The sequence below is a fragment of the Helcococcus bovis genome, from assembly GCF_046035835.1.
GTDB classification, from domain to species: domain Bacteria; phylum Bacillota; class Clostridia; order Tissierellales; family Peptoniphilaceae; genus Helcococcus; species Helcococcus bovis.
The window spans coordinates 1-57671 of the sequence record NZ_JBFNGB010000002.1 but is presented as its reverse complement, the minus strand read 5'-3'; the positions used below and the strand labels follow the sequence as shown (position 1 = coordinate 57671).

At 27.8% G+C, this 57671-nt stretch carries 65 protein-coding genes (1 of these 65 running past the window's edge); 11 read left to right on the top strand and 54 right to left on the bottom strand.

All coding sequences use genetic code 11. The annotated features are described in order from the left end of the window. Together ABGF48_RS01025 and ABGF48_RS01020 are read right to left on the bottom strand one after the other, a co-directional pair. Window positions 1-272 carry the beginning of a YoaK family protein gene (locus tag ABGF48_RS01025; protein ID WP_408104506.1) on the bottom strand. It extends 412 nt beyond the left edge of the window, so 272 of the gene's 684 nt are visible here — the first part of the coding sequence; its start codon is at window positions 270-272; the stop codon falls past the left edge of the window. 61 nt (window positions 273-333) lie between these two features. Beyond that, on the bottom strand, window positions 334-1131 hold the full coding sequence (locus ABGF48_RS01020) for a formate/nitrite transporter family protein (RefSeq protein WP_408104505.1): 798 nt from the start codon (window positions 1129-1131) through the stop codon (window positions 334-336). 121 nt (window positions 1132-1252) lie between these two features. On the opposite strand from ABGF48_RS01020, the gene ABGF48_RS01015 reads away from it, so the two are divergent. From ABGF48_RS01015 to ABGF48_RS01005, 3 genes are read left to right on the top strand one after another with little or no spacing between them, the layout of a single operon-like run. Next, window positions 1253-2191 carry an FAD:protein FMN transferase gene (locus ABGF48_RS01015; protein ID WP_408104504.1) on the top strand — a complete coding sequence of 313 codons (939 nt, stop codon included), beginning with the start codon at window positions 1253-1255 and terminating at the stop codon, window positions 2189-2191. After that, a complete protein-coding gene (locus ABGF48_RS01010; RefSeq protein ID WP_408104503.1) occupies window positions 2191-2811 on the top strand; it encodes an NADPH-dependent FMN reductase in 621 nt (206 codons plus the stop codon). Before ABGF48_RS01015 ends, ABGF48_RS01010 begins: the two co-directional genes overlap by 1 nt. After that, complete coding sequence (locus ABGF48_RS01005; RefSeq protein ID WP_408104502.1) at window positions 2811-3464, top strand: NADPH-dependent FMN reductase; 654 nt, start codon at window positions 2811-2813, stop codon at window positions 3462-3464. The genes ABGF48_RS01010 and ABGF48_RS01005 overlap by 1 nt, the downstream gene beginning before the upstream one ends. A gap of 144 nt (window positions 3465-3608) precedes the next feature. Here ABGF48_RS01005 and ABGF48_RS01000 read toward each other — a convergent pair whose 3' ends face one another. The 5 genes from ABGF48_RS01000 to ABGF48_RS00980 all read right to left on the bottom strand — a co-directional run bounded on the left by ABGF48_RS01000 (window position 3609) and on the right by ABGF48_RS00980 (window position 9404). After that, on the bottom strand, window positions 3609-5150 hold the full coding sequence (locus tag ABGF48_RS01000; protein WP_408104501.1) for an ABC transporter transmembrane domain-containing protein: 1542 nt from the start codon (window positions 5148-5150) through the stop codon (window positions 3609-3611). A 535-nt stretch (window positions 5151-5685) separates the two neighbouring features. Next, window positions 5686-6525 (bottom strand): VOC family protein, encoded by an 840-nt coding sequence (locus ABGF48_RS00995; RefSeq protein ID WP_408104500.1) that lies wholly within the window; start codon window positions 6523-6525, stop codon window positions 5686-5688. 153 nt (window positions 6526-6678) lie between these two features. Continuing rightward, complete coding sequence (locus tag ABGF48_RS00990) at window positions 6679-7938, bottom strand: HlyC/CorC family transporter (protein WP_408104499.1); 1260 nt, start codon at window positions 7936-7938, stop codon at window positions 6679-6681. A gap of 48 nt (window positions 7939-7986) precedes the next feature. Next, entirely contained in the window at window positions 7987-8925 is a 939-nt protein-coding gene (gene pip, locus ABGF48_RS00985; protein WP_408104498.1) for a prolyl aminopeptidase, read from the bottom strand. A 29-nt stretch (window positions 8926-8954) separates the two neighbouring features. Further along, window positions 8955-9404 (bottom strand): GNAT family N-acetyltransferase, encoded by a 450-nt coding sequence (locus ABGF48_RS00980; protein WP_408104497.1) that lies wholly within the window; start codon window positions 9402-9404, stop codon window positions 8955-8957. 91 nt (window positions 9405-9495) lie between these two features. On the opposite strand from ABGF48_RS00980, the gene ABGF48_RS00975 reads away from it, so the two are divergent. Together ABGF48_RS00975 and ABGF48_RS00970 are read left to right on the top strand one after the other, a co-directional pair. Then, on the top strand, window positions 9496-10329 hold the full coding sequence (locus ABGF48_RS00975; protein WP_408104496.1) for a thymidylate synthase: 834 nt from the start codon (window positions 9496-9498) through the stop codon (window positions 10327-10329). A gap of 9 nt (window positions 10330-10338) precedes the next feature. Further along, window positions 10339-10842, top strand: coding sequence for a dihydrofolate reductase (locus ABGF48_RS00970; RefSeq protein WP_408104495.1), 504 nt, complete (start codon window positions 10339-10341; stop codon window positions 10840-10842). Window positions 10843-11061: 219 nt separating this feature from the next. Here ABGF48_RS00970 and ABGF48_RS00965 read toward each other — a convergent pair whose 3' ends face one another. Further along, window positions 11062-11748, bottom strand: a complete 687-nt coding sequence (locus tag ABGF48_RS00965) for a hypothetical protein (RefSeq protein WP_408104494.1) — start codon at window positions 11746-11748, stop codon at window positions 11062-11064. 211 nt (window positions 11749-11959) lie between these two features. Between ABGF48_RS00965 and ABGF48_RS00960 the strand changes: the two genes are divergently transcribed. After that, window positions 11960-12190 carry a hypothetical protein gene (locus ABGF48_RS00960; protein WP_408104493.1) on the top strand — a complete coding sequence of 77 codons (231 nt, stop codon included), beginning with the start codon at window positions 11960-11962 and terminating at the stop codon, window positions 12188-12190. A gap of 110 nt (window positions 12191-12300) precedes the next feature. Here the strand turns inward: ABGF48_RS00960 and ABGF48_RS00955 are convergent, their stop codons facing one another. The 5 genes from ABGF48_RS00955 to rlmD all read right to left on the bottom strand — a co-directional run bounded on the left by ABGF48_RS00955 (window position 12301) and on the right by rlmD (window position 19000). Beyond that, a complete protein-coding gene (locus ABGF48_RS00955) occupies window positions 12301-13281 on the bottom strand; it encodes an alpha/beta hydrolase (protein ID WP_408104492.1) in 981 nt (326 codons plus the stop codon). 11 nt (window positions 13282-13292) lie between these two features. Further along, entirely contained in the window at window positions 13293-14309 is a 1017-nt protein-coding gene (locus ABGF48_RS00950; RefSeq protein ID WP_408104491.1) for a glycoside hydrolase family 18 protein, read from the bottom strand. Window positions 14310-14380: 71 nt separating this feature from the next. Beyond that, on the bottom strand, window positions 14381-15352 hold the full coding sequence (locus ABGF48_RS00945; RefSeq protein WP_408104490.1) for a tagatose 1,6-diphosphate aldolase: 972 nt from the start codon (window positions 15350-15352) through the stop codon (window positions 14381-14383). A gap of 66 nt (window positions 15353-15418) precedes the next feature. Continuing rightward, window positions 15419-17023 (bottom strand): Na/Pi cotransporter family protein, encoded by a 1605-nt coding sequence (locus ABGF48_RS00940; protein WP_408104489.1) that lies wholly within the window; start codon window positions 17021-17023, stop codon window positions 15419-15421. A gap of 663 nt (window positions 17024-17686) precedes the next feature. Next, window positions 17687-19000, bottom strand: a complete 1314-nt coding sequence (gene rlmD, locus ABGF48_RS00935; RefSeq protein WP_408104488.1) for a 23S rRNA (uracil(1939)-C(5))-methyltransferase RlmD — start codon at window positions 18998-19000, stop codon at window positions 17687-17689. Window positions 19001-19158: 158 nt separating this feature from the next. On the opposite strand from rlmD, the gene ABGF48_RS00930 reads away from it, so the two are divergent. From ABGF48_RS00930 to ABGF48_RS00920, 3 genes are all read left to right on the top strand, one after another. Beyond that, window positions 19159-19515, top strand: a complete 357-nt coding sequence (locus ABGF48_RS00930; RefSeq protein WP_408104487.1) for a DUF2089 domain-containing protein — start codon at window positions 19159-19161, stop codon at window positions 19513-19515. 9 nt (window positions 19516-19524) lie between these two features. Further along, window positions 19525-20706, top strand: coding sequence for a DUF4097 family beta strand repeat-containing protein (locus ABGF48_RS00925; RefSeq protein ID WP_408104486.1), 1182 nt, complete (start codon window positions 19525-19527; stop codon window positions 20704-20706). A gap of 161 nt (window positions 20707-20867) precedes the next feature. After that, the gene (locus ABGF48_RS00920) at window positions 20868-22034 is read left to right on the top strand and encodes a G5 domain-containing protein (RefSeq protein ID WP_408104485.1); all 1167 of its coding nucleotides are present in this window, start codon (window positions 20868-20870) and stop codon (window positions 22032-22034) included. Window positions 22035-22164: 130 nt separating this feature from the next. On the opposite strand, the gene ABGF48_RS00915 is transcribed toward ABGF48_RS00920, so the two are convergent. The 10 genes from ABGF48_RS00915 to ABGF48_RS00870 form a co-directional block, all read right to left on the bottom strand. Then, window positions 22165-22794 (bottom strand): ATP-binding cassette domain-containing protein, encoded by a 630-nt coding sequence (locus tag ABGF48_RS00915; protein ID WP_408104484.1) that lies wholly within the window; start codon window positions 22792-22794, stop codon window positions 22165-22167. Further along, window positions 22791-23426 (bottom strand): hypothetical protein, encoded by a 636-nt coding sequence (locus ABGF48_RS00910; RefSeq protein ID WP_408104483.1) that lies wholly within the window; start codon window positions 23424-23426, stop codon window positions 22791-22793. The genes ABGF48_RS00915 and ABGF48_RS00910 overlap by 4 nt, the downstream gene beginning before the upstream one ends. Next, on the bottom strand, window positions 23426-24223 hold the full coding sequence (locus ABGF48_RS00905) for a hypothetical protein (protein WP_408104482.1): 798 nt from the start codon (window positions 24221-24223) through the stop codon (window positions 23426-23428). The genes ABGF48_RS00910 and ABGF48_RS00905 overlap by 1 nt, the downstream gene beginning before the upstream one ends. 56 nt (window positions 24224-24279) lie before the next feature. Beyond that, complete coding sequence (locus tag ABGF48_RS00900) at window positions 24280-24678, bottom strand: hypothetical protein (RefSeq protein ID WP_408104481.1); 399 nt, start codon at window positions 24676-24678, stop codon at window positions 24280-24282. Between the two features lie 416 nt (window positions 24679-25094). Next, complete coding sequence (fni, locus tag ABGF48_RS00895; protein WP_408104480.1) at window positions 25095-26144, bottom strand: type 2 isopentenyl-diphosphate Delta-isomerase; 1050 nt, start codon at window positions 26142-26144, stop codon at window positions 25095-25097. Next, entirely contained in the window at window positions 26137-27207 is a 1071-nt protein-coding gene (locus ABGF48_RS00890; protein ID WP_408104479.1) for a phosphomevalonate kinase, read from the bottom strand. Before ABGF48_RS00890 ends, fni begins: the two co-directional genes overlap by 8 nt. Continuing rightward, window positions 27204-28175, bottom strand: a complete 972-nt coding sequence (gene mvaD / locus ABGF48_RS00885) for a diphosphomevalonate decarboxylase (RefSeq protein ID WP_408104478.1) — start codon at window positions 28173-28175, stop codon at window positions 27204-27206. The genes ABGF48_RS00890 and mvaD overlap by 4 nt, the downstream gene beginning before the upstream one ends. A gap of 2 nt (window positions 28176-28177) precedes the next feature. Beyond that, on the bottom strand, window positions 28178-29104 hold the full coding sequence (mvk, locus tag ABGF48_RS00880; protein WP_408104477.1) for a mevalonate kinase: 927 nt from the start codon (window positions 29102-29104) through the stop codon (window positions 28178-28180). A gap of 4 nt (window positions 29105-29108) precedes the next feature. After that, window positions 29109-30452: a tripartite tricarboxylate transporter permease gene (locus tag ABGF48_RS00875; RefSeq protein ID WP_408104476.1), complete on the bottom strand. Its 1344-nt coding sequence runs from the start codon at window positions 30450-30452 to the stop codon at window positions 29109-29111. After that, entirely contained in the window at window positions 30452-30673 is a 222-nt protein-coding gene (locus tag ABGF48_RS00870; RefSeq protein ID WP_408104475.1) for a hypothetical protein, read from the bottom strand. Before ABGF48_RS00870 ends, ABGF48_RS00875 begins: the two co-directional genes overlap by 1 nt. 175 nt (window positions 30674-30848) lie before the next feature. Between ABGF48_RS00870 and asnA the strand changes: the two genes are divergently transcribed. After that, a complete protein-coding gene (asnA, locus tag ABGF48_RS00865; RefSeq protein ID WP_408104474.1) occupies window positions 30849-31862 on the top strand; it encodes an aspartate--ammonia ligase in 1014 nt (337 codons plus the stop codon). A gap of 90 nt (window positions 31863-31952) precedes the next feature. On the opposite strand, the gene ABGF48_RS00860 is transcribed toward asnA, so the two are convergent. Next, complete coding sequence (locus ABGF48_RS00860; protein ID WP_408104473.1) at window positions 31953-32258, bottom strand: DUF898 family protein; 306 nt, start codon at window positions 32256-32258, stop codon at window positions 31953-31955. Between the two features lie 265 nt (window positions 32259-32523). Here ABGF48_RS00860 and ABGF48_RS00855 point away from each other — a divergent pair, with 265 nt between their 5' ends. Beyond that, window positions 32524-33417 carry a YitT family protein gene (locus ABGF48_RS00855; RefSeq protein WP_408104472.1) on the top strand — a complete coding sequence of 298 codons (894 nt, stop codon included), beginning with the start codon at window positions 32524-32526 and terminating at the stop codon, window positions 33415-33417. A gap of 242 nt (window positions 33418-33659) precedes the next feature. Here the strand turns inward: ABGF48_RS00855 and deoD are convergent, their stop codons facing one another. From deoD to ABGF48_RS00705, 30 genes are all read right to left on the bottom strand, one after another. Then, on the bottom strand, window positions 33660-34364 hold the full coding sequence (deoD, locus tag ABGF48_RS00850) for a purine-nucleoside phosphorylase (RefSeq protein WP_408104471.1): 705 nt from the start codon (window positions 34362-34364) through the stop codon (window positions 33660-33662). Between the two features lie 67 nt (window positions 34365-34431). Continuing rightward, window positions 34432-35715 carry a M18 family aminopeptidase gene (locus tag ABGF48_RS00845; protein ID WP_408104470.1) on the bottom strand — a complete coding sequence of 428 codons (1284 nt, stop codon included), beginning with the start codon at window positions 35713-35715 and terminating at the stop codon, window positions 34432-34434. A 55-nt stretch (window positions 35716-35770) separates the two neighbouring features. Next, entirely contained in the window at window positions 35771-37489 is a 1719-nt protein-coding gene (locus ABGF48_RS00840; protein ID WP_408104469.1) for a hypothetical protein, read from the bottom strand. Window positions 37490-37559: 70 nt separating this feature from the next. Continuing rightward, window positions 37560-39383, bottom strand: coding sequence for a heavy metal translocating P-type ATPase (locus tag ABGF48_RS00835; RefSeq protein WP_408104468.1), 1824 nt, complete (start codon window positions 39381-39383; stop codon window positions 37560-37562). 225 nt (window positions 39384-39608) lie between these two features. Next, on the bottom strand, window positions 39609-40025 hold the full coding sequence (locus ABGF48_RS00830; RefSeq protein WP_408104467.1) for a hypothetical protein: 417 nt from the start codon (window positions 40023-40025) through the stop codon (window positions 39609-39611). Window positions 40026-40275: 250 nt separating this feature from the next. Beyond that, window positions 40276-40437 carry a hypothetical protein gene (locus ABGF48_RS00825; RefSeq protein WP_408104466.1) on the bottom strand — a complete coding sequence of 54 codons (162 nt, stop codon included), beginning with the start codon at window positions 40435-40437 and terminating at the stop codon, window positions 40276-40278. A 144-nt stretch (window positions 40438-40581) separates the two neighbouring features. Next, window positions 40582-41073 (bottom strand): DUF2335 domain-containing protein, encoded by a 492-nt coding sequence (locus ABGF48_RS00820; protein WP_408104465.1) that lies wholly within the window; start codon window positions 41071-41073, stop codon window positions 40582-40584. Beyond that, window positions 41060-41269, bottom strand: coding sequence for a hypothetical protein (locus ABGF48_RS00815; protein ID WP_408104464.1), 210 nt, complete (start codon window positions 41267-41269; stop codon window positions 41060-41062). The genes ABGF48_RS00820 and ABGF48_RS00815 overlap by 14 nt, the downstream gene beginning before the upstream one ends. Window positions 41270-41681: 412 nt before the next feature. Next, window positions 41682-41924 carry a hypothetical protein gene (locus ABGF48_RS00810; protein WP_408104463.1) on the bottom strand — a complete coding sequence of 81 codons (243 nt, stop codon included), beginning with the start codon at window positions 41922-41924 and terminating at the stop codon, window positions 41682-41684. Between the two features lie 159 nt (window positions 41925-42083). After that, window positions 42084-42356, bottom strand: a complete 273-nt coding sequence (locus ABGF48_RS00805) for a hypothetical protein (RefSeq protein ID WP_408104462.1) — start codon at window positions 42354-42356, stop codon at window positions 42084-42086. Between the two features lie 10 nt (window positions 42357-42366). Further along, a complete protein-coding gene (locus tag ABGF48_RS00800) occupies window positions 42367-43446 on the bottom strand; it encodes a GH25 family lysozyme (RefSeq protein WP_408104461.1) in 1080 nt (359 codons plus the stop codon). Between the two features lie 92 nt (window positions 43447-43538). Beyond that, on the bottom strand, window positions 43539-43787 hold the full coding sequence (locus tag ABGF48_RS00795) for a hypothetical protein (RefSeq protein WP_408104460.1): 249 nt from the start codon (window positions 43785-43787) through the stop codon (window positions 43539-43541). A 154-nt stretch (window positions 43788-43941) separates the two neighbouring features. Continuing rightward, window positions 43942-44313, bottom strand: coding sequence for a hypothetical protein (locus ABGF48_RS00790; RefSeq protein WP_408104459.1), 372 nt, complete (start codon window positions 44311-44313; stop codon window positions 43942-43944). An 8-nt stretch (window positions 44314-44321) separates the two neighbouring features. Then, entirely contained in the window at window positions 44322-44993 is a 672-nt protein-coding gene (locus ABGF48_RS00785; RefSeq protein WP_408104458.1) for a hypothetical protein, read from the bottom strand. A 15-nt stretch (window positions 44994-45008) separates the two neighbouring features. Beyond that, window positions 45009-46916 carry a DUF859 family phage minor structural protein gene (locus ABGF48_RS00780; RefSeq protein WP_408104457.1) on the bottom strand — a complete coding sequence of 636 codons (1908 nt, stop codon included), beginning with the start codon at window positions 46914-46916 and terminating at the stop codon, window positions 45009-45011. Further along, window positions 46909-48798: a phage tail spike protein gene (locus ABGF48_RS00775; protein ID WP_408104456.1), complete on the bottom strand. Its 1890-nt coding sequence runs from the start codon at window positions 48796-48798 to the stop codon at window positions 46909-46911. The genes ABGF48_RS00780 and ABGF48_RS00775 overlap by 8 nt, the downstream gene beginning before the upstream one ends. Further along, window positions 48795-49517: a distal tail protein Dit gene (locus tag ABGF48_RS00770; protein ID WP_408104455.1), complete on the bottom strand. Its 723-nt coding sequence runs from the start codon at window positions 49515-49517 to the stop codon at window positions 48795-48797. Before ABGF48_RS00770 ends, ABGF48_RS00775 begins: the two co-directional genes overlap by 4 nt. 8 nt (window positions 49518-49525) lie before the next feature. Continuing rightward, window positions 49526-51556 carry a phage tail protein gene (locus ABGF48_RS00765; protein ID WP_408104454.1) on the bottom strand — a complete coding sequence of 677 codons (2031 nt, stop codon included), beginning with the start codon at window positions 51554-51556 and terminating at the stop codon, window positions 49526-49528. Continuing rightward, window positions 51553-51819, bottom strand: coding sequence for a DUF5361 domain-containing protein (locus tag ABGF48_RS00760; RefSeq protein ID WP_408104453.1), 267 nt, complete (start codon window positions 51817-51819; stop codon window positions 51553-51555). Before ABGF48_RS00760 ends, ABGF48_RS00765 begins: the two co-directional genes overlap by 4 nt. A 116-nt stretch (window positions 51820-51935) precedes the next feature. After that, window positions 51936-52199, bottom strand: coding sequence for a hypothetical protein (locus ABGF48_RS00755; protein ID WP_408104452.1), 264 nt, complete (start codon window positions 52197-52199; stop codon window positions 51936-51938). A gap of 3 nt (window positions 52200-52202) precedes the next feature. Then, the gene (locus ABGF48_RS00750) at window positions 52203-52760 is read right to left on the bottom strand and encodes a phage tail tube protein (RefSeq protein WP_408104451.1); all 558 of its coding nucleotides are present in this window, start codon (window positions 52758-52760) and stop codon (window positions 52203-52205) included. Between the two features lie 8 nt (window positions 52761-52768). Next, window positions 52769-53107, bottom strand: coding sequence for a hypothetical protein (locus ABGF48_RS00745; protein ID WP_408104450.1), 339 nt, complete (start codon window positions 53105-53107; stop codon window positions 52769-52771). Then, entirely contained in the window at window positions 53104-53343 is a 240-nt protein-coding gene (locus tag ABGF48_RS00740; protein WP_408104449.1) for a hypothetical protein, read from the bottom strand. Before ABGF48_RS00740 ends, ABGF48_RS00745 begins: the two co-directional genes overlap by 4 nt. Further along, the gene (locus ABGF48_RS00735; protein WP_408104448.1) at window positions 53336-53674 is read right to left on the bottom strand and encodes a hypothetical protein; all 339 of its coding nucleotides are present in this window, start codon (window positions 53672-53674) and stop codon (window positions 53336-53338) included. The genes ABGF48_RS00740 and ABGF48_RS00735 overlap by 8 nt, the downstream gene beginning before the upstream one ends. Next, window positions 53634-54056, bottom strand: a complete 423-nt coding sequence (locus ABGF48_RS00730) for a phage Gp19/Gp15/Gp42 family protein (RefSeq protein WP_408104447.1) — start codon at window positions 54054-54056, stop codon at window positions 53634-53636. Before ABGF48_RS00730 ends, ABGF48_RS00735 begins: the two co-directional genes overlap by 41 nt. Window positions 54057-54059: 3 nt before the next feature. Further along, window positions 54060-54341, bottom strand: coding sequence for a hypothetical protein (locus ABGF48_RS00725; RefSeq protein ID WP_408104446.1), 282 nt, complete (start codon window positions 54339-54341; stop codon window positions 54060-54062). A 2-nt stretch (window positions 54342-54343) separates the two neighbouring features. Continuing rightward, window positions 54344-55237: a phage major capsid family protein gene (locus ABGF48_RS00720; protein ID WP_408104445.1), complete on the bottom strand. Its 894-nt coding sequence runs from the start codon at window positions 55235-55237 to the stop codon at window positions 54344-54346. Window positions 55238-55242: 5 nt separating this feature from the next. Next, complete coding sequence (locus tag ABGF48_RS00715) at window positions 55243-55716, bottom strand: capsid assembly scaffolding protein Gp46 family protein (protein ID WP_408104444.1); 474 nt, start codon at window positions 55714-55716, stop codon at window positions 55243-55245. Between the two features lie 80 nt (window positions 55717-55796). Further along, complete coding sequence (locus ABGF48_RS00710) at window positions 55797-57200, bottom strand: terminase (protein WP_408104443.1); 1404 nt, start codon at window positions 57198-57200, stop codon at window positions 55797-55799. Between the two features lie 71 nt (window positions 57201-57271). After that, a complete protein-coding gene (locus ABGF48_RS00705; RefSeq protein WP_408104442.1) occupies window positions 57272-57613 on the bottom strand; it encodes a YjcQ family protein in 342 nt (113 codons plus the stop codon). Window positions 57614-57671 lie beyond the last annotated feature (58 nt).

Below are 57671 nucleotides of genomic sequence, written 5' to 3'. Positions count from 1 at the left end.
TTTTTATGAAATAACATTCCAGATATTGTAGCTCCTATAAAGAAGAAAATTATCAATGAAAAAAATCGATATGATGGTATATTTCCTTGAAAATTACTTAATGCCACCCAACTTCCATTTCCCGTATGATGTGTAACAGTAGCTCCAAATGTCTTTATGGCATATACATTCATAATCCCCGAAAGTAAAGTAATCCAATATATCCAAAGTTTAAATTTTGTATGTGACTTACTAATTATTTCTCTTTCTAAAGTTGTTTGTTCTTTTTTCATAAACGCTCCAAATAAAAAAGTTAGATTACATAATCTAACTCTCTTTATTCTTTTAAATTAACTAGTCTTTGTAAAGTACATCTTTGTTATTTAACCATGCATATCCAAATCCTAAAATTAGTCCACCACCAACGAAGTTTCCTAAAAATGCGAATGTCCATTGTCTTATTACATTAATTACATTTAATCCAACTACATTCTTACCATATTCTGAAAATCCTACTAGTGAGAATGATCCAAAGTTAGCAATCACGTGATCTAATCCTAAATATACAAACATGAATATTGCTGACAAGATAATTCCTACTTTTGCATTTTCATCTTTTACTAGCATGAATGCTATAATAGCAATATTTACAAATACATTTGCCAATATACCACCACTCATAATTTCTGAACTGCTATGTGATAATTTTCCTTGTACAATTTGAACTAACATACTTGAATCTTTTAATGAATGTAGCACTGATGTATTACTTACCAATATACCTATAGCAACCGCTCCAACTAAATTGAAAAATGTACATACAAGTAAAATCTTTAAAGCACTACCTAATTTTATTTTTTTCAAATATGCACCTGCAGTTAAATACATCATATTTGATGTAGCTAATTCTGCATTTAAGAATAATATATAAATAAGTCCCCATGAAAATAAAAATGCATACATGAATTTCCCGATATTTGGATGAATTGTATTTAAATAATCTGCAGCTACAACCCCTGCTAATGTTGTCATTGCAAGTGATCCACCTGCAAAAATTGATCTTAAAGCATATCTAGCAACACTTTTTTCAACTAAATCAACTTTTTTATTGCAATTATAAGTAATCTTTTCTATAAATAATGACTCTTTCATTTAATCTCCTATTTATTAGTTATTTTTTTGACTATTATAGTTTATCATCTTTAATAAATTTTGTAAATAAGACTTTATATTTATCTCTTATTTATATTATAATAATAAATGGAGTAATTTTATGAAATATGATGAAATAAATATTTCACTAATGGGTACCAAAATTCATGTGAAAATTTTACATGAAAATCCCAGTGAAATCTTAACACAATGTAATAAAATGTTAAATGAATTTAATGAAAGATATACCATTTACAATAATAATTCAGAATTAATGAATGTAAACTTAAATGCTCACATTCATCCTATAAAAGTTAAAGAGGACTTATTTGAATTAATAAAATTGTGCAAAATACATAGCGTAGACGAAAATAGCAATTTAAATATTTGTATTGGTCCAATTGTTAAATTATGGAACATCGGATTTGACAACGCAAAAATTCCTTCAAAAGAAGAATTGGATGAAAAATTAAAACTTGTAAATCCTAATGATTTAATTCTAGATGAAGAAAACAAGACAATATTTTTCAATAAAGAAGGAATGGAGATTGATTTAGGAGCTGTTGCTAAAGGATATTTTGCAGATAAAATTTTAGATTACCTAAAATCTGAAAATGTGTTATCAGCCATCATAGACCTTGGCGGTAACATTCTAACTCATGGATTCAATTTGGAAAGTCCAGATATAAACTGGAAAATCGGATTACAAGATGCCGACTTACCTCGTGGTAATCATCTTATGATGCTTGAAATCAATGATTTATCAATTGTTACATCAGGAATATATGAGAGAAAATTAGTTATAAACGGAAAGAATTACCATCATATTTTTGATTCAAAAACAGGATATCCTATTGAAACAGATATGACTAGTATTTCGATAATTTCAAAAAAGTCGGTCGACTGTGAAATTTGGTCATCCAAACTTTTCGGAAAGTCTTTTGATGAAATAGAAAAAATTTGTTTATCAGAAAAACATATAGAAGCAATCGCTCAATATAAAAATAGTGAAATTAAGTTTACCAAAGGCATACATAAATACATTTTGGGGAGGAAATAATGATTAAGCTTGTAGGAATTGTTGGTACAAATAATCAAGATTCAACAAATAGAAAACTTTTAGAATATATACAAACTCAATTTTTTTACAAAGTAGATGTGGAATTGATTGAAATTAAGGATGTTCCTTTGATTGATTATAGGGAAGGAAATGACATTCCTGCTGTAGTAATGAATATATCAAATAAAATCGAAAATGCTGATGGTGTAATAATTGCAACACCTGAATATGACCACTCACCTACAGCTGCTTTACTAAACCTATTGTCATGGTTATCATATAAAATTCATCCTTTATATAAAAAACCGGTAATGATAGTTGGTGCATCTTACGGAGCACTTGGATCATCAAGAGCTCAATACATGTTAAGACAAATCTTGAAATCTCCAGAACTTGCAGCTAGAGTGTTAAGTTCTGAATATTTGCTTCCATATTCTAGAAAAGCATTTGATGAAATGGGAGATTTAAGAGGTAGAGAAAAAATTCAAGAAATGGAAAATATTTTTGAAGAATTTTTAGCATTTGTTGATTTCGTTAATAAATCAAATGCTGAAAATCTAATCGATATTCACGATTTTGACAACTTCAAATGGGATTCAATTAAGGAGGAGGAAAAATAATGAAATTTGTAGGAATTGCCGGATCAATTTCGGATAAATCATATAATAGAATGCTTTTAGATTATGCAAAATTCATTTTCAATGACGTGGTAGAAATTGAAATTTTGGACATAAAAGATATTCCATTATTTAACCAAGACTTAAATCAAGAAGACTATCCAAAAATCCAAGAATTAGCTGATAAAATCGAAGCTTCTGATGGTGTAATTATGGTAACACCTGAGCACAACTACACAATAACAGCATTATTAAAGAGCATTATTGAATGGTTTTCCTTCAAGGTTCATCCTTTAAGAAATAAACCAGTTATGATTTTAGGTGCTTCTTATACTGAACAAGGCACTTCAAGAGCCCAACTACACTTAAGACAAATCTTAGATTCTCCAGGAGTTGACGCATTTGTAATGCCAGGGAATGAATTCTTATTATCAAATGTTAGAGAAAAATTTGATGAAGATGGCACACTTATTCACGAACAAACTGCAGACTACTTAGAACACTGTCTTCTAAGATTTATGAAATATGCAGAACTAATAAAAAACCTAGATATCGACAATATAGAAAGTAAATTTACTTTAACTCTTAAAGCCGGCGGATATGTAAATATAGATGATCCATATTCAGATGGTACAGCTGGGGCTTCAGAGTATTAAAATAAAAAATAAAGAGATTCCACTTACGGCACTAGTCCTCGGAGCTTGAACTTAACTCCATAATATTGATTTTGATTTTTCAACTTTTTAAGGAGGTCAGTTAAACTGTCGCTCCTGCGGACTAGTGCAGCTAGTGGGATTCTTTTATTTCTTAAATTTATACACTTCATCAAACATTCTTAAATATTCTTCATCATTATTATGAGTAACTATTATTATGGTCTTATTAGTTTTCAATAATAATTTCGTCAATTCTATTTCACTATTTTTATCAATATTTGCAAAAAATTCATCTAAAATTATTATTGGCTTATAGGAATTTATCGCTCTAGCAATATTCACTCTAGCTTTTTCTCCCATACTCAATCCATTTATATCTTTAGATTTTAAACTTTCAATGATTTGTAAACTTTCAAAATTAAGTTCATTATTCGGATTTGAAATTTTAATATTTTCCAAAGCACTATCATTTAATACAAATAAATTTGATAGATACATTAAAATGTCGTTTGTATTTATGGTATTTATATCAATTCCATCTATAAAAATTTGATTGTCACTATTATTAAGTTTTTTAGATAATAGCTTCATTACAGTAGATTTTCCACTACCATTTTCACCGATAATTGCATATTTTTTTCCTTTTGAAAATGTTATATTAATACCATTCATACTAAAATCATTAATTGAATAGCTTAAATTTTTCAATTCTATTTTTTCAAAATTGACAATTTTTTCTTTTAGTAAATCTTCATTCTTGTCTTCAAGATAAAAATCCAGTTTATCGATGATTTTTGAAGATGATTTTATGGTAATAATCAAATAAATCATATCTCTTATAGGAATTGCAACTAAATCAACAAATCCGATAAGTGCTATGAATGAGCCTATTTCCATCATTCCCATTGATACGATTACAATACCAATTATAAATGTAACTATGTTGATAAAATAAAGCGAACCGCCTGAAAAAATATTTGTAAATGAAATATATTTCACTAAATCATACACACTCATTTCATGTTCAACATTATATTTATCAAATTTTTTCACGAATTCTTCACTTGTGTTATAGTCAAAAATTTCCTTGCCTTCCATTAAATTTTCAAATATAGATACAAATTCAGCATTTTTATCACTTTCAGCCCTTCTCTTGTCTTTCATCTTTTCCCCAACGATTTTAGGAATGAAAAATGAAATTGCTGAGCTTATAATAATTGCAATTGTTAAAATCCAACTTAAATAAAACATGTACGCTATGTAAACTAAAAATGAAATAATACTAATATATAGGGAAATGTAGCAATAAATGTAATTTTCATAAATTGTTTCAGTATCTCTAATTATGGAATTTATAATATCTCCAGTAGTTTTTTGATTTAACTTTTTCGCATTCATTTTGGTAATGGATTCAAATACTTTTCCTTTAATATCTATGGAATACTTAGCTCCAAACCATCCAATGCTTATTTTCTTCTTGTATTCAAAAAGTAAGAATAATAATATTGAAAGTATGTACAATGTCCCATATCCAAGCGCTGTTTGTAAATTCAAATTTTTATAATTATCAATTACTAATTTAGTGCAAATCGGGATTAAAGAAATAAACAATATACTCAAAAATGTGTACAAAACAATCTTAAATACTGATTTTTTATTATTCGATATGTAATTTTTTATATTCATATTTAATCCTTTTATTGTTATTTTTTCTTTATATATTTTATATTAAAGTTAATTAAAAATAAAGAGTTTCCACTTACGGCACTAGTCCTCGGAGCTTGAACTAACCTCCTTAAAGTTGATTTTAATTTTCAACTTTAAGGAGGTCAGTTCAACTTTCGCTCTTGCGGAGGTGCATAAGTGGAACCCTTTATTTTTTTATGTATAAAAGTATGAATTATCTCAATTAAAAGAAAATTCAAAAAGAGATAATAAAATTTTTGCTAAAAATGTCCGCAAAAATTCGATTTTAAAATAAGCGATAACAAAATTTCAATGTAAAATTATCTCAAAATAGAAAATTTCTAAAATGCGATAAAAATCAAACCGAAAAAATTACCCACAAAATTAAAATATTAAAATAAGCGATAATTTTTCAATAAAAAATAGTACCCACAATAATTAAAAATAAAAAAATGAGATAAAAAAATAAAGAATCCCACGCAGGCACCTCCGCAGCTCCATCAGAGCGAGGACTAGTGCCGTCAGTGGGATTCCTTTATTTTTTTATTTTAACAACAATGTTTTGATTATCTTTTATTTTCAATTCATTTTCATTTTGAGATAAAATATTATCTGAATTTTCAAAATTTTCTACAACTAAATCAAAGTCTTCTTCTGATACTTTAATTGTAAACTCCTTCAAGCCCATGTCATCTTCATTTCTTAATTCCATTCCTCTTGAGTTCCAAATATTTAATGCTATATCGTGATGATATTCTCCAGATGCCATAAATACAGCTTGTTTAGGAAATTCAAACTTTTTATCAAATCCTAATTTTTCTAAGTAAAAACTTGATGTATCATCTAAATCTCTGATTGATAAGTGCATATGTCCTATTTTAGTCCCTACTGAAATCTTTTGTGGTAAATCGATTGTTTTTTTTGATAATAATCCCCTGAGATCTAAAGGTTCTGTAGCTCCTACTATTTCACCATTTTCTCTTATATCCCATTCATATTTTGGCTTATCTACATAAATTTCTATACCATTTCCTTCTGGGTCATTTAAATATAATGCTTCGCTATATCCATGATCGGCAGCTCCGTAGATTTCAACATTATTACTTAAAAGAGAAAATAATTCATTAGACAATGATTCTCTATTTGGCACTAAATATGCAATATGATAGAGTCCTGTTACATTTTTATTTAAATTCCCTTCTTTTTTTATTAATTTTAAAAATGCATTATTTTCCACACCTAAAATAGCGTATTTGTCAGTTTTTTCAATAATGCTAAATCCAATGCTTTTATTATAATAATTTACCATCTCATCTAAATTTTGTACGTTCAGTACAGCCTGTGTAATTTCAATTCTATTTTTTAATTTATTCATTATTACTCCCTTTTTATTTATAGAGTATAATATACCCCGTAGGAGTAATTAGAAACATCACAAATATTATAAATAAAAAATCCCACGCAGGCACCTCCGCAGGAGATTTTGCTCCGAGGACTAGTTCCGTCATTAGGAATGCTTTATTTTACTTTATTTTATCTTTTTTATAATTATCTTTTCAATCCTATTTCCATCAACTTCTTTTACTGTAAATCTTAAGTTTTCAAAAATGAATGAGTCTCCAAAATGCGGCATTTTATCTAACATTTCTACGACAAATCCAGCAAGAGTATTTGAGCTATATTCTTCTGAATCAGAAATTTTTAAGTATTCAAATATTTTATCAAGTGAACATCTTCCACTCACTTCATAAATTTTATTTCTTTCCAAAACTTTTATTTCTGATTCTACCTCATCAGATTCGTCCCAAATTTCTCCAACCAACTCTTCAAGGATATCTTCCATTGTCACAATACCTTCAAGTCCCCCATGTTCGTCTATTATTGCAGCCATATGTTTCTTTTCTTTCTGCATTAATTTAAGCAATTCGGAAAGTTTAAGCATTCCTGGAATATACAAAATTTCTGAAATAATTGAGTTTATCGTTAAATCTAATTCTCCTCTTTCTTTTCTTCTCAAATATTTATGGAAATCTCTTTCTAAAATAATTCCCAAAACTTTATCAACAGTTTCTTCATAAACTATTAATCTTGAATATGAATATTCTTCAAATGTTTCTTCAATTTCTTGATCTGTGTCATTTATTTCAACCCCAATTATATCAACTCTAGGAATTAAAATACTTGAAACACTTACATCATCAAATTCAACAGCAGCTTTAACAAGTATATGCTCGTCATCTTCAATACTTCCGCCAACTTTTGCTTCATCTATATAAGTCAATAACTCTTCTTCACTAATTGAGTGATCTACATTTACCTTAACAATTCTTCTTATAAATTTTTGCCATTGAGATAACGCCCATATTACCGGTCTTAAAATTAACATCAAAAATGAAAGTGGTTTAGTAAATTTAACCGCTAATGTTTCAGGCATAATTTTCGCAATCAACTTAGGTGTAATTTCTCCTAAAATCAATAATAATACTGTAGTAAATACAGTTGAGATTAACGCACCATATATAGGGAAAATCTTAACAAAAAATAATGTAGCAACTGCCGAACTTCCAATATTTACAATATTATTACCTATTAATATAGTTGAAAGTAAATCATCATATTTTTTATTCATATCTAAAGTCTTCTTAACTTTAGTATCCCCTTCTTTTAATCTTGTTTTTAATTTTGCAACTCTCAAAGATGTAAATGCAGTCTCTGAAGCTGAGAAAAATGCTGATAGTATAACACAAACAAAAAATAGTATTATACTATATATCTGATCAGAATCCATTGATTCGTATTCCTCCTTATTTTATTAATCTAATAAATTATATCACAATTATTCAAATAATTGTTTAAATTTGTGTGTAGCTTTTATTAATTCATTTGTTGTTTCTTCTTCTATCGAGCTATGTCCTGCTATTGTAAATATCAATTCTGAATTATCAAGTTCCTTATCTAATAAATATGCTCCTATTGGTCTACAATCAACATCATATCTTCCGTGTACGATTACAGTAGGAATGTCTTTAATCTTAAAGGCGTTGTCTAAAATATAATTTTCCGGCATGAAGAAATCATAATAGAAATAGTGACATTCCATAATGGCAATTGCCAAATCTCCATCAGATACCTCTTCTGGTAATTCTTTTGGATATAGAGAAACTATCGAGCCTTCAAAATCTGCGAATTGCTTTGCATATTTCTTTTGAATTTCTTTATCTTCTGAAGTTAATTTTTCATAGTATGAATTAATTAAATTTTCCTTTTCTTTTTCGGTAAAATTCGCTGTAAATTTTTCAAATAAATCCGGGAAGAATGAATCACTTCCTTTTTGATATAACCAATCAGAATCTTCCTTTCTTCCTAAAAATACCCCTCTAAGGATGATACCTAAAACTTTATCTGGATGATTTATAGCATAATAAAGTGAAAGAGTTGTCCCCCACGAACCACCAAATAATACCCATTTATCAATATTTAAGTGTTCACGAATCTTTTCCATGTCATCACTTAAATCTTTAGTTGTATTATTTTTCAACTCTAAGAATGGCTTACTTTTCCCACATCCTCTTTGGTCGATAGTGATTATTCTATAAAATTCCGGATCGAAAAATCTATTTCCAAGAGTTCCGCATCCACCTCCAGGTCCACCATGAACATAAACTATTGGCTTTCCATCTTTATTTCCACTTTCTGAATAATAAATTTCGTGAATTTCATCTACTTTCAAATAGCCTTCATTGTATGGCTCTAATTTATTAAATAATTTATACATTTTAACTCCTAAAATTTTTAATAAATATATTATAATCCTTTTTCATAGATATAATCAACATCATGAATACTATCATGTACTTCTTTAACCAGTTTATACCCCATTTTTTCATATAATCCAAAATGTTGAGTTGCTATATGCGCTTCATTAAATCCATCTTTCTTTAACTCTTCTTCCATACATCCAATCATTTTTAGAGACAATCCTTGCCCTCTATATTTAGGATCAATATAAAGTAAAGCTATCCATCTATCAAATTCAACAGTTTTAATATAATCCCTTTCAACAATATTAATAAATGATATTGGATTACCTTCATCTAACAAGAAGTATAATTTAGCTGACTCTCCAAATTTTTTAAAATATTTTCCATCAACAATTGTTTGATACAAAAATTTTCCTGCTCCCCATTCTGCATTTTTCATAAAATCTAAATATTTTTTTTGTTCATCTTTCCCTAAATATCTTTCTAGTTTCATAATTCACTCCTTTTTAACTATAAATGTTTTCTACCCAATTAAAAATATGTTAAAATATTTATTAAGAAATATTTAAAGGACAGGTGAATTTATGAATTTAGCAGATAAGAATTTTATTAGTTTATGTAAAGATATTTTAGCAAATGGATACTCAACCGAAGGTGAAAAAGTTAGACCAAAATACGCAGATGGTACTCCATCTCATACAATTTTTACAACACAAGTTTTTGAAAAATATGATTTATCAAAAAATGAATTCCCTATTTTGACGATTAGACAAATTCCTTGGAAATCTGGGATTAAAGAAATTTTATGGATTTATCAAGATCAAAGCAATGATTTAAGCATTCTTAAAGAAAAATACAATATTCATTGGTGGGATGAATGGAATGTTGGCGATGGCACAATTGGACAAAGATATGGTGCAACAGTTAAGAGATACAATTTAATAAATAATCTATTAAATGGACTTAAGGAAAATCCATATGGAAGAAGACATATCATAAATCTTTATCAAGAAAATGACTTAAATGAAACAAAGGGTCTACATCCTTGCGCAATGGAAACTCAATGGAGTGTAAGAGGCAAATACCTTGATTTAACTTTAATTCAACGTTCTTCTGACCTTCCGGTTGCAAATTCAATTAATAAAATTCAATATGTTGCTTTACAAATGATGATTGCAAGACACGTTGGTCTAGAGCCTGGGATGTTTTGCCATTATGTAAATAATGCTCACATTTATGATAGACATTTCGAACAAGTTAATGAATTAATTTCAAGACCGGGTCAAAAAGATAGCGAAAATATCAAATTAGTATTAAATCCGGAAAAAACTGATTTTTACAGTTTTACAATTGATGATTTCAAACTTGAAAATTACAATCCAAATAAACCAAATTTAAGGTTTGAAATGGCTATTTAAGGAGTAAAAATGTTAAAAAATATCTATATGATGGTTGCAACAACTAAAAATACCCACGCAATCGGAAAAGATGGTGATATGATTTATCATCTAAAGGAAGATTTGAAATATTTCAAACAAACCACATCAAATAATGTGATTGTCTGCGGAAGAAAGACTTATTTTTCTTTTCCAAAAAGACCTCTTCCAAACCGTAAAAACATTGTACTTACACGTTCACATGACAATTACGAAGGTGCGATTTCAATGCATTCAAAAGAAGAAGTTTTAGAATATGCAAAAAATAATCCAGATAAAAAAGTTTTTATAGTTGGTGGCGACAATATATATAAACAGTTCATTGATGATGCATATAAGCTATATATCACAGAAATTGAAGAGCCTATAAATGTTGATGCTGACAGCTTTTTCCCTAAATTTAACAAGGAAGAATGGGAAGTAGAAAGCATTTCAGAAGAAATTGAATCTGATAATTCTCCAAATTATAGGTTTGTGGTTTATAGGAGAAAATAGGGAAATATTTTGAATTTTATTAGGAGCTTGAAAAAAGAGAATTAGAAATTTTACTCTCTAATTCTCTAAATATGTTACTTTAATTCTTCAGCAACCCTACTTATGCCCTATGGGTGGGTATTTGACAAATAACCGTTTTTTATAATCATTAAGTTTTTTATAAGTTAGCTTCTATTAATAATATATAACAACATAAAACACTCATTAAAATCATATTCCTTAATATGGTGTAGCCATAACTTTTCTTCTATCAAAATCAATATTCCTTATATAATTGTTGGAATATTGTAAATTAAAATTAACACTTGCTGATTTGCCAATCCCTATAGAACCTCCTCCTGAAATTGTGAAATTTGCAGTCTTATATAAATCTCCGTACACTCCTAAATAAATACTTTTATAACTTTCTAATCTGTAAAATATTTTTCCTCCAAATACACATTTTTCACCTGCTCCGGTATACAAATGTGGATCATCTATTGATACTATTTTTTTAGGAACTCCTGAATAATCAAATTCTAAACCTACATATATTATTGGTCTTAAAACATATCCATCAAAAGAATAATCTTCAAATGTAAATTTTTGGTATCTTATTCCCGTGCCATAACTTCTTAACATTTTAGGCTCAAATTTTTGATTTTTTAAATACAAATCATGTTGAATCTTTGAAATTAATCCGGATTCTAATTTATCATTAAGAATTTGCTCATATGTATATGAATCTTCATATCTAACGCTTTCCATCTCACTAATACTTCTAGTTTTTAATGTATTACTATATACACTTTTAATATCCATTGATTTCAATTCGTATGGACTATAATTTCCTGCAAAAATTGTGTTGACAAAAAATAAATTAACCATCAACAAACATACTAAAATTTTACTCTTATATTTTTTCATATTTATCTCCTTTTGTATTTTCAAAATAATTTATGTAAACATTTTCCTTTTAATTAAATATTAATATATATATATATATATCAAGTATTTTATTATAATTAATTATCATTTATGTTTTGTATTGTCATTTTTTATATTTTATGATAATATAATAATGTAAACATTTTCTTTTTTTAGATTAATTATGATTATTATGATAGGAGGTCTTAAAATGAAAAAAGAAAATAATTTATCATTTTATATTAAAATACTTTTATTCACCTTATTACCAATATTTACCATTGGTATTTCTATGTATGTAATTGAATTTTTAAACTTATACGAATGGCAAGAAAACAACCTTTTGTTTATAGCGTTTATTACATATATAAATTTAACGATAGGATTAGGTTTTGTAGTTGTGCGAGACTTAATTAAATATAAAAATAAATGTGATTTATAATTTAATTTTAATTTATTTCAACTGATAAAACCTGCTGCAAAACACCCCTTTTGAATTGTTTTGCAGCAGGTTTACATTTCTAATATAGAATTTTTAATAAAGCTAAATTTTTAAAACCCCTTAATCCACTTTTCAAATTCATCAACATACAAGTCATCTGAAAAACCATGTTTTTCATTTGGTACAAATATTCTTGTAACACTTGTTTTATTTTCTTTAGCCACTCGAATATAGTCTTCAACACTGTCTTGATTAATTATTTCATCTTTATTTGTGTAGGCTAAAAATTGTGGTATATTAGATGATGAAAAATGTTTTTTTATGTCTAATTTGTTTAATAAATTTTCTCTTTTCGATTCATCCATTAACTCATCATATTTAACAACCGATGTTAGCATCGGTATATTATATTCAAAGCTTAATGCTGGATAAATAAATGATGCTGATAAAACTTTATCTGAAATCCCATCTATTTCATCTGGTATATATTCATCCGAAAAATGATTTTTCCCCATATATTGATTTATAAAACTTGAAGAGATATATCCTCCCGATGAAAATCCAATTAAGGATATTTTATCTGGGTTAATATTAAATTTATCTGCATTAAATCTAATATATCTAATCGCCCTTTGTAAATCTAACATTGCTATAGGAAATTTATAAGGATTTGAACGATAATGTAAGACAAAAACATTCATACCTCTATCATTTAATCTTTCTGCGATGTTTTTTCCACCACTAGGGCTACCATCTATTGTTTTATATGCAAATCCCCCTCCACAAATTGAAATTACTGTGTGTTCAGCATTTTCCACTAAATATGGAATTATATATGGGATATCATCATAATCTTCTGACTCATATCCACCTTTAATTTCATGCATATATGTGAATGTATCCGCTAATCTGCTTATATCTTCAAATTGCTCATTTACTATTTTTCTAGCATATCCGACAGTAACATCAAATCTATTTGCGTCAAAATCAATATTCATATCATCTAATTTACTTTTTGTTGAATATCCATACGGATTTACCCATATATCAATTTTATTTTCGTAATTGTGTACTTTAACGCTATTTAACACTATTTAAACTCCTAACTAAGTATTTTATTCATCGCTTCAAGTAATGGGTTTTCATTCCAATCAACATATTGCCAAAACATCAATCCCTTTAAATTTTCTTCTAAAACAAATTTTGCTTTTTCTTCCACTGATTTTGCATTGTCATATGTTACAAATATTCCATCTTTTGAATAAGACCATGGAACTTTTGCCTCATCATCCCAAAAACTTTCAAATTTTGGATTTTCAATCACTTCCATATTTAATTCAGGATATGAAAAATAATAATCCCCACCATTTGGTTTTGCCTTTTGAAGTAATCCTTTATTTATATTTTCAACACCTTCCCAATATCTTGAATACTGAGCAAATCCTATCACTATTTTTTCTTTTGGTACGCCTTGATTTTCAAGCAATTTAACACCATCTCTTGCACTCATTCTAAATATATCATCTTTTTTTGTATTTAATGCTGTGTGATGTCCTGTAATTTCTTGACCAAAACCTCTTAAATCATATGTCATAAGCATAATATCATCTAAATATTTATGATATATTGACACTTCTGTAGTATCTATAAACCATTGTCCTACTCCTGCTGCAATTGATAAAATATATTTTTTATCTCCAATACTATCTAAGTTTTCTCTCATTTCTTTTAATAGTGTTGTAAAATTTTCTTTGTCCTTTGGAGAAAAATCTCCACCCCAATCAGCGCAAGGAAATTCCCAATCTAAATCAATACCGTCAAGTTTATATTTTTTTATGACTTCTAACATTGAATCTAAAAATATTTTTCTAGTTTCTTTAGTCATTGCCATATCAGAAAAACCAAAAGCTTCTGCTCCACCAATTGATAAAACTAATTTAATATTTGGATTAAACTTCCTAATTTTTTCCAAATATTTAATATTTTCCTCATCTTTAATTATAACTTTCCCATCTTTTAATGTTGCAAATGCTAAATTAATTCTTGTAAAAATCTTTGCATGTTTTTCTGTAATTTTATCTAATATTCTAATACCCGCATAAGCTATTTTTTCCTTCATATCTCCCTCACTTACATAATTTACACTTCAAAAACTTACTATAAAAAAAGACCAGATTACTGGTCCTTTTTCTATTTTTCTAATCTTGTTGTCCATGGTGTACATGTTTCTTTAAGAACTTCATTTAATGAAACTATATTTTGCTTACCCTCTGTTCTTAACCATTGTATACATTGTTCTTCGCCTTTTTCCAATTCTGCAACACCACCTTTCCATGTAGCTCTTCCGCATAATACTCCATGGAATTCAGCTCCTGCATCCTTCGCAAATCTCAATGTTTCTTGAAATAACTCTGCACTAACACCAGCACTTAAGAATATATATGGTAAGTTTGTAATTTCTGATTGTTCTTTGAAATATCTTGCTGCTTCTTCTCTTGTATAAGCAACTTCTTCACCAAAACCTTCTACAAATTTGATATTTACTGGAACTTCAACTTTTAACACATCAACTCCATATCTTTCATCTGAGAATAGTTTCATCGCTTCATTAACTTTTCTAGGTTTTAATTTAGCAAATTCTTTTGATGTAGCATCTTTATGATGATTGTCGTAAGTTAAAATTTCTAGGAAGAATGGTATATCTAAAGCCATACATTCTGCCCCAATTCTTTCAATTTCAGCTTTTTTAGGTTCATTGTTTTCATCTGTGTCATCTACATCATAGTAAAGTAAAACTTTAACTGCATCAGCTCCTAATTCTTGGATTCTTCTCGCTGACAATGTAGGTGTCAATTCCAATTGTCTATTATCATCTCTGTATCCCGTAATTTCATATGCCATTAAAAGACCTGCATTTTCATCTACATCTTTAATAGCTTCAATACCGTAAATTGGATCTAATAATATTGATGATGAATATTTGGTCAATTCTTTAGCCACAGCAGACTTATATTTTTTTATAAATGAGGTTCTTTCTTCGCCTTCTAAATTTGGTACCATTTTTTCCATAGCACCTCTTTGATCTATCGCCAAAGCTGCTATAACTTTATTATCGTCTGATAATTTTACTACTCTTTCAAATTTCTTTTCTGAAATTTTCATAAATACCTCCATTTATTTTGTTTTATATTTACATTTTATATCTAAAAAATAATATTTTCAATAATATTATTGATAAATAGTTTCATATTGTCTTGAAATATTTAACAAATGATCTCTTATTCTCATTAAATATGTATAAAGTTTATCATACATCAACCCTGCTTCAGCATCTGAAATTTCAGATTTCAATCTTTGAATAGAATTTTCTCTATTTCTATCAGCTAATTCTGAAATTTTAAATGAAGATGTACTAATTTTCTTCATATCAAATTCGTTATCCCTTAAACTTTCATATACTACATCAAACATTTTTTCTATTTCAGATGTAATCTCTATAATTTCCATCTTAGCTTCACTTGAAAATTTAATTTCCTTACTATGCATTGCATTTTCTAAATTACTTATGTTATAAGCATAATCTCCAAGTCTTTCAATATTTGCACAACTCTTTAGATAATATGATAGGTGCTTATATTGATATTTATTTAAATCGTTTGTCATTGATTTTACTGTTACTTTTGTAATTTCTCTATTTAAGTAATCAATAACTTCTTCATTAAATTCTATCGTAGCTGCCTTATCATCATCATGTTTCAATAAATTTTTTACCGAAAGTTGAAGATTACTTTTAGCATAATCCAACATTCTCAATGATTCTTGTTTTATCCCAGCAATAGTAGGGATAGTATCATGATATGCTGATGGATTTAAGTACATTAAACTTAATCCTATATCTCTATGATCTGTTCCCTTTATCACTTTTCTAGATAATTCTACCAAGTAATTTGTAAACGGAAAAATAATCAATGTTGTAGCAATATTAAATGCAGTGTGCAAAAATGCTATTTGTTGGGCAGCATTAGGCGTCCATGATTGTATCCAAGGAATTATTGGTAAAAATATAGAAATTATCGTGAATATTACGGTACCAAAAATATTGAATAACACATGGGATACCGCTACTCTTTTAGCGTTTTTACTTGTACCAAAACTTGAAATTATTGATGTAATACATGTACCAATATTTGTACCTAAAACTAAATAAAATGCAGATGAAAACTCAATAATTCCTGTTGAAGCAAAAGTAATTAAAATCCCTGTTGTAGCAGATGAACTCTGTATAATAGCTGTAAATAAAGCACCTTCCAATATACCAATAACCGGATTACTTGATCTAGCTAACAAAGCTGTAAATGCTTGATTTTTAGCTAATGGCTTAACTGCATCACCCATAATGTTCATTCCCATAAACAATACACCAAATCCAAATAATATTGTCCCTGAATATTTATATTTACGTTTTTTCATGAATAGCATCATTACCATACCAACAAATGTAATAATTGGCGCTACCAATTTTATATCTAATGTAAGCAAAAGCCCAGTAACAGTTGTACCAATATTTGCCCCCATAATAATATGTACCGCTTGCGTTAATGACAATATCTTTGAATTTACAAATCCAACTGTCATAACTGTCGTAGCTGATGAACTTTGTATAATTGCTGTAACAATCGCACCAATAAGCACACCTATATATTTATTACTTGTTAATTTTTCAAGTATATCTTGTAATTTATTCCCAGCAAGAAGCTCCAATCCTTTTCCCATTTCATGCATTCCAAATAGAAATAAGGCAAAACCTCCTAAAAGTATAGATATTTGCTGCATATATCCTCCAATGTAATTTATTTAATAAAATTATAACATAATAATTATTATTTGTGACATTTCTTTTAGAAAGAATTTATTAAGACTTTTCATTAAGAATGCCATACTCATTCCTACTAACTATAACTTAATTGATATTATTTTAATGAATTTTAAATATTTTCATACTTTATTTTTAATCCACAAGTTTTAGTATGAGTGATTTTAATATATTTAGATATTTCTTCATACTTTATTTTCTTGTTGTAAATTTAAGTATGATTGTATTTTATACATTTTAGATTTTTCTTCATACTTTATTTTATAGCTGTAAATTTAGGTATGATTGGGTTTTATATATTCCATATTTTCTTCATACTTTATTTTATAGCTGTAAATTTAGGTATGATAATTCTTAGAAATTTAAAAAAATTATCATACCTTCTTTGCTTTATTATAAATTAAGTATGAATATTTTGCTTATATATTAATTTTTTAATCATACTTTATTTTCTAATATAAAATTTATGTATGAATTATTAATTTTTTATAAAACTGATAAAATAAACATATTACTATTTAAAAATATAAGTTTGAATTTACGAAATACTTAATTAAATTCGACTTCACTGAGTAAGTCTGGCATACGCCTAGGGATACTTTCACTCGCAAAACGCTGATAAATCAACTCCTTGCGAGTAAAATTAAGGCTTCAATTTCAACTGTGTTTACAAATTGATCTATTCCTGTAACTTCTAGTAATCTAAATCCATATTCCTTAAATAATTTTATGTCTCTTGCTAATGTTGATGGATTGCATGATATATAAATTAAATTATTTATTTTAGATTCTCCAATTTTTTTTATTATATTTTTGTCTAATCCTTTTCTAGGCGGATCAAATAATGCAACTGTTTTTTCATCATCTAACTCAATCTCATCAATTGCAACTTCAGCAGGAATATCCATCCATTCAATATTTTCAATATTATTTAATTTAGCATTTTCCCTAGCGTCTTTTACAGCATCTTTATTGATTTCAACAGAAATAATTTTTTCAGCATTTTTTGAAAGTATAATTGATGTTGTTGAAACACCACTATATAAATCAACTATAGTTTTAGGTTTTAGAGATTTTATATATTCTTGCGCTTCTAGATAAATCTTATATGACATATTTTTATTTACCTGAAAAAATGCTTTTGGAGAAATATTAAATTTGTACTCTCCTAGTTGCTCAATTATCTTCTTTTTTCCAAATACATGAACTAAATCTTTAATCTTATAATTATTTTTTTGAGCATTCATACTTACATAAAAACTTGTTAAAATATTTGAAGATTCTAGTGCAATATAGAAATTTTTCAAATTATATTCTTTATTTAATACAAATATGACCATTGTTTCACCAAATGAGGTAGATCGAATAATTACATTTTTTATCAATCCCTCTCCAGTTGATGAATCATATCCTTTTAAATTATATTCAAATATTAAATCTTGTAATTTCTTTATTACATCACTTATTTCAGATGTAGTCATTACGCAATTTTCAATATTAACAAGATCATAGCTGTTTCTATTAAAAGAAGATAGTTTCCCATCAAGAGAAACTTTTAACTCTATTTTATTTCTATAACCATATCTATTATCTGCTTCAAAAAAATTTATATCATTTAAAGACTCACCTGCAATTCTATTTATTGTGTTAATAATATTATTTTTTTTCAATTCTACTTGCTTTGAATACTCGATATCAAATAAATCATAAACTCCACAAAGTTGTTTTTCTGTTATTGAAGTATTTTCTAAAAATGGAGATTTTTTAACTGTTTTTATTTTTTTAGCAATAATAAATGACTTCTTTTCTTTTATTATTGTCGCTTCTATAGTTTCTCCATATTTTGCATTTTCTACAAAATATATCATTCCATCTAATTTAGCTACCCCTCTACCATTATCATCTATATCAATTATCTCTAATAGTATATTTTCCATATATCTTCCTTTAAATTTTATTTAATAATATAATATCATATTTATATGATAAATAAAATCAAGTGTTTAATTAAATAATTTAATATATAAATTAAATTTATTAAAAAACTTTAAAAATAATATTAAATATGTTAATATAAAAATAAAAAGGATTAAACATGAAAGAAAATTTATCAAAATGTCCAGTTTGCGATAATGAATTGCTAATCACAAAATACAAATGTAAGCATTGCAATACCGAAATAACAGGAAGCTTTACTCAAAATATTTTTTCAAAATTAAGTGATGAACAAAGAAACTTTATAGAAATATTTGTACTTAAACGAGGAAGTATTAAAGAAATAGAAAAGGAACTAGGTATATCATACCCAACAGTAAGAAATAAATTAGATGATGTAATTTCCGCATTGGGACACAAAGTAGATACTAATACTAGCAAAATAGAAATATTGAACATGCTTGATAATGGAGAAATTACTTCTGAAGAAGCAACAAAGATGTTATCAGAACTATAGGAGGGATATATGTCAGAAGAAAAAAAATTAATTTTAAAAATGTTAAAAGAAAACAAAATAAGTGAAGATGAAGCATTAAAGCTTTTAGATGCTATTGGAAATAATGAAAATATTGAAAATGAAGAAGATAAAGATACAGAAAAAAACTTTGAGTTTTCCACCAGTAATTTTGTTTCAAAAATTATAAACGGTGTTGAAAAAGCATTAAATATTGCAAGCAAAAAAATTGAAAATATGAATTTTGATTTTGTAAATTTTTCTTCTCAGAATTATGATGCAAATACTGTAAAAAGTTATTCACACGATGTAAAAAATAATATAAATCTATTCATTAAAAATAAAAATGGAAATGTGGATATTATAAACTCATATTCTGATAATTTAGAAATAAAAGCTAACATTTCCTATGATTCAAACTACTTAGATGAAAACTATGAATTTATTGAATCCAAAATAGAAAATAATGATTATTACTTTGGAATAAAGGATGAAACATCCCAACCAAATTATGTGGTAAATTTCCAAGTGTATGTTCCTGAAGATTATACAAAGAGTATTAATGTAATTAGTTCAAATGCAGGGATAAAAATAAGTGAAGTTGATACTAAAAATATCAACTTAAAAACAAGTAATGCTAAAATAGATTTACAGGAAGTTAATTCCGATGAAATAATTGCTACAACATCAAATGCTAATATTTCATTAGAAGAAATTGAATCAAAAACAATAAATATAACTACTTCTAATGCAAGAATAAATATTTGTGAGTGTAGTGCAGATAAATTAGTCGCTACTACTTCTAATGCTAGAATTACTTTAGACGATATAAGTATAGCTGATCTAATCACAAAAACATCAAATGGTTCAATACAAATAAATGATTTAGATTGTGCTACAGTTGATGCAAAATCATCAAACGCCTCAATTTCTATCTCTGATTTTGCTGATAATATAAAAAATATAAGAGCTAAAACAAGTAATGGATCAATAAGAATCGAAGACATAAATTTAGAAAGATCTGTAAAAGCCGTTACAAGCGGAAAAGATTCTAGTGGATTCTCCTCATTATTCAAAAATATAAACAAAAATGATAATGAAATAGTTGCTACTACTGAATCATACAATTATTCCGATGAAAACACATTAAACATTGAAGCTTATACATCCAATGCTAGAGTAACAATTGAGTAATTTCAATATAGAGCTGAATAATCAGCTCTTTTTTAATACAAAATCTTCATTAATATATTACTTTTTTGTAATATTTTCCAAAAAATTACAAATTTGTTACAAAAAACTTGACAAAATATTACGGTAAATATATTATTTAAAAAGGTTCCAACGGAGGTATTATGAACTTTTTTAATAAGAATAAAAAAGCTATAGTCAGCACTTTAACTTTAGTAACCATAATAGGATTAGGAGAAATATCTATCGCTTCTAAACCTAAAAATATAGAGTTAAACATTGATGGTAATAGAAAAACTATTACAACTTCTGCAAAAACTGTCGAAGATGTTCTAAAAGAACAAAATATAGCTATAAAAAATACAGAGATTTTAAATGATCTTAATTCAGTTGTAAATCTAAAAACTGTTATAACTGTAAATAATAAAAAATCAATTTCTTTTAAGAATAAAGGAAAAAATCTTACTGTATCAACATTTAAAAATAATGTATCAGATTTCTTAAACGAATATGGTATAAAGCCAGATAGCGATGATAATGTAGTTCCAAAAGCTACTTCATCTATAAAAAACGGTGATACTGTAATATTTGATGATATACAAGTATTAAACTACAATAAAAAAGAAAGCATTAAACATAAAACTGAAACTAAATATGATTTCAATAGAAAATACGGAGAAAAAATTGTAAATATTAAGGGTTATGACGGTATAAAGCAAAATAACTTCACTAAAATTACGATTAATGGTAAAGTAGTTTCCGATACAAAAAAATCCGAATCTATTGTACTTTCACCTGTTACAGAAAAAGTAACACTAGGTTCTAAAGAAATATTAAAAGAAAAAGTAGAATTCAAAACAGAGAAAAAATCCAATAGTAATATGTATGAAGGTGAAACAAAAGTAGTTCAAAAAGGAAAAAATGGACTATTAGAAAACACATACAAACATGAAAACAAAAATAAAACATTAGTTAGTTCAAAACAATTAGAAAAAGCAACTAATGAAATCGTTGAATATGGAACTAAGAAAAAACCTTCAGTATCAAGTACATCTTATCAATATTCATTAAGTCAATTTCAATTTAATGGAGTTGTATATTGGGGAGGATATAAATTCACATATTACTCACAAAGCGTATTACCTGGCGGCGGATTATATATCCCTGGTAGACACGTAAATGAAAGTGGATATGTTGCCGATGGAGACGGATACATTGTTTTAGCAAATGATGCACCAAAAGGAACAATTATTAATACTCCTTTTGGTTATAAAGGTAAAGTTTACGATAGAGGCACATACGGAAATCATATCGATGTTTATATTAGATAATTTTAAAAAATAATAAAGTTATTACAGATCATTAAGGCGCCCCCAAAAAGTTGTACTTAAAGACCAACTTTTTGGGGGCGGTTAATTTTGTAATAGCTTTTTTAATTAAACAATATGAGATAAAATTTCGCTAAATTTTTTTCATAACTCCATCTTCAAACAAATATTCTTCATCTGAAATATAATTAACATTATCATTTATATGTGTGCTTAAAATAATTATAGAATCTTTTTTTATATCAGATAAATATTTAAATGTTTTATTTACACTTTCAATATCTAAAGAGTTAAAGGGTTCATCTAAAATCAATAGCTCAGGTTCATGAATAAACGCTTGTATCAATAGTAATTTTTGCTTAGTTCCCAAAGAACAATTTTTATATTTTGTATTTTTAAATTTTTCTATTTTATAAAATCTAATCCATAAATCTATTTTTTCATCTGTGATTTTTTTTGACATTTTTTTCAGTAAATTTAGATTTTCTAGAACTGTTAAATGCTCTAAAAAACTTGGAGTTTCAATTATTATCCCTGCGTTTTGAATAAAATTATTTTTATCTCTTATTTTTATATTATCCTGTAATATATCTCCTGAATCCAAAACAAAATATCCACATAAGCATTTTAAAAATACGGTTTTCCCCGAACCATTTATCCCTTTAATTAAATAAAAATTGCCGGTACTAAATTCAACGTTTACATTATCAAATACAACATTTTCACCAAAAGATTTTTTTGCTGATTTTACTTCAATTTTCATATACTTTCTCCAATCCTGCCCACAAATAAATAAACAAAAATTAATAAAACTAATACCAAACCTAAAATTATAATATTCCCAAAAAATATATTAAATATAAATATTTTAGAAACAAAAAGTAGTATAGCAGTCAAACTATTTTTACTATAAATTGTAAAAACGTAACTCAAAAAAACATTAATAAATATAAAAACAATTAAATTAATTACATCATTAAAATTATAAAAAGCAACTTTGTTTATAAGTAATACTGAAAAAGCAAATAATATTATCCAATAAATTAATATATTCAATATATATCTCTTAAATAACAAAAATAATTTCAATATATAGTTAAATTTATTTTTTGAATGATATTTTATTATTTCCTTAAATCCTTGACTACAATCAGAAATAAATACAATTAAATCAAATTCTACTAAAATAAATAATGATAAACTGATTAAAAATTTTATAAAATCTAATCTATGATTTCCAAACATATCAAAAGCATATATTGAATTAAATCCATAATTTATAAACTCCGACATATTCATTTTCATATTTTCCTGATGAATCAAAATATTAAATAACATATTTAGTAATAAATAAATTAAAATAATTCTAAAAATACTATAAAAAATCTTTTTCACTATTTTACCTCATATTTCTTAAACAAAACAAAATACATTAAGATTAAAATAATTGAAGAATAAGGTAAAATAACTTTTAAGAATGTAAGTTTTCCATAAGCTGATATCATTATTGTAGACATAGGTACAATGTACTTAGGAAGTATTGGATAAATAATAAGAGATCCAATCCACATAACGCCTAAATACAATAAGACTCCATAGATATAATTTGTATAGTCTAATAATGTAAATAAAAACATACTGTTAATAAATACAGCTATCATAATAGTAAATGCAACAAAAAACAAATATTTATATCCGTCATTAAAAATATTTAATAATATGCTACCTCTATCAAAAACAAATTCATCTAATACCGGAACAGCTCCTCCTAAAATCTTCCCTATTAAAATTACAAAAAAGAAAACTGAAAAAATTACAATGGTATTAAATCCCGCTAATTTTAATTTCAAATTTAAAAGCAAATCATTATATTTATTATTTTTTCCTATATTAAATCTAAGGCTATTGGATCTTATCTTACTGTAATCATAACTTACTATAACTAAAAAAATCGGTATAATAAACGAGGCATAAAACATAAAATTAAATTTTAAAACAGTTAAATTAATATTAGATAACATAATCTCTTTTTTCATTTTAAAAAGTGCAGTATGATCAAATTTAGATAAATCCGGTGAATTCATATCAAAAAATACTAATGTATTAAGAAAATCCTTAAATACCAAAAAGGTAAACGCTATCATTAATATAAAAATATATTTCTTTTTTGTTAATAAATGTAAAAATTTCATAATTTATAAACTCTCCTTTGTAAATTTAAATAGGCTGTAAAATTTATATTATAATATTAATTATCTGGTGACCAGCTTCCTGTTATAGCTATCGCTCCATCCCAAAAGTTTTCCCTTGACATTCTTAATTTATAATCATATCCTTTTGATGCCCAATTGGAATATTCCTCTCTTTTACCACATCTAGTTAGATTTCTAGTACTACGTTCGTTATTATTATAATTAGCAAGAACATTCATAATATTAATTGGAGCTAAATCTTCTGATGGATATAAATTTAATACATATTTCGAACTACTTCCATTATACTCTTTAGTTAAATATCCTGTATCTCCCCAACTATATACTATTCTAAAATTTGAAAATTCTCCAATTTTTCTTGCAAATACATAAGTACTTGATAGAATAAAAGCAAAAATTAAACTGGAGATTATAATTTTTTTTATATTTTTCATATTCACTACTCCTCAATTTTTTACAGCCTAATTAAATTTCTAAAATATTTATTGTTATTTAAATATCTTATCAATGCTATTTTATCATTTTTTTTTTTTGATGTGCAATCGTTTTTTTAAATAGATTCCGACAACAAATCATTCTTTTACTTTAAAAGAGTATTAATTGCTATAAAAATAAAAAGATTTTGAACACATTACTCTAATTCACTTGAAATATTTTTATTATTTAATATCTCATTAACAACTTTATTACCTGTAAATAGCGAATATTATTAATTTACATGACTTTTCAAAAACTTTTTTACCTGTAAGAGCCAGCATAATAGATACACCTTTCTAATATAAAGGAAAAGTATATGACCGTGGCACATACGGAAATCATATTGATGTTTATATTAAATAATTTTAAATTATCACTTTTTTCTATTAGCTAACTTTTTCACATCAATATTTCTAAGTTCCGCCCACTCTCTAACTTCATTTCTAATTATTATGTCCGTTTTTTGAAGTTCTGATATGTTTTTAGCTCCTAAAAGGGTCATAATTGATTTTATTTGATATTTCCAGTTATTAACCTCTTCTATAGCTTCTTCCATTCCCAATTCATTTACAAGGCTTAAAAATCTACCTGCCATTGCTACCGATTTAGCTCCTAGGGATAAAGATTTTACTATATCCATACTATTTCTAATCCCTCCTGATGCTATGATATCTATGTTATTGATGTATTCTTGAGCTTCTAACAGGGACACAACCGTTGAATTTCCATAATTTTCAAGGAAGTTATATTTATCATTTGTTCGTCTTGAATTCTCTATTTTAGCGAAATTTGTTCCACCTTTTCCAGACACGTCAATTGTCGTTACTCCTATTTCTTTAAGACTTTTTATTGCAGGTTTCGACATCCCGAATCCCACTTCTTTAACTAAAACCGGCAATCCTAATCCATCTACGATTTTAGAAATATTATCCAGCCATCCTGAAAATTGTCTTTCACCTTCTGGCATAACTATTTCTTGACACACATTGACATGAATTTGTATACCGTCTGCATCTATTATTTCGCAAGCTTTTTTCGCATCTTCTAATGTTTTATCAGCCCCTAGATTAGCAAAAATGATTCCATTTGGATTTTCTCTCCTTGCAATCTTAAACGAGTCATGAGTCGATTCATCTTTCAATGCTATAGATAATGATCCAACTCCCATAAATGTTTTTGTCTCTCTAGCTAAAATAGCAAGCATTTGATTATATTTTTTTGTTAATTCCGAGCCGCCCGTCATACCATTAATATGAAATGGATGATTTAAGTCGTATCCTGCAATATTTGTAGTAATATCAACGTCATTCATATTTATTTCAGGAAATACATTATGAACAAAGTCTATATTATCAAAATCTGACAATCTCTTTTCCTTATGAAAATCTAACGCTAATTTTAAGTGTTCATCTTTTCTATTCATCTTTTCCCTCATAAATATTTAAATCTAATAAATCTATATCTTTCATTTTCCATTCAAAGTTTAACTTATTAATATCAAAGTTATACTCACAAATTGCTAAACCACAATCTCCACCACCTGCTCCTGATGATTTAGAAGCAAGACCTAAACTTTTTGATATCTCTATTAAACTTGATAAATTATTTTTTTCAATTTCTATATTAAAATTATCTGCATATGAATTTAATAATTTTCTATTTTTTTCAACAGCTTCTCTAATTTTATTAAAATTAGAATTAACATATGCAGTTTCAAACAAATCTACACATTCATCACTTTCTAGTAGGAATGAATTATAGAAATCCATATGTTTTTTCAAATTTCTTCTTGAATGCTTTACTAAATTGTAGCTTGATGCTGGTGATTTAGTCCATCCTATAACAAATTTAAATTTATCATTTAACTCAATTTTTTTTATGTCTAATAAATCCCATTTAGAATCAATTATCTCACTTACTTTTTCATTGTTTAATCTTTCAAAAATAACTTTTCTATCAAAAGATGTATATTTAATCAATCCGTTAAATACAACTGCTGCTAAATCTCCACATGAACCACTTATATTTAAGCTAAGTGTCGATAAAACCGCTAATTTAAACAATTCAATTTTAGTATAATTTTCACCATAAAAATCAAGCAAGGCTTTAATTACAGCTACAACTATTGACGCACTAGAACCTAATCCATATTTCAAACCATCTTTAGATTCTAAATCACTTATAACCTCAATATCATAAAAATCAAGTATATATCCCTTTTCTAATAAATATCTTTCAGTAATATTCATAGCCGACAAAATATATTCAAACCTATCATCTTTTTGTTCAACAATGATTTCATCCTCTTCTCTAGACCATATCATTTTTATATCTGAATACGATTTAATCGAACCTGAATTATTTGATTTTTTTAATCTTATAGTAATGAATTTATCAACAGACATCACTACCGCTTTATGTCCCGGCGAAACTACTGCATACTCACCTGCAATATATAATTTCCCAGGAATCTTAACTTCTATCATTTTATCTCCCTTACACTTGCATCATTTCCAACTTTAGAAATTATAATTTGATTTGAATCAAAATCTTTCTTCAATTCATGAACTATATTTTCAATTTGAGAATCTCTGCAAAGTATTTTAACATTTGGACCGGCATCCATTGTATAATATACATCAAATCCATCTTTTCTCAATTGTTTTATTTTTTCAATAGCTCTTATACTATCCGGCTTAAAATACATAATTGAAGGATTTGATGAAAGCATTGTCGCATGCATCTTCATAGCATTATGTTCCGCTATTTCACCCATTTTCTTAAAATCTCTATTTTTTATAGCTTCTTTAATATTTTTAATATCTTCTATCGAACTATCTGTAAAACCTTTATATAATGGAGAAGTTTCAATAGTTTTCTTCATTGCTTCTCTAGATGAAATTTCTTTCTTACTGTCATTTAACACCAAAATTATCATTGCAACATCCCAATTTGCATCATCTACTTTTTCTGCATAAGATGTTTCATCATCATAGCCTTTTTTCCATTCCACAAATCCGCCAAAAATACTTCTTGAAGCAGATCCCGAGCCTCTTCTCGCATACTTTGACAGCTCTGTTTTATTTAAATTTAATTCAAATAACTCATTTAGCGCAACAGCTAATGCAGAAAATCCTGATGCTGATGATGCTAATCCCGCCGCAGTAGGAACGTGATTATAGCTTTTTACTAAAACTTTACTAAAATTATTTGATTTTTTTCTAAATAAATCTATAAATTTTGAAATTTTTAATGTATGTCTTTCATCTTGCAATTCATCATCAAGATAAAATACATCTTTTTCACCATCTATAAATGCCACTTCTGTTTCAGTATACAATGAATCCAAGGTAAGTGAAAGTGAATTATTTTTAGGAATTATCAATTCTTCGTTTTCTTTTCCCCAATACTTTATTAAAGCTATGTTCGCATGTGCTTTTGATTTAAATTTCATTTTTATTCCTCATTTTTCAAACTAGAAATCCAAACATTCTTACCAATTTTTTCTAAACTATCTTTAATTTTATTGGCGATTTCTATATTTTCAGCAAGTGCAATCATGCATCCGCCTCTTCCCCCACCTGTAAGTTTAGCTCCCAAAGCACCATTCTTCATTGAAATATCAATCATTATATCTAATTCACAATCTGAAACAGTTAATTTTAATAATAATTCATGCGCCTGATTCATTATTTCACCTAACTTTGCAGGTTGGTTATTTTCAATTAATTTTTTTGCATTTTGTGATAACACACCTAATTCTTTAACGTAATTTTCATAAATTTCGTCAGATTCAACTAATTTTCTAACATCCGATACAGCTTCTTTAGTTCTACCTTTTATGCCCGTATCAGCAATTATTAAATATGCATCTAAATTAATTGGAAATAGCTGTATTTCTTGTCCTTTAATATAGTAAATGCTTTTATCGTGTAAAACTACGTTTACATCTATTCCACTTGGATTTCCGTGTATAATCTTTTCTGAAATATTTGCCCACTCCATTATATCATTACTGTCATGGGATATTTCAAAATATTCAAATAAAGCTCTTGCAACACCTACAGAAGATGCTGCACTTGAGCCCATTCCTCTTTCATTAGGAATGTCTGAATCTATTTTAACACATATCTTTTCTTTAATTTTATAAAATTCTAAAAATTTTTCAATCAAAGTCTTTACACCCAACAAGTCCTCCGAAGTCTCCTCTAAATTTCCATCAAAAAACTTGCATGTTAAATGATTTTTATCACATTTTTTTATAGAAACTTCTAAACTTGTACCATGAAATGGAATCGCAATTGCCGGCTCTCCATATACAACCGAATGCTCTCCAATTAATATAATTTTACTAAAAGTCTTTGATAATACTTTATTTTGCATATATCTATCCTACAATATTTGCTATTAACCATGGTGCTGCGTAAAGCGCCATGAATTGCACTCCGTAATTTACGCCTTGTCTGTTTAAATACCCACTAACTACACCGATTAATAATACCCCAAAGATGTTTACAATTCCTGCATCCATGTATGATAACAATACGATAAATGCAATAAATAATCCTAAAATAGCTTCATGCGGTATTTTCTTTAGTACGAATGTTGATATTACTGAAGCATATTTATTTGCAAGAACATAAGATACAGTCAAAGCTATTCCTACTCCTAGTAAAATAGGCAATAACATTTGTGAAAATGGCAAAACGTGATGAATATTTTTATTTAATGTAAATACTGGTTCCGCATTAAATAAAGCAATTCCCGGCCCAATCGAAACTGGTGACAATGGTATACCTAAAGCGATTAAAGGTATAAGCAATCCAGAAATATACGTAGCTTGTATCATCGAAGACATCACCGTAATTGTCGTATATGCTTCGTGAGTCTTGCTCTTCTTATTTTTGCCCATCATTTCCCCAAATAAAATTGTAAGTCCAACAGGTGAAAGAACAAATAGGAAGTTTGCTATAAACGCTGAAATTCCCGCTTTAACCATTTCGTATTTATCTACAATCTTAAACGGATTTAATTGTTTCGTTTCCCCTTTAGGAATAACTATTTCTTTATAACTATCCGTCTTTAATTTTTCTCTTTTTTCTTTATTTAATAATTCTACAAGTGAAATTATTAGCGGTCCAATTGTAATTCCTAAGAAGAATGAAACTGTAACCGTCTTATTTTGTGGAACAAGTCCAATTCCCCAGTACAAATGTCTAAGCGCCATAAATAGCATTGATAAAGGAATAATACTCAAAAGAGATAATATTTTCGCTTTACTTAACAATGATAAAAATATTGCACCAAACACAAATAAAATAGATGCATATTGCTTCAAAAATTCTCCATAAGGAGCTATCAAATTAGCTAAAATAAGTGTAACAGGCAATGCAACAACTACCCCAATTAAAGATCCTGTCGCCATTTTTTTTATTACAACAGCTGATAAACCTTTATCTTTCAAATATAAACTATGTTCCATCATAGGCGTTGCCATTACCCCTCCCGGAAGCCCAACTAATGCAGTAGGAATGGCATTCGTCACAGACAATGTTGTTATCGATGCAACAAAAAACGATAAAATAACTCTTGGATCAATTCCCGTTAATACCAATACAAGTGTTATAGGCAATAACACTGAAGTTTCATCTGTTCCAGGAATAAATCCTATTAATGTATAAATAATAATCGCAGCAAAAATTGCTAATATAATTTGTAATATTATGTCCATTATTTATGTACCTTCACATTTCTCTTAGGCTTAAAAATTAACGAAGTAATTATAAAACTAATTACAGCTCCTATTAATCCAAAAAATAATTGTTTAGATTTGTCATCTTGTGGAGCTAAAAAGTACAATCCCATTGTACATATAATTGAAATAAAAATACTTATCAATAATTGATTTAAGGAAACGACATCTCCCCATAATTCAACTTTATCATTTTTCATATAATTCTCCTAATATCTTTATATGTTTATATTATCATAAAATTTATTGTTTTACAATAAATTTTTATGATTTAATACTAAATTATTAATAAATTTATGATATAAATAAAAAAATTTATAGAATTAATTTATATGATATGTTAAAATATTTAAATCAAAAGAAACGGAGATAATTATGAAAAAAATTTACATACCAAAAGAATATAAGTCTAGTTTAGACTTAGCTCAAACACAATATTTTATTAAAGAAATTAAAGACTTTTTCCAACAAGCTTTAGCAAAAAATCTTGATTTACTAAGAGTGTCTGCTCCACTATTTGTTAGATCAATAACTGGTGTAAATGATAATTTATCCGGACATGAAGATCCAGTATCTTTTAATATAAAAGAAAATGGCAGCGAAACAAAACTTGAAATAGTTCATTCTCTTGCAAAATGGAAAAGAGCTGCATTAGCAAGATATAAAATTCCTATGCATAAAGGAATATATTCAGATATGAACGCTATAAGAGCATTTGAAGATTTTGATAATACACATTCAATTTACGTTGACCAATGGGATTGGGAAAAAGTAATAGATAGTTCAGATAGAACTTTTGAATATTTGCAAGAAACAGTAAATACAATTTTCAATACAATGAAAGACCTGGAAGGCTATCTTGAATTAAAAATTGATGGCTACAAAAAATTATTACCTGAAAAAGTTACATTTATCAAGTCCCAAGATTTAGAAGATTTATATCCTTCATTAAATCCAGAAGAAAGGGAAAAAGAATTCGCTAAAGAACATGGAACTATATTTGTAATGCAAATTGGTGGATTACTAAAATCTGGAGTAAAACATGGAGATAGATCTCCAGACTATGACGATTGGGAATTAAACGGAGACTTAATCGTTTGGAACCCAGTTTTAGAAAACGCTCTAGAATTAAGCAGTATGGGTATCAGAGTTACACCTGAATCATTAAAATCTCAATTAGAAAAATCCAACACATTGGACAGATTAAATATGGAATACCATAAAAATCTTATCGACGGAAAACTACCACTTACAATTGGTGGCGGTATCGGACAATCAAGACTATGTATGTTCTTCCTACAAAAAGCACACATTGGAGAAGTACAAGTTTCCATTTGGCCAGAAGAAGTTATAAGAGAATGTGAAGAAAATGATGTAATATTGTTATAAAAAAATAAATCTACCATTAACTCCACTGATCCTCGAGTTCTGTGAACTCTGCGGAGGTGGCTAAATGGTAGATTTATTTTTTATGTTATTTTAGTTTACAAAATGTGTATGTTTTGTAATCCATTTTAATAATTTAATTTTTACCCAGAAACCATATATTCCAAATGTTATTATAGATAATAACCACCATTTAATATAATTACCAAATAATTGTGTTCCTGTTCCATCAAATGATAATTTCTTACCATCAATGATAGTATGTCTAGTTTCCCATTTTTTATATATAACAATAGCCCATGGTAATCCTATCATGAATGTACAAAAAGATATCAATATACATAAAATAACAGTACCATAATATCCTAAAACACCACCGTCAAAACTTGATTCATTCATATTATTTCCTCCTCTAATATAATGCACTTATTATACATTATTAGGAATATAAAATCAATTTTGATTAGATAATTTATGATTATATACACGTATTAATTATATATATCCAATGAATATACACATTTATATTATTATTTATTCTCCACACAAAAATAAAGTGCAAACTTGAACAATCCGCAGGACTTCGTCCGAGGACGTGAAAGTTTGCACTTTATTTTTGTTTAATGGTATAATCAATATTATTAATTTATTAGGAGCAATTATAATGAAAAAAATATCTCTTCGACCAAAATTAGGTCAAGAACATAAACCAATGTCTAAGCAAAAAGAGTTTATATTATTAAACATTGGTATTTTACTTACAGCAATTGGTGTATACTATTTTAAGTTTCCTAACCATTTTGCAATTGGTGGAGTTTCCGGAATATCTGTTATTTTACACGCAGTATTTCCTAGTATGAATGCGGCCACATTTAACTTGATATTTAATATGATTTTATTAGCAATTGGTGTGTTTTTCTTTGGAAAAAATTTCGGTATAAAGACAGCATATGCAACGGTAATGATTTCATTATTGGTACAATTTTTCTCAATTTGTTATCCAATAACAAAACCATTCACAGATCAACCACTTTTAGAATTAATTTATGCAGTTCTACTTCCAGGAATTGGTGGTGGATTATTATTTAACTGTAAAGCTTCATCAGGTGGTACAGATATAGTTGCAATGATATTAAAAAAATATACATCAATGGATATTGGTAGAGCATTGTTGGTAAGTGATATTTTGATTACTGCTTTGTCATTTAAAATATTTGGAGCTTTAACTGGTTTGCTTGCGATGTTAGGTTTAATTGCAAAAGCATTCTTAATAGACATCACTATAGAAAATATAAATAGGGTAAAACTATTTTCAATCGTTACAGAGTACCCAGATGAAATTGTTGAATTTATCAAAAAAGATTTACATAGAGGTGGTACAAAATTCAGCTGCGTTGGCATTTATTTAAATAAAGAAAAAATAATGATAAATGTTGCAGTAAGCAATTACGAAGGAGTTTTATTAAGAGACTTTGCAAGAAAACATGACCCTAATTGCTTTATTACAATATTAAACACTAGCCAAATTGTTGGTAAAGGATTCCATTTTGTAAGTTAAAAAACTTGCTTAGATTTTCAAATTTTACTTTGATTATCTAAGCAAGTTTTTGTTTTATACATAATAATCTTAAATATAGGCTCTATCTTTATAAGTACTTCTGTATTTTTTTTAAAGCAGACAACATCTTCCATTTTCTTAATTTCATCCGTAATTTTTCATCATTTTATTCAAAAAAAGCAGATGAAATACGCTTTATTACAACTTTTGTCCGTAATTACTTTTATCAAAACATATAAATTTTATGCTATTTCCAATGCCATTTCCATCATTTCTGTATAAGCTTTTTCTCTAACTTCTGCTGAATCTTCTCCTTCGCTATTGTCAGAAACTGTGCAAATACATAATGCTTGTTTTCCATTTTCTAATGCAGACATGTATAATCCTGCAGCTTCCATTTCAATTCCTAGTGTTTTATACTTAATCAAATTTTCAATTTCTCCATTATCCCATTTTCTATAAAATTCATCACTTGATAAAACTGTTCCAAAATATGCATTTAAATTATTTTTCTTTGCATATTCATGTGCCTTCAATACTAAATCAAATGTTGCTGTTGGAGCAAATTGTATCTCACCAAATTTCCCTCTAACAACTGATGAAGGTGTATTTGCAGCTGTCGCTACAATAATATCCCTCACTTTAAGATTTGGCTGTAATCCACCTGCAGTACCTACTCTTATAATTGTCTTTACATCATAAAATGCAAATAATTCATGGTAATAAATCATTGCTGATGGTATTCCCATACCTGAACCCATTACAGAAACTCTTTTTCCTTTATATGTTCCTGTAAATCCTAACATTCCTCTAACATCATTAAATTGTTCTACATTTTCTAAAAATGTATCTGCTATAAATTTGGCTCTCTTTGGATCTCCCGGCATTAAAACTGTATCTGCGATTTGATCTTTGCTTGTTGCTCCTATATGTGGTGTTGGTATCATTTCTCCTCCTATTTTTTATAATTTTTAATAAATTAGATAAATTATCTTCATCTTATATTTTTCTTAACTATTTTGATTCGTAAAATGCCTTCATCAACTTAATCATCAATAATTGATCTTTTGTTCCAGCCATTTCACTGATAGAATGCATTGCTAACATTGGATTTCCAATATCGATATTTCTAATTCCTGTGTTTGTTTCAATAATTGCACCAATTGTTGAACCACCTCTTAAATCTGATCTATTGTGAAACATTTGTAATTCTATACCATTATTTTTTGCAATATCAAATAAAACAGCTCTACCAAATGAATCTGTCGCATATGATTTTCTTGCTGAATCTTTAATTACTGGTCCTTCATTTAATTTTGGTCTATTTGTAGGATCAGATTTTGATATATAATTTGGATGGATTGCATGCGCTTGATCTGCAGAAATCATATATGATTTATAAATTTGATTTATAAAATCTTGTTCATCATTTCCTTGTGATAAAGATATTTTTTTCAAAACATCTTTAAACATTGCACTTGCTGCTCCTTGTTGAGTTGATGATCCTATTTCTTCATTGTCAAATCCAACAAAAATTTGTGTACTATCAGATGCTTCAGCATTTATGATAGAAACTAATCCTGCATGAATCATGCCTAAATTATCAATTTTACCTGATTGATAAAACTCTCCATTAACACCTAAAAATGTAGCTTTTTCTCTACTATACAAGAATAAATCATGACTTAAAATATCATCTATATTTACATTTAATTCTTGTGCTATTAATTCGTCTAATTCAAAATCTTCACCCAATCCAATAACTGGAAGTGCTTGAGTTTGTGCATTTGGCACTTTTCCTCTCTCATCAGCTCCTGTCATATGAATAGCCAATGAAGGTATTGTCAATAAGTTTTTATCTATGTTTAATAATTTAACTTCTGGTGTATGTGAAGTTTGACCTTTAACAAAAACTCTACCAGAAATTGAAAGTGGTCTATCAAACCAGCTTTGTAAAATTGGTCCGCCATATACTTCTGTGTTTAATTGTAAATAACCAAACTGTTTAATAACTGGGTTTGATTTAATCTTAAATCCTGGAGAATCTGTATGAGCTCCAATAATCTTAAATCCAGATTTTTCATCATTACCAATTACAAATCCGATTATTGTAGAATCATTTACAACTAAATAATATTTTCCTTGCTTTTTTAAATTCCATTTTTCAGCTAATTCTAATTTTTCAAATCCAGCATTTTTTAAAATTTCAGCTGAATTTAATGTTGAATGATACATAGAAACTGACTTGTCTAAAAATCCTAATAAATCATCCATAATCTCTTTATCATTTAATATCATTTTTCCTCCTAAAAAAATATAGGTGACAGAATAAACTATCACCTACTATTATATACTATTTTGGATTAATCCACATCCCTAAATTATTTTCTACTTTAGTAATGTTTATCATTCCTGAATTTGTTTTATAAATAATGTATTCTCCAGGTTGTAAAGTATTTACTTTATTAACCTTTAATAAAGCATCTTCAGCTCTAACATATCCATCTGTTTCCTTATCTAAAACAAATTTTTCTCCTTTTACAAAACCAGAATTATCAGAAGATTGGTCTTCATCTAAAATATTTTCTTTAGGTTCTGTAATCTTAATTTCAATATTTTCTTCATTTATTTTTTCTTCAGGTTTAATTTCAGATTTACTTTCTGTTTTATTCTCTCTATTTGTACTGAAAATATTATCTTTATTTACCAAAGAATCTTCTTCACTATTAGAATTCTCAGTATTTTTTTCAGACTTTTCCTGCAAATCTTTATCAGATGCATTTTTTTCATTTTTTTCTTGTTTATCTTCTTTAATAGCTTCTACTTGTTTATCATAAATTTCTTTTACTTTATTTGAGCTATCAATTTCTAAAAAAACATTTTTATCAGAATTAGACTCAACTTTTATAACTTCATCATTTTTATTTTCAGAAAGTTTTTCTTTAGTTTTTTCTAATACTTCATTATAGTCGAACCCTAAATCTTTTATTTCTTTTTTAGATACATCATTTGCTATATATTTTTCTACGACATCCTCAACCTTATTGTCTGAGTTACCAATTTTAATTGATTCATTTATAAAGTTTGAAGTTTTAACTTTGTTAACATTTTCTTTAGGATTTATCCATACTCCTGAATCATTCTCATTTTTTGATAAATTAATCATTCCATCTGATAATTCAAAAATATAATATCTTCCTTTTTCTAAACTTTCGATAGAATTAGTTTGGGTTTTAGCATCACTCAATGAACTATAAGCTTTTGTATTTTCTCTTAAAGTATAGTCTCCTTTTTGATTCTCAATATTTTCATATTTAACTTTTTCAGATTTTACAGCAGTTTTTGAATGATTATTTTCAAATTTTACATTTTTTGGATTTATCCATACCCCTGGTTCATCTTTAATCATTGTTACATTTATCATTCCGTTATAGCTTCTATAAATATAATATGAACCTGGTTCCACAATTGTAACACTATTTTCAAAATTATTTGCATCATCTGCATTCATATAACCATCTAATTTTGTATCTAAATTAATTTTATCAACATTTATTGTTTCAATTTTAGAACTTAATGTTTTATTAGGGTTTATCCATGTACCTGGTTGACCTTCATCTAAAGTAATATTAATCATTCCTTTAGATTTATTATATATTTTATATATTGCTGGAAAAACTGTATTAACAGGATTTTTATCAGAAACTGCATCATCAGAACTCATATATCCCAAAACTTCTTCCGATAATACAAACTCTTCCCCGATATTCCCATCTTCATATAAATTATTTATATTTAATTCTATATTGTCTTTTGGATTTATCCATAATCCCTGTACATTTTCCTTTTTAGAGATATTTAACATTCCATAATCTTTTTTAAATATATAATATTTTCCTTTAGGAAAGGTTTTAATACTATTTATTCTATTTTTAGCATTAATAGCTTCACTATAAACTTGAACACTATTATTAAGTTTATATTCTTCTGCAAATACAACAGATTGAGATAACAATACTGCTGCAGACAGTGTAACTAAGCTCCCTTTTTTGATATAGTCTCCTGTATTCATTCTAAACTCCTATAAATTAAACAATTATACTTAGTTATAGTATATAACAATATTTTTGAATATGCAAAATTTATTTAAATGATAATAGTCTTAAACCATTTAATATTACAAGAATTGTTGACCCTTCATGGAAAATTACTCCTGTTGGTAAATCTAGTAATCCAAATAAATTTAATACAATTAGAATGATTATTACAGAAATCGAGAATATTATATTTTGTTTAATAATCTTACTTAACTTTCTACTTAGCTTAAAGCTATGATATAGTTTGTTTAAATCATTTTTAACTATAACTATATCTGATGATTCCATAGCAATTGAACTACCACTTCCCATTCCAATACCTATATCTGAATTTGCAAGTGATGGAGCATCATTGATGCCATCTCCAATCATGGCAACAATCTTATTTAAATAAATTTTATCATTTATATACTTTAATTTATCCTCTGGAAAACAATTTGCAACATAATTTTTTATATTTAATTGATCAGCAATTTTTTTTGCAACCTTATCATTATCACCCGTTAACATTTGTACATCTACATTATCAATTCTAAAATTATTTATAGCTTCTAGAGATGTTTCTCTAATTGTATCAGCTAAAATAATATATCCAACTATTTCTTCATCTTTAGATATGAATGAAATAGTATTATTATCTTTATTCAATTGTAAAAATTCTTTTTCATCTTTATATGTCTTAAATTCTGGAAAATTACCTATTTTAATATTTACCATTTTCAATCCACATCCAGCAACTTCTTGAACTTGTCCGTTAATTCCATCAGTTTTAATATTTTCAAATTTTTTCAATATTCCTTCTGCAATCGGATGATTTGTATTTTGTTCAATATAAACTATTATTTTTAATAATTCATCAGGAATTACATAATCTATAACTTCAAATTCACCATTTGTCAATGTGCCTGTTTTATCTGTAGCTAAAATATCCATTTGACCTAATAATTCCATTGCTCTAGAATCCTTAAATAAAATACCATTTTTAGCACTATTACTAATTGCACTTAGTGTTGCAGGTGTAGCAGACGCTACTAATGCACATGGACTAGCAACGGTTAAAAGTACCATTCCTCTGTAAAATGCTTGTTCAAATGTCATATTTCTAAAATAATAAAGCATAATAATAAATAAAGGAACTGAAATCAGTACACTAATAACATATCTACCTTCTAATTTTTCTAACATTTTTTCTCTTTTTGAAGTTTTATTTTGTGCACTTTCTACCATTTTTATAATATTTGAAAATACAGTGTCTTTCTTAAGTTTACTAACTACTAAATTAAATGAATCCCCTTCATTAATTGTTCCAGCAAAAGCTTCTTGACCTTTCTCTTTTGTAACGGGCATTGCCTCACCTGTTAATGAAGATTCATTTATGCTTACAGTTCTGTCTACAATACCATCAATTGGTAATTGATCACCTTTTGAAATAACACAAATATCACCAATTTGTAAATCATCGGTATTAACAATTATTGTAGTACCATCTAAATTCAAAACTTTAGCTTTTTGTGGAACATGTTTTATTAATTCATTTATTTCTTTAACTGATCTTCCAGATATATAATTTTCTAAAACTTCAGCTCCTGCAAAGATTAATAATAGCATTGCTCCTTCTGATTCATAGTTTATTAATACTGCTCCAACTGAAGCTAAAATCATTAATAAATCAACATTTAATTTTTTTTCTTTTATAGAACTTAAGAAGGTATTTTTAGTAGCATAATATCCCAAAAAAATCATGGCAATGTAAAAAGAATATTTGCTCATATTTACCTTCAAAAATTCTAATATAAATCCTATTACTGTAAATAAAATTCCCAGCAATAAAAATCTCCCTTGTTTTTCCTTAAATAAATAATTCAACATATTTTCGTCTCCCTTAAAAAATATTTTTACATTTATATAAAAAATCGCACTGTAGAACGATCGTGCCGTCCCACAGTGCGTTTAATTACACTCTGTTGTCATTACTTCAATGACCGGGCTAATATACAAATATTAGCTTGCTCAAATTTATTTATTTAAATCTATTATACAACAAAAATATAAAAAATCAAATTTTATCAAATTAATTATTAATTTCAATCAATATTATTGTGCTTTCTTATCATCATGGTCGTGATGATCTTCACCTTTAAATTCTTTAACTTTTATATTTGGAAACATAGATGTAAGATCTTCATGAGTTATAAATTCGCTTCCATCTTTTGTTTTAATATGATAATGATCTCCATGTTTTTCAATTGACTTAATATCTTCTTCTTTTAATTCTGTTGGAACATGGTCATGCTTATGATCTTTATCGTGGTCATGATCTTTATCGTGGTCATGGTCTTTATCGTGGTCATGGTCTTTATCATCATGTTTTTCAGCTTTTGTTTCTTGCTTAGTTTCTTTAACTGTTTCAAGTTTTGTTTCTTTTATAGTTTCTTTAGTATTATTTGATTGACATCCAGCAAAAAATACTGAAGCTACTAATACCAAACTTAATAATTTTATTTTTTTCATATTAACTCCTTTTTTTACTTAATAATAATGATTCTCATTACTAGTATAGTATATATAAAATATATATATTTGTCAAATTTTGTAGGCTACGTACAAAAATGCTCACGAATTGTGAGCTATATATACAACTAAAAAACGTTGGAATTATAAGCATTCCAACGTTTTTTAATTTGTATGATATTATCTCTTTGAAATTTTGTCTTTATTTGATTTTCAATGATTAAACGATTATTTGTAGACTATTTGTAGACTAATTTTCTAATTCTCTATTTTTCATTTTTAAACATTCCTTAACTATCAAGTAATTTATCCACTCTAACATCTCTATCAAAATCCTTTCATCTTCAATAGTGATCTCTTCATCGTTTAATATCTTCTCAAGTACCGTATGTCTTTTTAATAATTCATTCATTTTTACTCCTTTCAAAATAAATATATCAAAAATCCAGAAATAAAAAATGTCATTATTATTAAGTTTTTGTAATTTGCTTGTTAATGAAAATTTTTGTTAGTTGCCTTTTTTGTGGAAATAAAAAAGAGTAGAAATTTTTCTACTCTATATTTTATCTAATTCTTTGTTATTCTTTTCTATTACATTTTTTTCTTGCTTTTTGTTAGTAATAAATACCCCAACAATAGATGCTATAGGAACAAAAATTGCTGAAAATCCTATAATGTTCTTATTATTAGCAGCAAGATATATTCCTCCAATTATAGAGATTGCACATAATATAAATCCTAAAATCATTCCTATTTTTTCATTTGTTATATCATTTTTAATAACTTTTTCTTCTATTCGTATTCTGTGAGAACTTTGATTTTCAGCCATAGCAAGTATTCTATTAGGAAAATCATAGTCAATTTCTGAATATTGTTTTAAAACTTCAGGACTTGGAATAGGTCCACTATATAATGATATTTCTTCACTTATTACAGTTCTAACAATATCTGGATTTTTTTGCATTAAATCTTCTAATAATTTTGGATTTTTCTCTATTGCACTTTCAACTTGTTTATTAGTTATTTTTGCAGAATTATTTTGTGCCATCTATTGATTTCCTTAAATCATTTCCTACTGTTGCCCAATCAGATTTTAACGCTTTGCTATCAGCTTCCATTGCACTTCTTGATGAATTGTATTTAGTTTTTGAATTTCCTAAAACATTAGCTAATCTTGCCACACCTTTTAGATAATTTGGTTTTATGTATAGTATGTTTGTAAAACTTCTATATTTTGTTTCCATACAACACCTCCATTCGATTTATATATACCCTATTTTTACAAGTTAAAATTCCTTTTAATTTATATATAAATATATTATATTATTTTTTATCAATAATCAATAGATTCAGAAAAAAGAGCCTATTTAGACTCTTTCCTTCTGTTATCCTTGTTTTTTTCTGACTCATCTGTATAAATAAATATATTCAATATTAACTCCTGATAATAAAAAAACCACCGACAGGTGACCTTGTGTCTGACGCCAAAAAATGACGCTTAAACGTTAATTCAGTTTCACAAGTATACAGCATAGTTTCCTATCTGTATCTCTATTATAACACCAAAAAAAACACTTGACAAGGGAAATATATTGACATAATTTGAACATATACACTATATATAGTAGCAATGTCTATATTTTATATACACCCAATTTAATAAGGCGTTCTCTTCATTATCTTCCACTTTTTAGATGCTTTATCTATACGTATCTTATATACTCTCCTGCATTTAATACAATTAATTTGTATTGTAAGTGGTTTTTCGTCAGGAATATTGCTTAATGTTTCACAGATTGTACTATTTCTACAAGGACATTTATAAATATTTTTCTTTGTTTTATAAACTTTTTTTATGCTGATATATTCATCTACTTTATCTAAAATTATATTCTCCATTATTTATCACTCCTTAAAAAAGAACAGATGTTCTGCGTTTAAAAGTATAATATGAATTCACCTCTCGGTCAATCGCTAAATATGGTGTAGCAAGATATTGATATACTATTTAAAATAAAAAAAGTGCTAGAGACATTTATATCCCTAGCACTTAAAAATTTAATTATTTATTTGTGGTTTTGTTAACTTTCCTACTAAATCATATAAGTAATTAGATCCTCTACTTGCAACTATACCTGTAAGAATAATATCTGCAATTTTATTTACTTGCATTCCTAATGTTGTAAATAGTGTTGCGTTAAATAAAAATGCTATAACTATCCCTATTGCTACTGTGCCCAAAAGCACAGGAGTCTTTACAATTTCTTTAATATAAGTCACAAGTGCTTCAATTAATATTGCTACTGATACTATTAATAATATATTTTCCATTTTAAGCTCCTTAAATTAATTTATTTACTTTTTCTTGTACTTTATAAAAATCATATCCCTCTGCAGATAATCTCTTCTTTCTTTCATTTCCATTGCCGTAGTCGCCATCAATGACTTTTTTTGCTACTTCTTCATACTCTCTATCATTTAACAATCCATTTACTGTTGTTTGAATCTTTATAGCATTGTATCCCGCATCTGTAAGTCTTTTAATTCTTTCTTGACCATTTCCCCATATCCCTGAAATAACTTCTTTCGCTATTTCATCAGTAGATTTTTTTATTAATAATGAGTTTACAATATCTTGCACTTTGTTATAGTTGTATCCTGCTTGAGTTAATTTTTGTTTTCGCTCTTCTCCGTTCCCCCATTTTGCCGCAATAACTTCCCTTGCTATTACATTTATGTCTTTTAATGGTTCTAATTTTGATGTGCTTATTTGTGATTTAACTAATCCATTTAATCCAGAATCTCTAATTATTTTAGGATAATTTTTATTAATCGTATTCATATCTGTTGTAGCAATTCCTGAACCGTATTGTGGTCCGTTTTCTGTATATTGGTGTATACCTGATTTTCTTACATAATCAGTATCCGGAAACTCTCTCCAATCTGCATACCATAAATCAAATTTATCTAACTCTATTTGATTCCATTTATTTTTTATGTAGTCAAGATTTGCATAATTTCCAACATACCAACCATATGATTGTAACCTTTCACAAAATGCTTTTACCATTGCTGTTCTTAGACTTGGTGTAACATTTACTCCAACTTGTCTTGCGTATCTTTCAGAGTCATACTCATAATCTGCAAAGACTGGCAATGTTAATTTTCCTTTGAATTCTTGTAAATAAACATTAAAATAATCTGCTTCTTTTATCGCTTCTTCAACATTAGTACAATACATAAACCAATATGCCCCAACACTTAGTCCATACTCTAAGGCTTTTTTTACATTTTTTACAAAATATTTATCTCTTGAATTAGAGCCATAACCTGCTCTTATTATTATACCTTCAATTCCATCTTTTTTTATTTTTTCAAAATCTAAATCTTGATTCCAGGATGATGTATCTATTGCTTTCATATTTCCTCTTTCTTTATTTTTTTATTAATACTTTTATATGCCTACATTACAAAAAACCTCTTAGAAACGATTTTATGATGTAGGTATTGCAATTACTTGTTTTCAGGCCTATTTGAATCAATTATAGGAAGTTTTATTGCTTCTTTATATATTAATTCAGTACGTGAGTTTCCTCCTAGTGATTTGTATGCAGTAAATAGATCATCTAAGTCTATTTTTTCATCAATAGTAATCCCTCTTTGATCTTGAATATGATTCGCAAGCCGATTGACTCTAAATCTTAGAAGAGCAAGTAATCCTTCTTTTAAAAGTCCTTGTTCTTCACTTTCTCTTTCTGCCATATTTCACTCCTTTTATATAAATAAGGAGCTAGAATGTTATTTCCAGCTCCTTTTATTATTTTTAAGCCATACATTTATATGCCTAACACTAAAAACGCCTCTTAAAACTCAAATAAACAATCATTGTGTATATTACTTGATTTAAAGGGTGTTTTTATTTATTTTCTGTGTAATCGATTTGATATCTCTTCATGCAGTCTACATATCTTTGATGTGTTCTTGAGTTTCCTCCTAAAGCTTCATAAGCTTTGTACAAATCATCTAAATCAAGTCTTTCGTTAAGAGTCATTTTCCCTTCTTCAATTATACAGTCGATAAGCCTATTAATTCTAAATCTTAATAACGCAAGCATACCTTGCTTTATTAACTCTTGCTCTTTGGATTCATTCTCAATTTGTTCTCTTTTTACTTTTTGAGTTTTTGTAAATTCCGATAAAGCTTTTTTCATTATCCAACCTATCCCAGCTACTAATAGCACTGCTATGGTTTGGTAAAAGTGTTTTATTATTACTTGTAATAATTCCATACAAACCTCTATTCTTCTTTTTTAATTTCCCTTTCGATTTTGACCCATCTATCATCTCTACCCGGTTCAGCGTTATCTGAAATTGTTTCGCTAGATTTATATAAATCTCCATACCAAGTTACGTATGTTTCAGCTTCAAATGCTTCATCACGATTCCATATTTTCGCTTTAGTAAATTTTAAGTCATAATCTGATTTTTTTTCTTCTCCAACTTTTTGCCATAATGTAGGTTCTAAGGCAGGGCTATGTTGATTGTCATATTTAAATGATTTTTTTGCCTTATATAAAACTCCTGCATAGTTATAGCGATGATTTAAGTGTATTTCTATCCCATCATATAGTCTTGGAAATAAATCTTTATTTTTTATTAACTCATCATCTGACTTATCACTTGCCCATTTTTCAAGAATTTCATTTTTTTTATGAGTTAATTGTTTGTTTTCTTCTTCTATTTTTTTTATTTTATTTTTTTCTTCTTGTTTTTCAATTTTTAATCGTTCGTTTTGTTTTAATGTTTCTTCTAATAATTTTTTTTCTTCTTGTTTTTTGTCTTCAATTTCAATCATTTTACTGTAAGCATCTTCTAAAGAAATATTTACATCAAATACTTTGTTTATTATATTTCCATCTCTTCCAAACATTGAGATTTCAAATCCATTTTCAACTTTTCTTATCTCCATTTTTATCTCCTTATATTAATCTCCTATAGCAACCCAATAAACACCTATTGCAGTTTGAGCACTACGACCATTATATATTGTTAAATTAAATCCTGTTGTTGTAATTCCATGCACTCCAACACTGTATAGTTGAGGAGCTCCTGAATTTATTGTTACATATACTCGTGGAGTGTTAAAAAAATTAGTACCAAAATTTACAAATTCGGTTTTATTTGTTTTTGAGTTAACTGTTATTGAATGATAACCTGTTTTTTGATAACTTGGACTATCTCTATAAAACATAGGAGACCAAGAACCCCAACCATCTCCACTTGCACCAAAGGTATATCTGTGTCTAATCCAAACTCCATAACTGTTATACAATGTATACCTTTGAAGTATATATGCTTTATCACTTGAAGCAAATACTTCTAAATATCCTGCATTTAATGTTGGATAATTTAATTCTTTACTAGCACGTTGACTCAATCTTTGTAAATAGGTTCCTGAATGAATAACATCATTTAAATTTTCATTTGTTAAAAGTGTTGGACTTCCTCCAATAAAGTTAGTGTCGTCCGATAAATCAATTGCATTTTCCTTTGAAGCAAATTTATTTATCGCTATTCCAGTTCCAGATGAATGAAAGTTAATAAGTTTTTTATTTGTATTTATATAAAAATATCTAACAAAACTATTAAATTTATCTGATATGGTAAATTTAACTTCATATTCCTTTGAACCATCCGCAGCTATTGTTTGATATTTTTCGGTATTAAAACCATTTGCAGTAAAAACATTTGTAAAATGTCCGTTTGGATATTCTCTATAATCAACTTTAAAATTAATTTCATTGCCTTTAATATCACTACCGATTAACTTTGCACCTAAATTCATGTATGATCCTGAACTATCAGCAACACCTGAAACACTTGACCTGTATGCTTTTATTTTTTCTAAATTTGGATTTTTATATGCTAAAACATCAATAGTTCTTGTAAATAAAGATTTTCTTGCTCTAGAGTCAATAACTGTTGTAGTTATTTCATATTTCCCTGAATTTGAAAAAATACCAGTTGTAAACTCTTTATTATTATTTGATTCTATAGTAGTATTGTTGAATTTAACGATTGTGTTTATACTCTTTATAGATGAGCTATAGACCCCTGTTGAATTTACAACAACTTTAGCACTTGAATTGTTTTGTATATATTTATTATTAAGCCCATTTAAAACAGTCAAATTATTTATCACACTAGGTAATATATTACTAGGAACATTTAAGGTTATAGGTACTTCAACTGTTCCAATTGTGCTACCTCCGTTTTTTGTAATACATCTAATAATCCAATTTCCACTTGTTGAATTTGGGATATTACTTGCAAGACTTGCATTTGGAGTCCATGTTATAGAAGTTGAAACATTTGTATTTAAAGTTGTAAAACTTGAATCACCACTAAATTTATACATTACATCATGAGTAAATTTATCACTTGCACGAGGTAAATTTATTGTTACTGAGTTCCCTAATGTTACATTTGAAGCGCTTAAACTCGGTTTAGTTGCTCTAGGGATTGTGGTTAATGTCATTTTGCCACTAGAACTTGTATTTGGAAAATATGAATTATCTCCATTTATACTAAAACTTAAATTAATAGATTTTGTTCCATCTGAATTATGAGGGATTGTTAATTTTCCACTTCCCCAAGTTTTAGTTTTGGAACTTCTAAAATCATATGTTTGTAAATTATTTAATACATTTTTTCCATTTATTGTAACTGTAATTCTTGTAGATAAATCATTATTCCACGCACCACTACCTCCATTAAATGTTGTTACTAACTGCCAACTTAAAGTCGAAGTGTTTTTTGTAATATCTTGACTATTTTCATTTACAATTAATTTTGTTTGGTAATATCTATGATTACTAATTATTTCAGCCATTTATCCCTCCTATTTTCGAAAAACTAACACTTTGATTTTCTTCAACAAAAAATCCAAAATTTCCAATTATTAATGAGTTCAAAAAGTGTCCATCATATACATAAAGCTTATTATTTGAAAAATATGCAACCTCATTTCCATTATCGATAAATGACATTTTATCATTTGTTATATTTACTTTAAGACTACTTGTATTTTTACCAATCACCAGTCCATTTTGATTAAAAATAAAATAACTTCTTATAAACTTCCTATCCTCATCTGATAAATTTTTATTTTCATTGACTAAATTGTTTAATCGCTCTATTGCAATAGTGAAATCATTACCCGTTTGAGTTAATGATGTTTGGCTATTTTGTATCTCTTGTAATTGAGCATTAATATTATTTAGTGGATTTTCTATAATATTTGATACGGTTTGATTAATAGACACATTTGAAGATAAGTCAAGGTTTTGTCCTACATCTGACGCTAGTTTGTTTGCTGTGATGGAATTTGAGATGATGCTTTCTCCTGCTATTCCTTTACCGTCTATGGCTGTCTGCCACTTCCAAGCTCCATCCGTGCCTTTTTCGTTTGAAATTAAAACTTTTCCAGCCCCTAAATAAACTACTTTTGTTGGATTTTCGTTTATAGGTTTGTCGAATGAGTAAATTCCTGCAGGTAATTTGTATTTATTATTTGCATCTAATTTATATGTGTAACCATCTTCGTTGAAGTAATCAATAGTTATATCTTTTAACTTTCTTTCTAACCTACTTTCAATGGCTGATATAGATTTTTCTTTTTCTTCTTTTTCAGCCCTTATTCTATCCGCTGAAGAAATAACTATTTTATCTCCAAATTCAAAATCCTGTATTTTTTTATTAAACAAATTTCTTTTTAATGAAAATATTCTAGTTTTATACCTAATATTTATATCATCTCTTATAATTGCTACAATTTCTCCAACTTCGACTTTTTCGGTTTCAACAGCTTTTGCTTTTAATTGCAGCTTTGGTCTTGAATTTTCTAGTGCATATTCATAAGTTGCTTGGAGTAATTTTTCTTTATCATCAATTTCTGAAAATTCTACATATGTTATCTTAGGAGTTCCATCAGGATAACCAAAATAATTTGTCATCTCTTTTATTTCAACATACTCTTGATTCTTAGGCTTATATACCGGATTCCCATCTGCAATATTCCATTCAATATCAGCAAATGTTATTTTTCTTCCATACCCTCCTGTTGACTCACCATCTTCATTTGTTTTTTCTTCACCTTTACCAAGTCCAATAAACGCAGTAAATACATTAGAATGATTTTCCTCTGATACTACAGAAATAAGTTTATCTCCATATTCAAACCATTTTCCATAATCTTTACTAATATGATTTTCAAAATATATATTTTTTTGGAGTTTACCACCATAAAATGAAATATTTACTTTGTATTCACATCCTGTTTTTAATAATTTATAAAAAGCTTCAAGAGCAGATATTCTACGAAAATTTATAGTCACATTTATATCAGAAGTAGAAAATACATTCCAGTCAGTATTTGAAAATATTGTGTCTGACACTTCTTTTACTGTTTTCTCCTTGAATCTTTTATCAAATATAACCCTACCTTGTAAATCTTCAAACAATATATGAATGCCTTGGTATTCAATAAATTTCTTTTCTTTCTTTTTATTTATAATTTTGTAAATAAAAAAGTTAGATTCATCTTTATATCCAAAAAATCTAACTTTACTATCTAAATATTTAATTTTTTCAAATGGTAATATTATATCTGATTTTATCTTTCCATTTAAGTTAGTTTCTTCAATAGCAGATAAAATATCCTCTTTTGATACCTCATCTAAAAAGTTTTGATTTTGATCAAATAAATATATCATAATATTACTCCTCTGTATATTACTTCAGGAGTATTCCCTCCTGTAATTACAATATTATCTCCATTTTTTATTCTGAAATTTTTCCAAGTTGATATTGTATAATCTAATTTATTAGATATAACTTTTCCATTGATTGTAATAGAATTATTGTTTATTATCACTTTCCCTCTTAATCCATCTAAATTATTTACCTTTATTACATCACCATTTGTTATATTTTTTATTTCAAATTCATCAGATGTATTGGTAAACGTGAAGTCGACATATTCAAGTCTTGAGTGCTTTTCGCTGTAATTTATTGTGATATCATTTCCTCCAAGCTTCTTGTTTTCTAAATATTTCCAAGGTTTTTTGCAATATATTGTAAAATTTCCTTGCCCTGTAAAGTAGTCATACCTAATATTTTCTACAGATTTTAATCTACCTAATCTGTATCCTTTTTCATCATCAAAAGAAAAAGCGACTTCATCTTCAGATTGAATTAATAAATTCAATTCTTCTATAGCCTCTAATTTTTCTGAATTATTTTTTGCTTTTATAATAAAATAAACTTTAATTTCTCTACTTGAATACTTTTGACTTTCTATAAAATCACCATCACTACCTTCAATATCAATAATTTTAATCGTTGGTGCAAATAATCCTCTTCCTTCTACATTTACTGTTGTGTATTTTTCTAACCTATCATCTAAAACTATATTATTAAATTTTATCTTCATATAGCCTCCTAATATGCTAGTTCTAATTCTAATTGATTGTTATTTTCGTCATCAATATTTTTGCTGAACGCTCTAAATGTCTTACTTCCCATATTCAATATAAATTCAGCTGATTTATTCATTTTCTCTAATTCACTCTTTTGCAAATCACTATTAGAATTTAATGCAGTACTCATATTCATATTTATAGAACTTTGCATATCTCTTGTAGCTTCGTTTTCTATATCATCCATAGCTTTTGATACTGTAGATACTTCGTCTGTAATACCTAGCGCTAAACCTTGCCCAAGCATTGCCCCAATTTCATCTCTAAATACTCTAGATGGAGAATGTATTCCAAAAAATCCTTTTATGCTACTTAAAATACTGCTTGCAAATCCCGATATTTTAGACTTGATCCAACCCGTAACGTCTGATATCCCATTCCACAATCCTTTTATTAAATTTTTACCAACGTTGTAAATTCCAGACAATAAAGCTCCAAAAGCATTTAAAATCCCACTTATGACTTGTGGAATTTTAGACACAACATAAGGGATATTTTGTATTATTCCCGCTGAAAGTTTTACTATCAATTCTAACCCTTTAGCTAAAAATTTAGGTAGATTTCTTGCTATTTCAAAAATTAACTTACCCAACAAATTAGCCATAGCACTTATGATGTTAGGTAAATTATTAAGAATACCTGTTATCATGCTAAATACTAATTTAGCTCCATTCGATAAAAATTCTGGTAATCTTTCAATTATTTTACCTAAAACTTTTTGGATTAATTCAAACATTTTATTCAATAATCCTGGTGCTTCTTTAGCTATACCATTTATAATATTAATAATAAATTCACTTCCTTTTTGATACCATTCTGGTATTTTACTTGCAATATTAGTTATTATTGTATTTAATAAATTAAACCATTGCTCATACAAATTAGGTAATACTGTAATCATTCCGTCAAGAATGTTATTAATAAAATTCATACCACTTTCTAAAAATTTAGGTAAATTTGTTGAAATATCATTTATTAAATTATCAATAAATCCAAATATTGTAGTTTGAATACTGTCTATATTATTAAATGCATTAAGCAAACTTGTAATAAGTTGATTTCCTAAATCTATTCCCGTTTGTATCAAAAATGGTACCCCTTCAGTAATTGCTGTTATAAAAATACCTGGTATTTGTTTTGCTATGTTCCAGAGCATGGGAATCAGATTATCTGTTAAAAATACTTTAGCACTTGATACTAAGTCCATAAAAGCGGTATTAGCTCCCTGTCCTAATGCTAACTTACCTAAAAAGTTTGTAAACGCACTACCCATGGTAGCCCATGATCCAGACAATGTTTCTGCTGATTCCTTTGCAGTTGTACCTGTAATCTTCAAATTTGTTTGAACGGCATGAATTGCATCTCCTACATCTTTTAAGTTGTTGATGTCATATTTAACTCCTGTTAGCTTTTCAGCATCAGAAAGTAGTCTCATCATTTCTTGCTTAGTACCGCCATAACCAAGCTTAAGGTTATCAAGCATAGTATAATTTTGTTTCGCAAATCCATTATAGGCATTTTGTATTAATTCTAAAGGTGTTCCCATTTTATTAGCGTTATCCGCCATATCCACAACCATTGTATCAAATGCTTTAGCACTTGCTTCAGTATTTCCCTTAGTGGATTGTAATAGAGCAGCCCCAAATCCTGTAGCTAACTCTTGATAAGCATTTTGCGATAAATTAGCTCTTTTATATGCTGTTTCAGCGTTTTTTTGAACATCTTTAAAATGTTTACCGTAAATAGTTTCAATTCCGCCTAGTGATTGTTGAAGCTTACCTCCTTCGGTAATTGTGTCTTTTATGACTTTAGCTATGCCCAATGCACCTGCAAATTTACTAATCGTACCAACTAATCCTTTTCCTAAAAAAGAGCCTGCAACACCCCCTGCTTTTTCTCCCTCAGGGGCTAATGCATCACTTATTGAATTTGAGATTCCTTTTGTTGTGGGAACTACTTGAACATACGCTTTGCCTAGTTGTGTACCACTCATGTAGCACCTCCTTTTATAATCCTTTTTCTTTCTTTTTCAAATTCCTCACTAGATATAAATACTTGATTTTCATTTGTTTTTTCACTCGATTGAAGTAGCTCTGTTATCATGGTAGGTCTATTTCGATTTTTACTTCCATCTTTAGTTTTTGCCCACCATAACAAAGATAATAAGTCTGTCGCTTTGGCAAGTAATAAAGTATTGAAGTTATAATTTATACTTTGGTATTTTTGCTTAACTCTACTATCATCTCTTAAGCCCATACAAAAAATAGCCACCTTTAGTGGTGGCATATCTCTGTACTCGTATATGTTGTAATATTCAGCTAAATCACAAATTAATTCATCTTCATATTTTTTTATAATTCTAGCAAGGAAAATTAGTTTTTTATTTCTTTTACTGATGTAAATATTTCAGTCATGGCTTCTTCTATGCTATTTATTGACACTTTTCCATTTTCATCTCTTAGAGAATTTAATAAGGTTTCTTTTTGCTTACCAAAAATTTTATTAACTATCTTAACTATTATTAACTTGTTGTTTTCAACTTCAGAAAATAATTCTAATAATTCATAATCGTTAAAACTTTCTTTATCGATTTTGTATTCAAACCCATTTTTTAATTTTCCTTTAATAAAATCCATAAATTATCCTTTCGTTATATATTCATAATGTGTATTACCTTTTTCGTCAGGCAAGGCCTTAACTGTTGTTTCATATCCAACGGCTTCCCCGTCTGTATAAGTTATTTCCCCAACTTCTGATACTACTCCATTCGGAATAAATATTCTCTTTAGAATCCCACCATTTAATATCATATCTACTACAAACGCTTTAGGTTCTGCGGGTATTGAATTAGCTGTAACTGTGATTCCATCATTTAATGTTCCCTTTACATTCTTTTCGCCATATACAACCTTTAACACTTCTTCATTTAACACTTCTATTAATGTAAATGTGAATGTATCTGGTTTAGATGTTTGTACAGTTAACACTGTATCTCCACCCCAAGCGGATATGTCTTCTGTTTCTGCTGTGTTAGAATTTACTAAGCCATCTTCTGAAACATAGCCTAAATTTTTAAACGCTTTGTCTAAATCTGTCGTTGCGTCTGTTGGTTTTACTTCTGTTGCAAGTGGCGCAGTAAATATAGCTCCTCCGACTTTAGGTTTTCCGAATGTTACATTTTTTACATTGTTTCCCATATTTCCTCCTAATAATGATAGATATCAAATACTGCTTGATATCTATGCTTTTTTCTTTCTTCATCTGTGAAATTGTAATCTGAATTCAATTCAATTCTTGATATTTCATTAAGTTTTATCAAATTTTCAACCTCTTTTTTTACTTTTTCATTCAAAATAACTGCATCATACACGCTTTTTGAATATGATTGAAAAGTAAATGTCGAATTGATTAAATGATTATTTTTCCCACTTCCTGTCTTTTCTATAATTACAAATTCTGTAATTTTATCATCTTTTGGATAAATAAAAAAACAAGGAATATTAAGTCCTTGCTTTAGATTATCCAATATTATTTTTTCTATCATCTTAATACCTTTAATAAAGTGTTGTTTTTGTTATTATCTCTTTTTGCTGATTTAGTCTTAGCAACAACCAAAGTTTTTAGTCTATCTCCACTTCTTACAACTTGCCCTTCATAGCCTTTACCAGATTTTCCTGAAATATTATTGGCATAAATATTTAACATGCTATTCATTTCTTCAGAAAAAAGTAATTCTGACACGCCTTTTTTATTTAATTCAAATTTAAATTTTTTAGTCATGTCTTTCTACCTTATACTTTTTATTCCATGCAAGTGGCATCATACTTTCAATGCCTTCTTCCGCTTCTGTAATAACTTTCCATGTTTTATTGAGAAACTTAACTTTTTGATTTTCCCAAATATTTGTATCTCCTTTAGGGATTGCTATTGTATATATAGTCTTTCTTCCTTCAAGATCACCAACATTTACCAAATCATCAGCTGTGGCTGGTGCGACTAAAACATTTTGAACTTCAATTTCTTTTTCTTCATAAATAGGTTCTCTAAGTGGATTCTCTCCAATTTTTACTCTATTTATTAAAGTTACAATTATCCCTTGAATTAACATCATATATATCTATCGCTCCATATCTTTGTTTTCTTAATCCTAATCTCTTTAACTCATCTCTTTTGATAAATACTCCACCCCCTGGATTAAAGTATGTCCCTGATATACTATATCCAAGTGCAGCTTGACTAAATTGAGTCATAGGTTCAGAATTAGTAGAACTCATTAAAGCTCTTGATACAATGTCTACAATAACTGATTTTACAACGCTTTTATAAGCTTCATTTTTTTTTACTTTATCATCTAAATTTATTCTTACTTCTTCAGCATGTAATCTTAACATGTTAGATACGACATCAATTAATGCTTCTGCTTTTTCACTTTCTTGAGGTGATAAAGGTCTAAATAAGATATTAACATCTTCTATTGTAGCTAACTTATTCATAGACTACCTACTTTCTAGCATTAAATCCCACAACTCTTTCTTTTTCATTTTTGGAGTATATTCTATTCCAAATGCGTCAAGTTCTTTTTTTATATCAGCGACTGTAACCATATCATATTCACTAGATAAATCTTTTTTGGATTCTTCTTTTTCTACGTGTACAACCTCTTGAACTTCATCTTTTTTTTCTTCTACAGGGGCACTTGGGTCATATTCAACCCAAGCTCCTGCTAATTTACTAGATGTTTCTATGATTGCACCAGTATTTTTATTGACATATTTCATAATTAACCTTCTTGAACCATTGCAAATGACTTTTCGTCTAATATGCCCCAACCAATATATGCTTCAGCTCTTAAGCAAACTTCATTGTGTGCTTTTAAGTCTTTACCTGTTTGATCTGGGTCGCCATATTCGATAACTTCCATTGGTACATTTTCAGCATACCCCCATTTGAATGCTTTATCAAAATCTCCTACAATCGCATGGTCTTTTTTAGCTGTACCACCATTTATTGTTAAAGTTCTATTTACGTCAAGTTTCATTCCTGCAAAGTTTTGTGGCTTCCCACCAAATTTAAATTCAGGATATTGTGCAACTCCATTAACTTTAACTTTACCTAATGCTGACCCTGCATTTGGAGATAAAGCTAATCCTGTTACAACTCCACCACCTAATAATACTTGTTCAACTGCCGCTTCTAAGTTTTCATCAATTCTACCTGCATCATAAACTGTTATATTTTCAGTAATTAACCCATCAAATGAATTTTTTGATTTAAATGATGCATCCGTCAATGTTTTTGGTTCTAATCCATGAATTGCAGCAATATCAAACGCTTCTGCTATTTTTACCGCAAAACCATTTGCGAAATTATTCATGTATTGCAATTTTTTTTCTTCTGCACAGTACATAAATTCATCTGATACTCTTGTTTGGTATACAATTTTTACTGGCTTAATTGTTTTTGAAGTGATTTTAGCTTCTCCAGCTTCTTTCTTTTCTCCCTCTCCTACAATTTGTGCATTTCCCTCTAAGTTAAATACAAAAATTTCACTTCCTGAAAATGGAATAGGCGTTTGATTTGATAATACAGCTAATGCTGAATGTCCTTTCACTTTATCAAACATTTCTGTTACTAATTCTGGATTAAATAATTGTCCTGTTTTTAATGTTGCCATATGTTTTATTCTCCTCTATTTGTTAAATTGTTTGCCATATCTAATAAGGCTTTGTTTCTTCCTTCATACTTGCTACCTTTAGGTTCACTTGACTTTAAAGGTGCAATTGGTGTCTTCTGTCCTATATACTCTGCTAATTTAATAGCATCATTTGTCAGTTCTTCTTCATTAGATCCAGTTAATCTGTCTGCTAAGTCATACGGTATACCATTTTGTAAAGCTATAGAAGTTTTTAATTTTGATATTTCATAATTACTCAATTTACCTTCAAGCTCTTTAATTTTATTATTTAAACCTTCGCTTCCAGTTTTCCCTTTTTCTAATGCTTTGTCTTTTTCTCCAATTTGAACTTTTAAATTATCTCTTTCAGTTGTTAATTCGTCTATTTGATTTTGGAATTTTTCTTTTTCCTTTTTTAACCTTGTAGAAATAATCTTATCTAATTCTTCTTGAGTTTCTATTACTTTAAATTCTGACATTTTTCTTCCTTTCTCACCCTTTACCCGGGGTTATCGGTAATTTTTTATATTAAAAAACCAACACTTTTATTGTGCTGGTGTTAATATCGTATTCTTTGAATTTTTTTAGGTTTAATTTCCGAACATATCCAATATGCTAATATTGCACTGTCCATAAGTGATATATCTCTATCTTCATATTGACTTTTATAACCAAATCCCCCTTGACTTCCTATGGGTCTCTTTTCACAGTTAGTTACGACCGCTCTTAATGAATCTTGATTATTATGACATATATTTTTTTGATATATCGCTTGCTCCCATTTTGCATTTGCATTGATTACATCTGATACTTTTGGAAGTATAACTTTAGCATTTATTTTTAAATCTTTAATTTGATTGTTCAATATACTCTGTCCATTAGCTCCATCAACTACAATTGATTCTATATCTGCTAATTTTAGAAAATCCAATATCCATCTATTACCATTTCTTACATTTACACAATCAATTGATTCAATAAATATTTTACCACTCAATGTTTTAACAGCTATACTTAAAGCTACATTAGTTCCATCTTTACCATATTTTATCCCTACATTTAATTTTCCAATTAACATAGGTATAGATAATACTCTAAGCTTATCCCAATCAATTTCTGTTATTGCTGACTTTTGATTATATTTAATCCAAAGGCCAAGTCTTTGAATGTTAAAGTCAATTTTATCTTCTCCGACTTCATCTTCTACAGCTCTTTCTTTTAAATGAAATCCTAAAGATGGATTAGTCAAATACCATAACTCACGGTCATTACAATCTGATTCATTATCAACACCCCATTCAGCCCACATTGTATTTTTGCTATTTCCCTCTAGGACTTTATTTCTCATATTAAGAAATACTGTACCACTTGATACCATTGTAGGTGGTGTTCCACAAAATAAGGTTTGCGGATTCTTACTGTCGGTAACTACATATTTAAGTGCTGATTCTTGGTCTTCGGTGTACTCTTGAGCTTCATCAATTACAAGTAAATCAAAACCTTCCCCAAGTCCACCTGTAGATGTCCTTGTCCTAAATGATATTTTCCCACCAGTTGCAAAAAATTCAATAACCTCAAGTCCTTTTTGTGCAAGTTTCCTAAAATCTTCTCCCTCTATATATCCAGCATTTGTAATAACTTTTACCAATTTATTCCATGCGGATGATGAAGTTGAAGTTCTATGAGCCGTATGTAATATTTGTTCACCTTTCATAAGTCCGTACAGTTCACGCATTATTACAATTTCATTCTTACCATTTCTACGAGGTAGTGAATATCCTACTTTAGTGTGAGTCCATAAACCATCATCATTTACAGCTAATATGTGCTTCATTAAACCTTTTTGCCATGGTAAAGCAGTCCTTTCTGATTTCTCGTATAATTCTATAGATTCTTCATATAAACTTACTTCGTATGGCAATATTACCGATTGAGTAGGATTTTGATTTCCTATTTTAACCATTTTATCCCCTTTCAATCTGATAAAGCAGTTTTATGACTTGCTTAGGTCAAGATTTTTACATTAATTATTTTCTATATGAATGGTGTAATCTCTTTTATATCTTTTAAAAAGTTTTTAGCCTTTTCTATAGTTGAATTTTGACATAAGTAATCAATCCCTTTAGGTGTTATTTGACAATACTTCAATTGATCTGGAATATAATATCCATTGCCTACACTTATATTATTAAGCCCTTTTATATATCCATCATCAATCAAATTTTGTAATATATATAACCAATATGTTTTATTTATATTAAATAACCCACCATTATTCAATAACATTTCAGGTTCATTATTTTCACCCTTTTTTAATTGTTGATACAGATAAGCCAATATTTTATAAACTATTACATGGTAATCATCTTTTGCCATTATACACTCCTTTATTCTCAACTCCTAAAAATAAGTATAAAAAAAGCACCTCTAACTT

Excerpts from the sequence above, each read along its gene's own strand:
- ABGF48_RS01020 (WP_408104505.1), bottom strand. The coding sequence starts at position 1,131 with ATGAAAGAGTCATTATTTATAGAAAAGATTACTTATAATTGCAATAAA.
- ABGF48_RS01015 (WP_408104504.1), top strand. The coding sequence starts at position 1,253 with ATGAAATATGATGAAATAAATATTTCACTAATGGGTACCAAAATTCAT.
- ABGF48_RS01010 (WP_408104503.1), top strand. The coding sequence starts at position 2,191 with ATGATTAAGCTTGTAGGAATTGTTGGTACAAATAATCAAGATTCAACA.
- ABGF48_RS01005 (WP_408104502.1), top strand. The coding sequence starts at position 2,811 with ATGAAATTTGTAGGAATTGCCGGATCAATTTCGGATAAATCATATAAT.
- ABGF48_RS01000 (WP_408104501.1), bottom strand. The coding sequence starts at position 5,150 with ATGAATATAAAAAATTACATATCGAATAATAAAAAATCAGTATTTAAG.
- ABGF48_RS00995 (WP_408104500.1), bottom strand. The coding sequence starts at position 6,525 with ATGAATAAATTAAAAAATAGAATTGAAATTACACAGGCTGTACTGAAC.
- ABGF48_RS00990 (WP_408104499.1), bottom strand. The coding sequence starts at position 7,938 with ATGGATTCTGATCAGATATATAGTATAATACTATTTTTTGTTTGTGTT.
- pip (WP_408104498.1), bottom strand. The coding sequence starts at position 8,925 with ATGTATAAATTATTTAATAAATTAGAGCCATACAATGAAGGCTATTTG.
- ABGF48_RS00980 (WP_408104497.1), bottom strand. The coding sequence starts at position 9,404 with ATGAAACTAGAAAGATATTTAGGGAAAGATGAACAAAAAAAATATTTA.
- ABGF48_RS00975 (WP_408104496.1), top strand. The coding sequence starts at position 9,496 with ATGAATTTAGCAGATAAGAATTTTATTAGTTTATGTAAAGATATTTTA.
- ABGF48_RS00970 (WP_408104495.1), top strand. The coding sequence starts at position 10,339 with ATGTTAAAAAATATCTATATGATGGTTGCAACAACTAAAAATACCCAC.
- ABGF48_RS00965 (WP_408104494.1), bottom strand. The coding sequence starts at position 11,748 with ATGAAAAAATATAAGAGTAAAATTTTAGTATGTTTGTTGATGGTTAAT.
- ABGF48_RS00960 (WP_408104493.1), top strand. The coding sequence starts at position 11,960 with ATGAAAAAAGAAAATAATTTATCATTTTATATTAAAATACTTTTATTC.
- ABGF48_RS00950 (WP_408104491.1), bottom strand. The coding sequence starts at position 14,309 with ATGAAGGAAAAAATAGCTTATGCGGGTATTAGAATATTAGATAAAATT.
- ABGF48_RS00945 (WP_408104490.1), bottom strand. The coding sequence starts at position 15,352 with ATGAAAATTTCAGAAAAGAAATTTGAAAGAGTAGTAAAATTATCAGAC.
- ABGF48_RS00940 (WP_408104489.1), bottom strand. The coding sequence starts at position 17,023 with ATGCAGCAAATATCTATACTTTTAGGAGGTTTTGCCTTATTTCTATTT.
- rlmD (WP_408104488.1), bottom strand. The coding sequence starts at position 19,000 with ATGGAAAATATACTATTAGAGATAATTGATATAGATGATAATGGTAGA.
- ABGF48_RS00930 (WP_408104487.1), top strand. The coding sequence starts at position 19,159 with ATGAAAGAAAATTTATCAAAATGTCCAGTTTGCGATAATGAATTGCTA.
- ABGF48_RS00925 (WP_408104486.1), top strand. The coding sequence starts at position 19,525 with ATGTCAGAAGAAAAAAAATTAATTTTAAAAATGTTAAAAGAAAACAAA.
- ABGF48_RS00920 (WP_408104485.1), top strand. The coding sequence starts at position 20,868 with ATGAACTTTTTTAATAAGAATAAAAAAGCTATAGTCAGCACTTTAACT.
- ABGF48_RS00915 (WP_408104484.1), bottom strand. The coding sequence starts at position 22,794 with ATGAAAATTGAAGTAAAATCAGCAAAAAAATCTTTTGGTGAAAATGTT.
- ABGF48_RS00905 (WP_408104482.1), bottom strand. The coding sequence starts at position 24,223 with ATGAAATTTTTACATTTATTAACAAAAAAGAAATATATTTTTATATTA.
- ABGF48_RS00900 (WP_408104481.1), bottom strand. The coding sequence starts at position 24,678 with ATGAAAAATATAAAAAAAATTATAATCTCCAGTTTAATTTTTGCTTTT.
- fni (WP_408104480.1), bottom strand. The coding sequence starts at position 26,144 with ATGAATAGAAAAGATGAACACTTAAAATTAGCGTTAGATTTTCATAAG.
- ABGF48_RS00890 (WP_408104479.1), bottom strand. The coding sequence starts at position 27,207 with ATGATAGAAGTTAAGATTCCTGGGAAATTATATATTGCAGGTGAGTAT.
- mvaD (WP_408104478.1), bottom strand. The coding sequence starts at position 28,175 with ATGAAATTTAAATCAAAAGCACATGCGAACATAGCTTTAATAAAGTAT.
- mvk (WP_408104477.1), bottom strand. The coding sequence starts at position 29,104 with ATGCAAAATAAAGTATTATCAAAGACTTTTAGTAAAATTATATTAATT.
- ABGF48_RS00875 (WP_408104476.1), bottom strand. The coding sequence starts at position 30,452 with ATGGACATAATATTACAAATTATATTAGCAATTTTTGCTGCGATTATT.
- ABGF48_RS00870 (WP_408104475.1), bottom strand. The coding sequence starts at position 30,673 with ATGAAAAATGATAAAGTTGAATTATGGGGAGATGTCGTTTCCTTAAAT.
- asnA (WP_408104474.1), top strand. The coding sequence starts at position 30,849 with ATGAAAAAAATTTACATACCAAAAGAATATAAGTCTAGTTTAGACTTA.
- ABGF48_RS00860 (WP_408104473.1), bottom strand. The coding sequence starts at position 32,258 with ATGAATGAATCAAGTTTTGACGGTGGTGTTTTAGGATATTATGGTACT.
- ABGF48_RS00855 (WP_408104472.1), top strand. The coding sequence starts at position 32,524 with ATGAAAAAAATATCTCTTCGACCAAAATTAGGTCAAGAACATAAACCA.
- deoD (WP_408104471.1), bottom strand. The coding sequence starts at position 34,364 with ATGATACCAACACCACATATAGGAGCAACAAGCAAAGATCAAATCGCA.
- ABGF48_RS00845 (WP_408104470.1), bottom strand. The coding sequence starts at position 35,715 with ATGATATTAAATGATAAAGAGATTATGGATGATTTATTAGGATTTTTA.
- ABGF48_RS00840 (WP_408104469.1), bottom strand. The coding sequence starts at position 37,489 with ATGAATACAGGAGACTATATCAAAAAAGGGAGCTTAGTTACACTGTCT.
- ABGF48_RS00835 (WP_408104468.1), bottom strand. The coding sequence starts at position 39,383 with ATGTTGAATTATTTATTTAAGGAAAAACAAGGGAGATTTTTATTGCTG.
- ABGF48_RS00830 (WP_408104467.1), bottom strand. The coding sequence starts at position 40,025 with ATGAAAAAAATAAAATTATTAAGTTTGGTATTAGTAGCTTCAGTATTT.
- ABGF48_RS00825 (WP_408104466.1), bottom strand. The coding sequence starts at position 40,437 with ATGAATGAATTATTAAAAAGACATACGGTACTTGAGAAGATATTAAAC.
- ABGF48_RS00820 (WP_408104465.1), bottom strand. The coding sequence starts at position 41,073 with ATGGCACAAAATAATTCTGCAAAAATAACTAATAAACAAGTTGAAAGT.
- ABGF48_RS00815 (WP_408104464.1), bottom strand. The coding sequence starts at position 41,269 with ATGGAAACAAAATATAGAAGTTTTACAAACATACTATACATAAAACCA.
- ABGF48_RS00810 (WP_408104463.1), bottom strand. The coding sequence starts at position 41,924 with ATGGAGAATATAATTTTAGATAAAGTAGATGAATATATCAGCATAAAA.
- ABGF48_RS00805 (WP_408104462.1), bottom strand. The coding sequence starts at position 42,356 with ATGGAAAATATATTATTAATAGTATCAGTAGCAATATTAATTGAAGCA.
- ABGF48_RS00800 (WP_408104461.1), bottom strand. The coding sequence starts at position 43,446 with ATGAAAGCAATAGATACATCATCCTGGAATCAAGATTTAGATTTTGAA.
- ABGF48_RS00795 (WP_408104460.1), bottom strand. The coding sequence starts at position 43,787 with ATGGCAGAAAGAGAAAGTGAAGAACAAGGACTTTTAAAAGAAGGATTA.
- ABGF48_RS00790 (WP_408104459.1), bottom strand. The coding sequence starts at position 44,313 with ATGGAATTATTACAAGTAATAATAAAACACTTTTACCAAACCATAGCA.
- ABGF48_RS00785 (WP_408104458.1), bottom strand. The coding sequence starts at position 44,993 with ATGGAGATAAGAAAAGTTGAAAATGGATTTGAAATCTCAATGTTTGGA.
- ABGF48_RS00780 (WP_408104457.1), bottom strand. The coding sequence starts at position 46,916 with ATGGCTGAAATAATTAGTAATCATAGATATTACCAAACAAAATTAATT.
- ABGF48_RS00775 (WP_408104456.1), bottom strand. The coding sequence starts at position 48,798 with ATGATATATTTATTTGATCAAAATCAAAACTTTTTAGATGAGGTATCA.
- ABGF48_RS00770 (WP_408104455.1), bottom strand. The coding sequence starts at position 49,517 with ATGAAGATAAAATTTAATAATATAGTTTTAGATGATAGGTTAGAAAAA.
- ABGF48_RS00765 (WP_408104454.1), bottom strand. The coding sequence starts at position 51,556 with ATGAGTGGTACACAACTAGGCAAAGCGTATGTTCAAGTAGTTCCCACA.
- ABGF48_RS00760 (WP_408104453.1), bottom strand. The coding sequence starts at position 51,819 with ATGGGCTTAAGAGATGATAGTAGAGTTAAGCAAAAATACCAAAGTATA.
- ABGF48_RS00755 (WP_408104452.1), bottom strand. The coding sequence starts at position 52,199 with ATGGATTTTATTAAAGGAAAATTAAAAAATGGGTTTGAATACAAAATC.
- ABGF48_RS00750 (WP_408104451.1), bottom strand. The coding sequence starts at position 52,760 with ATGGGAAACAATGTAAAAAATGTAACATTCGGAAAACCTAAAGTCGGA.
- ABGF48_RS00745 (WP_408104450.1), bottom strand. The coding sequence starts at position 53,107 with ATGATAGAAAAAATAATATTGGATAATCTAAAGCAAGGACTTAATATT.
- ABGF48_RS00740 (WP_408104449.1), bottom strand. The coding sequence starts at position 53,343 with ATGACTAAAAAATTTAAATTTGAATTAAATAAAAAAGGCGTGTCAGAA.
- ABGF48_RS00735 (WP_408104448.1), bottom strand. The coding sequence starts at position 53,674 with ATGATGTTAATTCAAGGGATAATTGTAACTTTAATAAATAGAGTAAAA.
- ABGF48_RS00730 (WP_408104447.1), bottom strand. The coding sequence starts at position 54,056 with ATGAATAAGTTAGCTACAATAGAAGATGTTAATATCTTATTTAGACCT.
- ABGF48_RS00725 (WP_408104446.1), bottom strand. The coding sequence starts at position 54,341 with ATGAAATATGTCAATAAAAATACTGGTGCAATCATAGAAACATCTAGT.
- ABGF48_RS00720 (WP_408104445.1), bottom strand. The coding sequence starts at position 55,237 with ATGGCAACATTAAAAACAGGACAATTATTTAATCCAGAATTAGTAACA.
- ABGF48_RS00715 (WP_408104444.1), bottom strand. The coding sequence starts at position 55,716 with ATGTCAGAATTTAAAGTAATAGAAACTCAAGAAGAATTAGATAAGATT.
- ABGF48_RS00710 (WP_408104443.1), bottom strand. The coding sequence starts at position 57,200 with ATGGTTAAAATAGGAAATCAAAATCCTACTCAATCGGTAATATTGCCA.
- ABGF48_RS00705 (WP_408104442.1), bottom strand. The coding sequence starts at position 57,613 with ATGGCAAAAGATGATTACCATGTAATAGTTTATAAAATATTGGCTTAT.